Origin of the sequence: Flavobacterium plurextorum (assembly GCF_024638035.1) — a bacterium.
Classification (GTDB): domain Bacteria; phylum Bacteroidota; class Bacteroidia; order Flavobacteriales; family Flavobacteriaceae; genus Flavobacterium; species Flavobacterium plurextorum.
The window spans coordinates 114,710-172,380 of the sequence record NZ_CP100442.1; the positions used below are offsets into that span (position 1 = coordinate 114,710).

Consider the following 57,671-nt stretch of genomic DNA (forward strand, 5'->3'; position numbering starts at 1 on the left):
CCAGATGAAATTCCTGGATTATATGAAATGATTACAACTCAGAAATTCGATTTGGTTTCTGGATGGAAAAAGAAACGTTACGATTCTGTGGTAGCAAAAAATCTGCCTTCAAAATTATTCAATTGGGCTGCCAGAAAAACTTCAGGAGTAGAATTGAACGATTTTAACTGCGGACTAAAAGCATACAACAATACAGTTGTAAAAAACATTGAAGTATCTGGTGAAATGCACCGTTACATTCCTGTTTTGGCAAAGAACGCTGGTTTTAATAAAATTGGCGAAAAAGTGGTTATTCACCAAGCACGTAAGTATGGTGAAACTAAATTTGGAATGGATCGTTTCATAAACGGTTTTCTGGATTTAATTACGATTTGGTTTTTATCAAGATTCGGAAAAAGACCAATGCACTTATTTGGAGCGATAGGTTCGTTAATGTTCATTATCGGATTTTTATCTGCGGGATACATTGGTGTTTCAAAGCTATACCATATGTATAACGGAATGAAATACAGCCTCGTAACTAGTAATCCGTGGTTTTTTATCGCTTTAACAACAATGATTCTTGGAACTCAGCTTTTTTTAGCAGGCTTTCTAGGCGAAATCATTTTGAGAACCAAAAACAACGAAGAGCGTTATAAGGTTTCAAGAGAGGTTAATTTTTAACCAAAATACTTTGTCCTCTCTTATAAAAAAAAACAGGATCAACTCCTGAAAAAAACTTATTTTTATTTAAAAAATATTAAAAAGATATTTACATGAATATAGCACCTAACATATTGAATGCTGTAAACGAATGGTTGACGCCAACATTTGACAAAGAAACTCAAGCAGCTGTTAAAGAATTAATGACTACTTCGCCAAAAGAACTTGAAGAAAGTTTTTATAAAAATCTAGAATTTGGAACTGGCGGAATGCGCGGTGTTATGGGTGTTGGAAATAACAGAATCAACAAATACACACTTGGAAAAAACACTCAAGGTCTTTCTGACTATCTTCATGAAGTTTTTCCAAATCAGCCTTTAAAAGTTGTTATTGCTTACGACTGCCGTCATAACAGCAATACTTTAGCAAAAGTGGTTGCGGATGTTTTCTCTGCAAACGGAATTCAGGTTTATTTGTTTTCTGATATGCGTCCAACTCCTGAATTGTCTTTTGCACTTAAACATTTAGGCTGTCAATGCGGAATCGTTCTTACTGCTTCTCACAATCCTCCAGAATACAATGGATACAAAGTGTATTGGGAAGATGGCGGACAAATTGTTCCTCCGCAAGACGCTGCAATTATTAATGTGATCGAAAATTTAAGTTACGATAAAATTAAGTTCAATGCAAATGAGAGCTTAATTCAATATATCGATACTGAAATTGACAAAGCATTTGTAAAATCTTCAATTGAAAACGCAAGTTTTAATACTCCGGCTGAAGCCAAAGACAATTTACATATTGTATTTACTTCATTACACGGAACTTCTATAAAATCTGTACCAGATACTTTATCACAAGCTGGATACACAAATGTTCATATTGTTCCAGAACAAGCTGAACCAAACGGTGATTTTCCAACAGTAAAATCTCCAAACCCAGAAGAACCAGAAGCTTTAACAATGGCTTTGGCTTTGGCAGATAAAACCAATTCAGATATTGTAGTAGGAACAGATCCTGATTGTGATCGTCTAGGAGTTGCCGTAAGAAATAATGATGGTAAAATGATTTTACTTAACGGAAATCAAACCATGATTTTAATGACTTCTTTCTTATTGAAACAATGGAAAAAAGCAGGTAAAATTAACGGAAAACAATTCGTAGGCTCAACAATCGTTTCAACTCCAATGATGATGGAGCTGGCTACAAGTTACGGCGTAGAATGCAAAGTTGGCTTAACAGGTTTTAAATGGATTGCTAAAATGATCAAAGATTTCCCTGAACTTCAGTTTATTGGAGGCGGAGAAGAAAGCTTTGGTTTTATGGTTGGCGACGCAGTGAGAGACAAAGATGCTGTTGCTGCTACCTTATTAATATGTGAAGTTGCTGCCCAGGCAAAAGCTGCCGGAAGCTCTGTTTATAAAGAACTTTTGCAACTTTATGTTGAAAATGGCTTTTACAAAGAATACTTAGTTTCATTAACTAAAAAAGGCATGGAAGGTTTAGAAGAAATTAATCAAATGATGATTAATCTACGCCAGAATCCTCTAAAAGAAGTAAACGGTCAACGTGTAATTATGGTTGAAGATTATCAATCATCGACTGCATTGAACTTATTGACAAATGAAGAATCTTCAATGGATATTCCAAAATCAAACGTATTGATTTATTATACTGAAGACGGCTCTAAAATTTGTGCAAGACCAAGCGGAACAGAACCAAAAATTAAGTTCTACATCAGTGTAAATGCCGAATTAGAATCAGTTCAAGATTTTGATGCCGCAGAAAGTTTCTTAGACCAAAAAATTCAGAATATCATTGCAGATATGCAATTGAAATAATAAAATACAAATACAATATTCAAAAACCCGATATGTTTCTTTAAACTATCGGGTTTTAATGGTAAAAAACACCAAAATGAGTAATTTCAAAAAAATAATTCCTTTTATATACCCATATAAAAAATATGCATTCTTAAACATTTTTTTTAATGTTCTGTATGCGCTTTTCAGCACGCTTTCGTTTGTTGCTTTAATACCGATGCTTCAGGTGTTATTTGACAAAACAAAAGCAAACAATGTAAAACCCGTATTTAAAGGAATTTTACAGCTTAAGGAATATGGCGAAGACTATTTAAGCTACTATATTACCACAACAAAAGGAACTCACGAATCTGGTTACGTTCTTTCCATTATGGTTGCTATAATCATCTCAATCTTTTTATTAAAAAATTTAGCCGATTATTTGGCGATGTTTTTTATCAATTTTTTGAGAAATGGTGTTTTGAAAGACATGAGAAATGCTTTGTACAAAAAAACACTAGAACTTCCTTTGGCTTTTTATTCTGAAAAAAGAAAAGGAGATGTAATTTCTAGAATTTCTGCTGATGTAAACGAAGTTCAAAACTCATTTTTAGCAATCTTAGAGCTTATCGTTAAAGAGCCTTTAACCATTATTTTTACGATAGCTACTATGCTTATCATCAGTGCAAAACTGACTTTGTTTGTTTTTATTTTTATTCCAGTTTCAGGATATATTATTTCATTGATTGGAAAACAACTTAAGAAACAATCTACAAAAGCTCAAGAAGAACAAGGAAGATTTCTATCGACTATTGAAGAAACAATTGGCGGATTGAAAGTTGTAAAGGGATATAATTCGGAAAATTACTTTAATACCGTTTTTCAAAATTCGACAGAACGTTTTTTCAATTTATCGAACAGTATTGGAAACCGCCAGAACTTAGCTTCTCCTGCCAGCGAATTTATGGGAATTACTGTTATTGCCATTTTACTTTGGTACGGCGGACAAATGGTTTTAATTGATAAAACTTTAGAGGGCGCTGCTTTTATTGCTTACATGGGATTAGCTTATAATATTCTAACTCCTGCAAAAGCCATTTCTAAAGCTTCTTATGGAGTAAAAAGAGGAAATGCCGCTGCAGAACGTGTTCTTGAAATTTTGGAACAAGAAAACACTATTGTTTCTAAAGAAAATGCTATTGAAAAATCGACTTTTGACGATAATATCGACATTAAAAATATCAACTTTAAATATGAAGAAGAAACGGTTTTAAAAGACTTTTCTCTTCAAATTAAAAAAGGACAAACTGTTGCGCTTGTCGGGCAATCTGGAAGCGGAAAAAGTACTATCGCAAACTTACTGACTCGTTTTTATGATGTAAACGACGGAACAATTTCTATTGACGGCATCAATATTAAGGATATGAATCTGCAATCGCTTCGAAGCTTAATGGGATTAGTAACACAAGACAGCATTTTATTCAATGATACTATTAAAGCCAACATTTCATTAGGGAAACTAGACGCTACTGATGATGAAATAATCGAAGCTTTAAAAATTGCTAATGCATATGAGTTTGTAAAAGATCTTCCGCAGGGAATTTATACCAATATCGGAGACAGCGGAAACAAGCTTTCTGGAGGACAAAAACAACGTTTATCGATTGCAAGAGCGGTATTGAAAAATCCGCCGATTATGATTTTGGATGAAGCTACTTCTGCATTAGATACTGAAAGTGAAAAATTTGTTCAGATAGCTTTAGAAAACATGATGCAAAACAGAACTTCAATTGTAATTGCGCATCGTCTTTCTACAATTCAAAAAGCAGATGTAATTGTAGTGATGCAAAAAGGAAAAATCGTAGAACAAGGAACGCACGAAGAATTGATTGCACATAACGGAACTTATAATAAACTGGTAACTATGCAGTCTTTCGAGTCTTAAAAACAAAACCAAGACTTAACAAATAAACGAACACAGATTAAAGAATTATTAAACCTGATTTTAATTTCTTTAATCTGTGTTTATTTTTATAACTTTAGGTTAGTTAAGGAATAAACTTTTTAACGCTTCTTAAAAATGTATATTAACAACCCTAATATCAAACTGCCAGACGATCCTAATACGATTGTCTGGAAATATCTTGATTTATCTAAATTTCTAGACTTATTACTTTCGAAGAAATTATTTATGTCACGTTCTGATAAATTTGAAGATCAATACGAAGGCACTTTTAGCGAACCTACTTACGAAGAGATAAAAAAGCTTGCAGTTGACAATCCTGATTTCCTAAGTTACTACAAAACACATCGCGAGAAAGTAGCGATCAGCAGCTGGCATATAAATGAATACGAATCGTTTGCAATGTGGCAGATTTTTACTCAAAACAGCGAAGGATTAGCTATTCAGTCTACAATTGGGAGATTACAGAAAGCTTTGAAACCAGAGAACAATTTCGACCAATATATAGGCGAAGTAAATTACATCGATTACAAAAAAGAATATATTCCGTTTGACGATTTATTCTTTCCATTTTTATTCAAAAGAAAAAGCTTTCAATACGAACGCGAAGTCCGAATTATTACCGATACTTCCAAAAGCAATCTCAAAATAAACGATGGTTTACGAATCAATGTTGACCTTAAATATCTTATTGAGAAAATATACATTCACCCAAAATCTGAAAACTGGTACAAAAAACTGGTTATTGATTTGGTTCATAAATTAGGTCACGATTTCGACATCGAAAAATCAGATTTAGAAAGTGATATATTAATATAAAGAGGCTAAGGCTCTAAGGCGCTAAGACGCTGAGTTTTTATCCTGTCACTGATTAAAAACTTTTCTAATTGTGACTTAATAAGAAAGGCGTGTAGAAAATTTTAAATTTCTACACGCCTTCCTTTATTTTATAAAGCGCAAAAATCACCTTAATTTTTTAATCTGTAAAACCTCAGAATCTTAGAATCTTAGAACCTTTTAAATAGGCTTATAATTTTTAACTTCCCATTTTTTCGAGCCCAAATCGATATAATTATAATGCAGCACATCATTTTTATCAAACTGTCCGTTTTGGTTTGTGTCTTCGATTGTTCTAAAATACAAACGGTTTTTAGATTCGATCAAATTCCAATCTACCAATTCTTCCAAGTCAGCAGAAACTTTTGTGAAATTTTCTCCGCTGATGTCGCTTAAATACAAAGTCTTAATATCACTTGTGTCAATTTTACCATCTTTGTTAGTATCAGAATCTGTTAAAGTATAAACCATCACTTTATTCTGCGTTCTGTCTGCAACCGTTTTCAAATAAGTGGCAGTTAAAATTAAAACTGGTTTATCTGAAAGCGGACGAATTGAATCTGAATCTACTTTTTGAAACTTTAAATTCTGAAGATATCCAGTAATTTCATATTCTCCCAAGTTAGAAATTGTAAAGCTTATATCATTCACGCTCGAAGAACCGTAACGCGCTTTTGAACCCTTTTCAAAAACCCTTAAATCCCCAACAGGATGAATTAAATAATTCGTTCCTTCCATCTGAATAGGCAAATCTGCAATTTCAATTTGTGTCGAATCACTTTTTGCGACAGTTCCAACTTTATTTGAACCATCATAAATCACTTTTGGCTTTTGCTGTACTTCATCTTTACAACTCATTAATGTACCGATGATTATTAAGGCTATATATTTTAAGGAATTTTTCATGCTTGCAAATTATATTAGAATATCAAATATAGTATTTTTGATCGTATTATCTGTTTTTATTGAATTTTACTAAAGCAAAGATATTGAGAAACACAATTCCAAGATAACCTAAAAATACAATCCAATTTTGTTTATACAAAGATAAGTAATACTCCTGTTTTCTCTTTCTCTCCTGCTCCAAGATATAATCTTTATTAGCTTCGAAATAACCACATGTAATTGGGACAATTTTCACACTTATTTGATTCTTAGGCTTTGGTATTCTCAAAACAAAAAAGTTGTTCTTATATTGCATAAACAATGTTTCTTTTTCAGCAAAGAAGATATCCAAAATTTCAATATAAACTTCATATTTCATCTTAGTACCAAAACAAACTTGAATTCCATTTATTGTATCATTTGTACGATTTAATTCCTTTAAATCAAATCGAAGTCTATTTAACTTTTTTCTTTCTAAATCCAAGGAATTATTAAAATTAAAAACCTTATAATTCCTTTTATAACTCATAATATTCTTTGTCCCAATAGAGTCATTACAGATATAAATATCCATACATCGCTCTTCTTTAAAAGCATCGACTTTATAAAAATGATAAAAACACAGTAAAGGAATAACAATCAAAGAAATCATTCCGGGAACATAATAAATCTTTCTTCTATTTTCCCGTTTCCTTATCATAACCTTGCATTCAGTTTTATATTAAAAACTCTTGAAGTCATAAAATTCGGAATCGCATATTGGTTTTTAGAATAAACATCGCGAACCCAAGTATTCGTAATCGCATTTTGATTGTTGAAAATATTAAAAATCTCTAACCCAACAGATAACTCTTTAAAATTTTTAAGCCAGCCCGTTTTAGCATTCTGAGTACTGCTGTCTACAAAAACTTTAGCAAAACCAATATCCGCTCTTCTATAATCATTTAATCTGTTTTGATACAAATAAGGATCAGAATACGCTGGCGCACCTCCAGGCAAACCAGTATTATAAACTAAATTAAGATACACTTTTACACTAGGAATATTTGGCATATAATCCTGAAACATCATTGCAAACTTCAAACGCTGATCTGTCGGACGTGCGATATAACCTTTGTTCTCGTAGTTTTCTTCGGTTTTCAGATATCCAAAACTAACCCAAGATTCAGTTCCTGGTACAAATTCTCCATTCAATCTAAAATCTAAACCTTGCGTATATGCTTTTGCATTATTATTGGCAACATATCGAATTCGAACATTGTCTATAGAATACACATTTACATCTGAAAGTGACTTATAATAAACTTCTGTAACCCACTTAAAAGGGCGATTCCACATTTTAAAATTGTAATCATTGCTCAAAACGACATGAACTGCTTCCTGCGCTTTTACATTCGGATTCACGACTCCATTCAAATCACGGAGTTCTCGATAGAAAGGCGGCTGATGATATAGTCCTCCCGAAATTCTGAAAACCATGTCCATATCCCAATCCGGTTTTATTGCAAACTGCGCCCTAGGACTCAACACAAACTGATTTTTTCCTTCAACCGCGGCGCCTGAAACATTCCAGCTTTGAAAACGAGCGCCAACATGAAACCAAATTTGATTGGAACCAATTTCAGATTGTTTATTCCATTGTGTATAACCCGAAAATCTATTTATAGTATTAAAATTTGTTGCTCGAACGTTTTGATAAGGTAAAAGCGGACCTTCATAAGGTGTGTAAGGCTGATTATTTTTTGGCAGCATAACTAAAGGCGGATTTACTGAAAATCCAGCCGAATCAATCACTTCCCACTCGACAACTCTATCTCGAATTGATTCTCTGGTATATTTTAATCCAAATTCAAGCTGACTTTCTTTCCAGTCTTTAGAACCTTTAATTTCAACATTTGCGATTAAAGCATCCAAATCATTTCTAGCATGATTCAACTGCGATCCAATTCCTCGAGTAAAGTCAACTGCTGTCTCGTTTGTTCCATCTTCTGCTGCCACATTTCCTAAACGATATTGTGCCAAAATATCAAAATGTTCTTTTTCTGTAGTATGAAATAATGAACCAATCAATTTTAGCGTAAGCGATGGAGAAACTTTATAAGTTGTTTTTAAAGCTCCAAAGTAAGTATCATATTGATCTTTTTCCTGACCTTCATAATACACATTAAGCGCCATTGGCTGATCGATAGTTCCAAATTTCGTCTCTCTCGTTAAGGGCTGATACAAATATTTATTCTGCGAAACATTTCCTAGAAAACTCATCTGCCATTTTTCAGAAATATCGTAATTTATATTAGTTTGAAGATCTGCAAAAGTTGGGGTATAATTTGTCTTTGTATCTTGACTATTTACCAGCAAACTATTATTTCTGTAGCGAACTCCGGTTACTGCTGACCATTTTTTATTTTTTGAAACGGCATCAACAGAAGCACTTCCGCCTAAAAAACTGGCTTCTAAAGAAGCGCCAAACCGAGTTGGTTTTCTATAAGTAATATCTAAAACTGATGATAATTTATCTCCAAACTTAGCTTGAAATCCACCTGCCGAAAAATCAACATTTTGAACCAAATCTGTATTGGTAAAACTTAATCCTTCCTGCTGTCCTGATCGAATTAAAAAGGGACGATAAACTTCAACTTCGTTAACATAAACTAAATTCTCATCATAATTACCGCCTCGAACTGCATACTGAGTACTAAGTTCATTATTTGAATTTACACCCGGAAGTGTTTTTAAGATATTTTCTACACCCGCATTTGCACCGGGAACTTTTTTTATTGCTGTTACATCAATTGTTGCAATTCCCTGAACACGTTTTCTATTTTTGGAAGACACAAAAACTTCTCCCATTTGTTCTTCGGAATTACTCATTATCGGATTAAAAACAAAAAACTCATTTGGCTTTAAATTCACCGTTAAGCTTATCATTTTTAAAGAAATATGGGTGAAAATTATCGAAACTTTTTTGTTTGAAACTACATCAATTTCAAAAAAACCATTGGCATCCGATTGTGTACTGCTTTTACCTGAGGAAATATTTACATTTGAAACAATATTATTTTCATCATCTACAATAATTCCTTTAACATGTCCGCTTTGAGCAAACAAAGCACATGTGAAAAACAGAAAAAACAAGGCGAATATGAACCTATTATTATACAACTATTTGGGTTTTATTTTTGTTGACTTCTAAGGAAACGTGTTTCAAAGATAGAAGAATTCCCTACATTATCAATTACTTCAATTTTTAAATCATTTGCTCCTTCAAGCAGCAATTGAGAATCAAAAGTGTGAGTAATCTTTTTATTTTTATTTTCATATTCAAACAAAACCCATTTTCCGTTCAAATACCCATTATAGGATTTAATTCCTGATGAAGAATCGCTTATAATAAACTCGATTTTTTTCTGATCGCTGATCCATTTGTCCTGAACTGGCTTTGTGATTTTAATAACTGGTTTTATAGTATCTAATACTAAACCATATTGTCCTAATACTTTTGATTTTGCCGTGTAAACATCTCCTTTTCTAACCGTTCCATTGTAACTGCTGCTTGCTCCGCTTATTCTTCCAATAAAAACTTTGTCGCGCAAGGCTTCAGAATAAGTATTATCCTTGATGGTTATAGTAAAATTAGAATGCACAGGAACTGTATCATCATGAATATAAATTCGATTGTTTTTAACATCAAAGTTTAAATTAAAATCATCGTAAAATGTTCCTGCAGGGAAGAAAACAGACATATTGTCTTTTTCGAAATTAGAATCCTTATTGTATTTAACAAAATACTTAGATGTACTCGCTTCTGCCGGCACCAAAGGAACAGCTGAATCATATTCGATTGGAACTGTGATCGAATTTAAATTCCCGTAATAATCTGAAACTTCAATTCTATAAGTTGACGCTAAATTAGGTTCTGCGGTAATTATCCCTCTAGATGCATCCGTTTTTATAATGCTTAACGCAAAAGGTGTTTTCATGAAAAGCTTCTGAATACGCTGACTTGTTTTTTTGTATCGAGAATAATCAATAAATGCATTGATGTAACGCATTTCATCAAATGAATATGTATTAAATTGATAGTTGTAGTTTTGATTTCCATTCAAAAACGTCGAAACATTAAAAACGCCATTTTTATTAAAAGAAACATCATCAGTATCAACGGCATTAATTCCAAAACCAATTTTTCCATTAGTTTTTACTTTTCCCGCAAGATAAGTTCCGTCTTTTTGAAGCGTCATATTAAGCAGTAAAGGCTGTTTTGATTGATTAACTGAGGCGTTATCCAACGGATAAACGTACAAACTAGACAAAGTTGGTTTCTTTGTATCTTTAATATTTTTATCAAACCCAAAGAAAATCGGATTAATTACAAACTCTGTTTTTGTATCTCTAATTTCAAAATGCAAATGCGGTCCTTCAGATGAACCTGTATTTCCAGAGAGTGCAATTAATTGTCCTTTTGTAACCGGAAGATCGCCTGGTTTTGGGAATACTTCAATTTCATAAGCTTTTTCAGCATAATGCGTTTTATTTACATAATCTTGAATTGCTCCTTTAGTGGTTTGCAAGTGACCATAGACAGAAGTATACCCATTTGGATGCGTAATGTAAATACATTTTCCGTTTCCAAACGTCGAAATCTTTATTCTTGACACATAACCATCAGCAATTGCATACACATTTAGTCCTTCTCTCTGATTGGTTTTTAAATCAAAACCAGCATGAAAATGATTTGGTCTTAACTCGCCAAAGTTACCAGAAAGCTGCATCGGAATATCTAATGGCGGGCGAAAGTAATCTTTAGGATATTGTGTTTGGGCAAAAATAAAGTGGCCGCACAAAAGGGCAAATACTGAAAATCTCATAAATAACATTTTTGCTAAGATAAAAAATTAACAGGGAAAAACCGAAGATACAACCACAAAAACACAATTGATTGAAATTCATTTATTTGTCTATTTTTAATGCAAAAAAATCGATAAAAAATTGCATTAATAAAAAGGAATATTAACTTTGTATGATTAAGTAATGAATAGGATGTATAATGAGTGTAATTGCCGAAATAATTGATACTCTTGAATATAAAATCGAAAAGCTGTTTGAGAAATCAAAAAGCTTGGAAAAGAATAATCAGGTATTACAATTAGAATTAGCCAAAGCTGCGCAAATTATTCGAAAACAATCTGAGGAGATTGAAGCTTTGAAGAAGCAGTATGACACACTTAAGATAGCCAATTCGTTGCTTGGCAGCGACGACAACAAGAGAGAGACAAAGCTTAAAATAAATTCATTAATTCGCGAAATTGATTACTGTATAGCACAACTATCAGATTAGATAACATGGACGGAAAGCTTAAAATCAAAATATCAATTGCAGACCGAGTTTACCCATTAACGGTAGATCCAGCTCAAGAAGAAGGACTTAGAAGTTCTTCAAAAAAAATTGATGCCATGATTAAGCAGTTCGAAGAAAGTTACGCAGTTCGCGATAAACAAGATGTATTAGCCATGTGTGCACTGCAATTTGCATCGCAAGTGGAACAAAAACAAATTGATAACGCAATCGATGGCGAGCAAACTATTGAAAGAATTAAAAAATTAAATTTGCTTTTAGATCAATATCTCGAAAACTAAACGTTCTTTACAGAAACTAAGATACTGCCTACATTAGTTCACAATTGGTAAACTCAACACTAACAATTTAGAATGAGCAAATCATCACTACTATAGCATGCCACGCTTTATTGCGAGGAAACTTGAACAGTGAGTTAGCTCAAAACTTGTCTTTACGAGTTTATTCAAGCAATTAATGTAGGCTTTTTTTATATATAAACCTTAACAAACATGGACATCATAACGATCATTATTGGTATAGTAGGTATTGCAGCAGGTTTTGCAATAGCTAAATTTATCGAGAAAAGTAATATTTCAAACCTAATAAAAAACGCAAAAAAAGAAGCAGCTTCTATTTTAAAAGACGCTAATTTAGAAGCCGAAAATATTAAAAAGGATAAAATTCTTCAAGCAAAAGAACGTTTTATCGAATTAAAATCAGAACACGAACAAGTTATTTTAGCAAGAGATAAAAAAGTTGCTGAAGTAGAAAAAAGAGTGCGTGATAAAGAATCTCAAGTTTCTAACGAGCTTTCAAAAGCTAAAAAAGTAAACGACGATTTTGAATCTAAAACAGCTGAATACAACAATAAAATTGAAGTTTTAGACAAAAAACAAGCTGAAGTTGACAAGCTACACAAAAGTCAATTACAGCAGCTTGAAGTAATTTCTGGGCTTTCTGCAGAAGAAGCGAAAGAACAATTAGTTGAAGGCTTAAAAGCAGAAGCTAAAAGCAAAGCAATGTCTCATATTCAAGACACAATTGAAGAGGCTAAACTTACTGCACAACAAGAAGCTAAAAAAATCATCATCAACACAATTCAAAGAGTTGGAACTGAAGAAGCAGTTGAAAATTGCGTTTCTGTATTCAACATCGAATCTGACGATGTAAAAGGTAGAATCATTGGTCGTGAAGGTCGTAACATTAGAGCTCTTGAAGCTGCAACTGGAGTTGAAATTATCGTTGACGATACGCCAGAAGCAATCATCCTTTCTTGTTTTGATCCAGTTCGTAGAGAAATCGCTCGTTTGTCATTGCACAAATTGGTAACTGACGGACGTATTCACCCAGCTAGAATTGAAGAAGTTGTTGCAAAAACAGCTAAACAAATCGACGACGAAATTATCGAAGTTGGTAAACGTACCGTTATCGATTTAGGAATTCATGGATTACATCCAGAATTAATTAAAGTTGTTGGTAGAATGAAATACCGTTCATCTTACGGTCAAAACTTATTACAACACTCAAGAGAAGTTTCGAAACTTTGCGGTATCATGGCGGCTGAATTAGGCTTGAATGTAAAACTTGCTAAAAGAGCTGGTTTACTACACGATATTGGTAAAGTTCCAGATACGGAGAGCGATTTACCTCACGCATTATTAGGTATGCAATGGGCCGAGAAATACGGAGAAAAAGAAGAAGTATGCAACGCTATTGGTGCGCACCACGACGAGATCGAAATGAAATCATTATTGTCGCCAATTGTTCAGGTTTGTGATGCTATATCAGGAGCAAGACCAGGAGCAAGACGTCAGGTTTTAGATTCATACATTCAGCGTTTAAAAGATCTTGAAGAAGTAGCTTACGGATTCAGCGGTGTAAAAAATGCTTACGCTATTCAAGCTGGTAGAGAACTTCGTGTTATCGTTGAAAGTGAAAAAGTTTCTGATGACAATGCAGCAAACTTATCATTTGAAATCTCACAAAAAATTCAAACTGAAATGACTTACCCAGGTCAAGTTAAAGTAACTGTAATTAGAGAAACAAGAGCTGTAAATATTGCAAAATAACAGCAACTCATACATAAAAACAAAAAAGGCAGTTCGTACGAACTGCCTTTTTGTTTTGATATCTAATAGTAAAATAGTAAAAGCTTTTAAAGATCATTAAACGTGATTTTAAAACTCGTTCCTACTCCTACTTCACTTTCTACAGAAACTGTTCCTTTCATGGCTTCTATTTGGTTTCTGGTTATATACAAACCTATTCCTCGCGCCTCTTCATGTTTATGAAATGTTTTATACATCCCGAATAACAAATCACCGTATACCTTCAAATCAATTCCTAAACCATTATCGGTAATCTTCAATGATTTATGACCATCTGTTTCCAAACCAAAATCAAAAATAATAACAGGATCTCGATCAGGATGCGCATACTTTATTGCATTAGTTGTAAAATTCAACAAAACACTTTCTAGATAAGCAGGATTAAAATTTATTATCAGGTACTCAGGCACATTATTTATAATCGTTACCTTTTTCTGTTTACTATGCCCTTTAATCGTCGAAATAGTTTTTTCTATATATTCAAAAAGCTTTAATGGCCCAACTGTAATATTGATATTGCTTTGCGTTTTTACGATCTGACTTAAATTTGAAATTGTTTCATTTAAATCATTAGAAACCGTACGCAAATGTTCCAGCATTTCGGTAACCGTTTCCTTATCGCCATCAGCATCAATAAAATCTAAAATTGATTTAATATTCCCTGCCTGAGTATTTAAATTATGCGATACTATATGCGAAAAATTCAGCAGTCGGCTATTTTGATCGCTGTACAATTTCATTGTTTTCAAAAGCTCAAGTTCCTTTTCTTTCTGCAATGATATATCGGTATGCGTTCCTATAACACGCAATGGCTTTCCATTTTCATCACGTTTAATAACTTTTCCACGATCTAAAATCCATTTATAATTGCCGCTGGAAGTCATTACGCGATGATAGTTTTCGTAATAAGGTATCTTGTTTTCAAAATGTTCTTTGATATCAGAATAATACTTCGGAAGATCATCAGGATGCACAATTTTATCCCAGCGCTCCGGATCATCAAAAATATCACTTGACTCTAATTCTAGAATTTTTAATGATAATGACGAATAAAAAACGTTATTAGTCACCATATCCCAATCCCAAATACCAACCGTTGAAGCATCGAGTGCAAACTGAAAACGTTCTTCGGAAATGCGAAGTTTCTCTTCTTTATCTTTAAGTTCAGTTATATCTGAAACATGTCCAAAAAAACTCACTTTACTCCCCCCAGACAATTCAGTTTTAGCCGAAACTCTAAACCAGCGAAGTCCTTTTTTAGGCAAAACAGCTCTAAATTCAATCTCCCAAGGCTTAATTTCCTTTCGCGCTTTAACCAAGGTTTGAAAAAACATATCACGGTCTTGGGGCAAAATTCTTTCGTAGATAATCAGCTTAATATCATCTGTAAATTTATTTATTGAAAGTTCAAAAATTTCATCGACAGATCTGCTGACAAGAGGAAATGAGTAATGATTATCTTGATCTATTACAAACTGAAAAATTAAGTCTGGCACTTCTGCAAGCAGCTTTTTGTAAAAATTATTAACTTCTAAGCAATCTTCACTATTAAAAAAATCAAAAACCATACGCCGTCATTTAAGTAAATAATTACTTCTCAAAATCGAATTCCAAAGCTTTATTATCGCTTTTTATAATTTCTTTTTAATACAAAATCAAATACAATATATTAATTTTTGGTTTAAAATGCGGGCTCAGCATAAAAAAATTATTTTCTCGGATGAAAAGAATGCATCACTTCTTTCAAAAAACTTCGATCAAGATGCACATAAATTTCAGTTGTGGTAATTGATTCATGTCCCAACATTAACTGAATCGACCTTAAATCGGCGCCATTTTCTAATAAATGTGTCGCAAAAGAATGACGCAGAGTATGCGGACTAATCGTTTTACTCAACTTGATTTTTACAGCCAAGTCTTTTATAATAGTAAAAATCATAGCACGAGTAAGCTGATTCCCTCTACGATTTAAAAACAAAGTATCTTCAAAACCTTTTTTAATATTTAGATGCACCCGAATTTCATTTTGGTAAATCTCTATATATTTCCGAGTCACTTTACCTATTGGAACAAAACGTTCTTTATTTCCTTTTCCTGTAATCTTTACAAAACCTTCATCAAAAAACAAATCAGATATTTTGAGCGAAACCAACTCCGAAACTCGTAGTCCGCATCCGTATAAAGTTTCCAACATGGCTCGGTTCCGTTCCCCTTCGTTACTACTTAAATCTATTGCAGCAATTAATGCATCTATTTCTTCGACAGACAATGTATCTGGTAATTTTCTGCCAGTTTTAGGACTTTCGATTAACTCTAAAGGACTATCGTTTCTGTAATCTTCAAAAACCAAATAATTAAAAAAGCTTTTCAGACCAGAAATAATTCTAGATTGAGATCGAGGATTTACCTCTTTTGATAGGGAATAAACAAATTGCTGAATTGTTTCGTCAGTAATTTTTAAAGGCGAAACATCGATTTGATTGTTTTCCAAAAAGAGACATAAACGTTCTATATCAAAACTATAATTCTCGATGGTATTTTTAGACAATCCTCTTTCTATCCGCAAATACGATTGATAGTCTTTTATATAATTATTCCATTTCATATTTACAAAGTAAAACATTTTTAAGCATAAAAAAACCTTCCTGAAATTCAGGAAGGTTTTACATAAAATATCGTTTTATGATATTAGAATTTATAAGCTAAAGACAACGCAAGGTTACTATTTTTTGCACTATCATAATAGTCCTCTGTATTATCAATATCTTTATCAGAAAGTGGAGACAAACCAATCGTATAACGAATACCTACTGAAAGATTTTCAGTAAAATTATATCCAGCTCCTAAATTAAAGCCAAAATCTGTAGATCTGGTAAGATCTTTAACATCAGTACCATTACCTTTTGCAGACAATAAAATACCTAGTTGCGGACCTGCTTCAACACTAAATTTATTTTCTACAAAATAGTATTTAGCCAATACAGGAATATTTAAATAATTCAGTTTAAGATCGACATCACTTCCCAAAGGGCCATCAACTTTAGTACCTTGAGCAGAATACAAAAGTTCTGGTTGAATGAAAAATTTCTCAACAACATGAATTTCTGCAAAACCTCCAACATGAAAACCTATTAAGGATTTAGTATCATTAACATCTCCTCCAACCACCGTTGAAATGTTAAGACCTCCTTTAACTCCGAATCTTGTTTGTTGCGCGTTAGCAAATCCAAACGTCATTACTGCTATAGCAGCTAAAATAATTCTTTTCATTACAATTTATTTTTACGTTACACAGATCAAATATAAAAATATTCTTCATAATTCTGCATTAGGAATTTAACAAAAAAAATAGTAATAAGAAATTAACTAACTTATTTAAAAGCAATTAAACTTTATTCTCAATAATTAACCCCACAAAAAAAGCCTTCCTCAAAGGAGGAAGACTTTTTAAACTAACGAAATAATTTATTTAGAAACTAATTAAAATTTATAGATTACTCCAAAACTTACATCTCTTAAGTCAGTACCAAAACCAAAATTGTTACTTTTATCAGCACCATGACCTCCATTATTGTTTACACTATATTCTAAACCAGCCCAAGTTGCTTCGATAGCAAAATGATTTGATAAGAAATAACTTAAACCTAAGCCTACATTTGTTCCAATTTGATTTGTTTTAAAATCCCCTGCTTTAGTATTTGTAAAATCAAAACCAGCTTGACCAAAAACTGAAAACTGAGAAGCAGGAGTAAAATAATATCTACCAAAAGCTCCAGCTGTAAATGCATTAGTTTTATCGTCACCAATCTTATTTGAACCAAAACCTAATTTTGCTCCAATAGCAATGTTTTCAGATACAAAATAACCTACTTTTGGCTCAATTTCAAATCCGCTAGCTTTAGCATCACCCGTTTTTGTAGAACCTACAGTTAAAGCTCCAGAAATAAAAGCATCTCCTTTAGCAAATCCACCAGTTTGTGCATTAGCAAATGCAAAACCAAATACTGCAACAGCAGTTAAAATAACTTTTTTCATAATTTATTTTTTTATTACGGAATACAAAATTAAGATTACACTTACTAAAATACGTCCACAATAAGGCATTAAAACATCAAAATAAGACAGAATTAGATTACAAACAAATGATTGGTTTCCAAATAATTAGAAGAAAACACAGGTGTAAAACAGCTTAAAAAGCTAAAAAAAGTGTGAATTTTAATAATTTTATAAAGCTTGATGTAAAGCAATAAATTGAAAATAATGTAGTTTTGACTTTTAAATAACAATTAAACACAAAACCCCTAAAAACATTTTTATGAAAAAAATACTTTTAGCAGCTGTATTGTTCTTAGCAACATCAGCAACCATTCAAGCACAATTATTACAAATTGGAGTAAAAGCCGGTGTTAACTTTGCAAGCCAAACTGGAGATGCAGGTCTTAACGGTGTAGCGTTTGACAAAGACGGAATTACAAGCTATCATGCTGGTCTTGTTGCAGAAGTTAAATTATTAGAAAAATTCTCTATTCAACCAGAACTTTTATATTCTACTCAAGGTGCAACTTAAAAATTTAAGGATGCTCAGGAAGACTTTAAAAATAAATTAGCTTATTTATCGATCCCTGTAATGGCAAAAATCTATATGACAAAATCATTAAGTTTAGAGGTAGGTCCACAAGCTTCATTTTTATTAAGTCAAAAAAATGACGTAAGATTTGACGATGCTAACACATTTGATTTTGCTTTAAATGCAGGTTTAGGTTTAAAAATCACGAAAAGTATCTTTGTTCAAGGACGTTACAGTTTAGGATTAACAGAAGCTTCTTCAAATGCAGATATTAAAAACTCTGTTGTTCAACTTTCTGCTGGATTCATGTTCTAAAAAGAATATCACATAGTTTTACAAAAACCGTTCTATTAATTAGAACGGTTTTTTTATTTTTACACTTTAGTGAAGTGCTTTCAATAAAATTCAAAATGAGCTCACATCACTTATAATTAAAATCAAATTACTTATGAAAATCTGCATTATCAACGGACCCAATTTGAATCTTTTAGGAAAAAGAGAACCTGAAGTTTATGGAAGCCAAACTTTTGAAGATTATTTTGAAACGTTGAAACAAAAATTTCCAAGTATCGACCTTTCTTATTACCAAAGCAATATTGAAGGTGAATTGATTGGTAAAATTCAAGAATGCGGTTTTACTTTTGATGGAATTATTTTAAATGCAGGAGCATATACTCACACTTCTATAGGTTTAGGCGATGCGATGAAAGCGGTTACAACACCAGTAATCGAAGTACATATTTCAAATACTTATGCTCGCGAAAGTTTCAGACATCAGTCTTATTTGTCTGGAAATGCAAAAGGTGTAATTTTAGGTTTTGGTCTAAAAAGTTACGAATTAGCCATTCAATCTTTCTTGTAAGTCTTTTTTTAACAATTTTTTAATAAGCTCATTTTTAACTTATTCTATTTTTGCGAGAGAAACCACTCTCATGAAAAACTTTACTGTACTCGCCTTTTTAATTTTTTCAATTTCCAATTTTGCCCAAATCAAAGGGGCAATAACTGATCTAAAAGGAAACCCGCTGCCTTTCGTTTCTGTTTTTGAGGAGAACACTTATACCAGTACCACTTCAAATGAGCAGGGAAAATACCAGCTTAATGTAAAAGAAATTGGTAAAAACAAAATCACCTTTCAATATTTAGGTTTTAAAACCCAAAAGCTAACTGTTACTTCTGATTCTAAAACGTTGACTTTAGATGTAAAACTCGACGAAGAAAATTTTGAACTTAATGAGGTTGTAATTAATCCAAAAGATAACCCTGCAAATGCCATTATAAAAAGCGCCATTGCAAACAAAAAAAGCAACTCTGATAAAACGGCTCGTTATACCGCTGATTTTTATTCGAAAGGAATGTTTAAAATAAAAGATCTTCCAAAGAAAATAATGGGCATGAAAGTCGATATCGGTGACGAAATGGCTTCAAATTTAGACTCGACGGGAACTGGTATTTTATATTTATCAGAAACTATTTCTAAAATTTCTTTTGAGAAACCTGGAAAACTAAAAGAGAAAATCATTGCTTCTAAAATTTCAGGAAATAATAACGGATTCAGTTATAACACAGCAACTTTATCTACTTATGATTTCTATGACAACACATTAGAATTCAATATTAATCTTATCTCTCCTATCGCCGATAATGCTTTCAATTACTACAAATACAAACTTGAAGGAACTTTTTTTGACGATAACAATCAGCAGATTAACAAAATAAAGGTAACGCCAAAACGTGATAAAGAACCCGTTTTTGAAGGCTACATATATATAGTTGATGATAGTTTTGCGATTTATGCTGTAGACTTAGACATAAAAGGCTACAGAATGAAAAATGAATTCACTGACGTAATGAATCTAAAACAGAGTTTCAGTTATAATGTCAAAAATAAAATCTGGTCAAAAAACGCTCAAACTCTTTCTTTTAATGCTGGTGCTTTTGGCGTAAAGTTCTCTGGAAAATTCAATTATGTTTATTCGAATTATGAATTTCCAGCTTCTTTTGAAAAGAAAACTTTTGGAAATGAAATTGTAGCTTTTGAAGCGGATGCGAATAAAAAAGATGATGCTTTTTGGAATCAAATACGTCCAATTCCTTTGACGATTGAAGAAAGTAATGATTATATTAAAAAAGACAGTTTACAAACCATCAGAAAGTCTCAAAAATATACTGATTCTGTAGATGCTAAAAACAATAAGTTTAAAATCTGGGATGTAATAATGGGTTATGACTATAAAAACACTTTCAAAAAACACTCGTTTGAGTATAAAGGCTTATTGAACCTAAGTTCTTTAAGTTTTAATACTGTTCAAGGTTTTAATCTAGATTCTGGTTTTTCATTTAAAAAATGGAATGAAGAAACGGGGAAAAATACATCGATAAGCACCACTTTTAATTATGGCTTTTCTGATGAACGTTTTCGTGTTACAGGTCAATTCAGCCATCGCTTTAACAACATAAACCATGCGACAATCTGGGCTTCCGGAGGAACAAAAACTGCTCAATTTAATAGTGCTGAACCTATCAGTAATTTTGTCAATTCAATAAGTTCCTTGTTTTTCAAAGACAATTACATGAAATTGTACAACTTAGAATTTGCACAAATTAATTATGGACAGGATATTGCAAATGGAATAAATTTAAATGCTAAGATTGGCTACGAACAGCGAAAACCTCTTTTTAATACTACTGATTATTCTTTCTTTAAAAGAGATGATATTTATACATCAAATAATCCACTGGCGCCAAACGATTTTATAACTCCGGCATTTGATCAGCATCATTTGTTTAAAACAGCTTTGACTGCACGTATTAACTTTGGAAACAAATACATTTCGAGACCTGACGGACGATATAACTTTAAAAACGAAAAATATCCTACTGTATTTTTAGCTTTTGAAAAAGCATTTGCTGCAAGCGAGAAGAAGTATGAATTTGAAAGAATCGGCGCTTCTGTTCAATATGATCTTTCTTTAAACAATAAAGGGGTTTTAGGAATGAACTTTAGAGCAGGTAAATTTTTCAATGCCGAAAACATCTCCTTTATAGATTACAGACATTTTAACGGAAACCAAACGCACATTGGAACCAGCGACCGTTATTTGAATGTTTTTAATTTAATGCCATACTACACTAACAGTACAAATGACAGTTATTTTGAAATGCACTTAGAGCACAATGATATGGGTTTTATAACCAATAAAATTCCGTTGATTAATTTATTAAAATCAACTATGAATCTAGGATTTCATTCACTGGCAATTCCTGACAGAAAACCTTATACTGAATTTACCGTTGGTTTGGATAATCTAGGTTTCGGAAAATTCAAAATATTCAGAGTAGACTATGTACATTCCTATCAAGGAGGAATTCAGCAAAATGGAGTTGTTTTCGGGCTGAAGATTTTGAATGTGTTAGATTAAAAGAGTTCCTAAGATACTAAGGTTCTAAGATGCTAAGTTTTTTTCTCAGCACCTTAGAACCTTAGTCCCTTTCAATCTCAGAAATCAGTGATAATCATCTGGTTCGATATGAATCAGAACATTTCCTAATTGAGGAATTTTTTCTTTTAAGGTATCTTGTAATTTATGGGATAAATCGTGACCTTCTTTAACTGATATTTTTGCTGATACTATGGCATGAAGATCGACGTGATATTTCATTCCGGCTTTACGAATAAAGCATTTTTCGGTTCCTAAGATTCCAACAACGGTTAATGATTTTATTCTGATTTCTTCTACCAAATCATCATTTAGATTCTCATCCATGATTTCGCCTAATGCTGGTCTAAAAATTTTATAACTGTTATAAAGTATAAAAAATGCAGCAAAAAGTGCTGCCCAATCATCTGCAGATTCGTAGCCTTTTCCCATAAACAGGGCAATCGAAATCCCAACAAATGCGGCTACAGAAGTTATAGCGTCACTGCGATGATGCCAAGCATCTGCCGCTAAAGCAGAACTATTTGTTTGTTTACTGCGTTTCATTACTAATCGAAACGAATATTCTTTCCAAACAATAATTGCTCCCAAAACATACAATGTCCATGACTTAGGCAAATCGTGCGGTGTTTGAATATTAGCAATACTTTCGTAACCAATAATAGTTGCTGATGTAATTAAAAATCCAACAACCAAAAATGTAATTAAAGGTTCGGCACGACCATGACCATATGGATGATTTTCATCTGCAGGTTTATTAGAATACTTTATTCCGAATAAAACCAGACAAGAAGAGAATATATCCGTTGTCGATTCGATCGCATCTGCAATCAAGGCATATGAATTGCCAAAAAAACCTGCGAGACCTTTTATAAGGGCCAGGCAGGTATTTCCAACTATACTAAAGATAGTAGCTTTTACAGCTTTTTGTTCATTTGTCATTTAGACTATTTTTTTTCACCGCGAATTATATAAATTCACGGCGAATATTTTCTTACGCTCTCACAATTTTTGCTCCAATTGCTCTCAAACGCTCATCGATACGCTCGTATCCGCGATCAATTTGTTCAATATTTTGAATTGTACTTGTTCCTTTTGCAGAAAGAGCTGCTATCAACAATGAAATTCCTGCACGAATATCAGGAGACGACATTGTTGTCGCTTTTAATTGAGATTCAAAATTATGTCCCATAACCACAGCTCTGTGCGGATCACATAACATAATTTTTGCTCCCATATCGATTAATTTATCTACGAAAAACAAACGGCTTTCGAACATTTTTTGATGAATTAAAACGTCTCCTTTTGCTTGTGTTGCCACAACTAAAACGATACTTAACAAATCAGGTGTAAATCCTGGCCAAGGTGCATCGGCAATTGTCAGGATCGAACCGTCGATATCCGTTTTTACTTCATATCCATCCTTGTGAGCAGGAATATAAATATCGTCGTTGCGTTTTTCAATTGTAATTCCAAGTTTTCTGAATGTATTTGGAATCAAACCTAAATTTTCCCAGCTTACATTTTTAATCGTGATTTCGCTTTTTGTCATAGCCGCAAGACCAATCCAAGAACCAATTTCGATCATATCAGGCAAAATTCTATGCTCGCATCCGCCAAGGCTTTCAACACCTTCGATAGTCAATAAATTAGATCCAACTCCAGTAATCTTAGCTCCCATCGAATTCAACATTTTACACAATTGCTGTAAATATGGTTCGCATGCTGCGTTGTAAACTGTAGTTGTTCCTTTAGCTAAAACTGCAGCCATTACAATATTTGCAGTTCCTGTTACAGACGCTTCGTCCAATAACATATCTGTTCCAGTAAGACCCTCTGGAGCTTCTACTCCGTAAAAATGATCTTCTCTGTTATATCTAAATTTTGCTCCAAGATTGATAAACCCTTCAAAGTGTGTATCTAATCTACGACGCCCAATTTTATCTCCTCCTGGTTTAGGAATATATCCTTTTCCAAAACGAGCCAAAAGAGGCCCAACAATCATAATAGAACCACGTAAAGCTCCGCCTTCTTTTTTGAAAGCTTCAGTTTCTAAATATCCAACATTAACCTCATCTGCTTGAAAAGTGATTGATCCTGGTTCGTTACGTTGAATTTTTACCCCTAAATTACCCAACAATGTGATTAATTTATTGATATCTATAATATCAGGAATATTATTAATTTTTACTTTCTCTCCTGTTAGAAGCACGGCACATAAAATTTGTAACGCCTCATTCTTTGCTCCTTGTGGAGTGATTTCTCCTTTTAAAGGAGTTCCTCCTTCGATTTTAAAAATTCCCATAGATTTTTTTTAAGGTCCAAAGGTTCTTAGATTCTCAGGTTCTAAGGTAAAATCTTAGCAACTTAGTCCCTTAGCATCTCAGCCCTTTTTTTTATTTCTGATTATTATTTTTTTGAAAGGTCTTTTGTTTACCTCCTTTATTGTTTTTGTTGTTTTGAATTTTTGGCTGTCCGGCTGGTGTAATCTTATTTGAAACACGCTTATTAGTACGCATTAAATCTGTTGTGTTCAACAATTCTTCTGTACTGTGAAGCAGGTTTATTTTTCCTCCCGACAATTCATACAAATGCTCAAAAATCACATCATCTTTTACGGTGTCTTTGTTCCAGCTCAAAAATGATTTTTTCATGTGGTTGGCAATTACCATAACCAATGCATTTTTCATTTCGCCTTCCTCCCATTTATTGGCAACATCAATCATATATTTGATGTTGTTTCCATAAAATCTGTATTTAGGAAAGTTTTGCGGATATTGTAAAACATCTGGTTTTAACTGCAATACGTCTCTTGATGGAATTGGATACGGAGATTCTACATTCAATTTAAAATCAGACATAATAAACAGCTGATCCCATAATTTATGCTGAAAATCCGGCACATCACGCAAATGAGGATTTAAGCTTCCCATAACCTGAATGATATATTTCGCAGCTTTGTTGCGCGTTTCATCATCTTCAATTGCAGTAGCCTGATCAATCAGTTTTTGTAAATGACGACCATATTCTGGAATAATTAATCGTTGTCTTTCAGAATTGTATTCTAAATTAAAAACAACATCATTCGCGACTTCTTTTTTATATTTTTCGTTCATAAGTTATAATGAAACAATACCTTCTATTGTAGAAACTTCTTTGTATTTAACAATTACAGCATCAGAACTGTGCATGGTAACATCTACAGAAACACTGGTAAACTTACCAGTTTTAGATTTTGTTGTTTTAATAACAGCGCCCATAGCATCAAAAGCTTTTTCAACACGCTCCACATTGTCTGCTAGAGTTGGCACAATAAATTTATACAAATATTCTGCAGGCCAAGTGTTTGCGTTATCAAGTTCGACTTTTAATCTTTCGTAAAATTCCGCTGTTTTTTTTTCTTTATCGTTCTCCATTCGTAATTAAAAATAAACGCAAATATACGATTTTTGAATTTAGATTTCTGAGTTTAGATTTTAGATTTTTTCTATTGAAAAGATAACTATTTTTTTGCCACAAATTTCACGAATTTACACTAATTATACTGCTGTAAATTTCTTTATTAAATTTTACTAAAATTTTGATTTCTTTTAAGATTTAGATTGGCAAAATTCGCAACAAACCTTTATATTTGGAATACCTTGCAACTCTGCTTCCGATAACTATCGGGATTGCGAGATTAAAACAAATTACAATGAAAAAACTCTTTTTACTCCTTATCGCTTTTACAATAAACTCGATTCAAGCACAAGAAGTCAAAACCTTAACTTATTTTCAAAATGACACGCTTAAACTAGATTTAGATTTATATCTGCCAAAGAAAAAAGCAAATGAAAAAATTCCCGTAATTCTGTTTGCATTTGGAGGCGGATTTTCTGGCGGCGAACGCACAAGTGAAAAAGACTTTGGAATATTTATGGCTAAAAATGGCTATGCCGTTGCCAGCATTTCATACAGCTTATATATGAAAGGAAAAGATTTTGGGTGTAAAGGTGTTTTAACCGAAAAAATAAAAGCGATTCAAATTGGAGTGAGCGATATGTGGCAGGCAACTTCATACTTAATCGAAAATGCCGATAAATACAATCTCGATACTTCAAAAATATTTATTTCTGGCATTAGTGCTGGTGCCGAAATTGGTTTTCATGCGTCGTTTTGGGATTATAAACTTATGAATTTATACAAACGCAATTTGCCTGAAAATTTTAGATATGCAGGTTTCATTGGAGGTTCAGGCGCAATTCAAGACATTAATTTAATCACCAAAGAAAAAGCGATTCCGATGTTATTGACACACGGAAGCAATGACGATACAGTTCCCTATAACGCAGGTTCGCACCGCTCGTGTCCTACAAATGCTTCGGGCTGGTTGATTTTATTTGGATCTTACGCTGTTTACAATCATATGCAGGATTTACATAAAGACATCGAACTGATTACTTTTTGCGGCGGCGGACATGAATTCTCAGGTTATCTTTTTCATGACGGACAGCAATATGTTCTCGATTTTGTAAATGATGTTTTGAAAGGAAAGAAATTTGAATCGCATTTGATTGTTCCTTCTAAAAAAGACGTGAATACTGGAAAATATTTATTCTGTGAATAAATACTTTGACCAAACCAAAATATTAAAAATATTACACACCTTTAAACTGGACTGAAGTCCAGCCCTACAATATTTGTTGAGCCTTTGGCTCTTTCTCTAATTCAGTTCCGCAGGAACAAATTATATTGTAGAGCTGGACTTCAGTTCACCGCAAAATTCATAAAACACAAACCTCTTTTGATTCAGTTCCGCAGGAACAAACTACATTGTAGAACTGGACTTCAGTCAAGTTTACCTCAAAATTCATAAAACACAAACCTCTTTTGATTCAGTTCCGCTGGAACAAACTATATTGTAGAGCTGGACTTCAGTCCAGTTTACCGTAATATTTCGCGAATCAACAAATACACGAACAGCCAACCATTTCCGTCAAAAATGCCAAATCTTTCGCTTCGCGTAAATATTCTTTTTAATTACGAATAAGTTTAGGTAAATTTGCGCTTTATTTTTAGAATAGTGCAAAAACAAATTATAGTCCTTATTGGAGGTCCTGGTACAGGAAAATCTACACTTATAAACGAATTAGTCGCTCGCGGCTATTGCTGTTACCCTGAAATTTCTAGAGAAGTTACACTCGAAGCTCAAAAAAGAGGTATCGAACAATTGTTCTTAGAACAACCTTTATTATTCAGCGAAATGCTCTTGGAAGGGCGTGTTAAACAATACGAAAACGCAAAAAAGGAGCCCGATACTGTAGTTTTTATTGATCGCGGAATTCCTGATGTTACAGCCTACATGGACTATATTGGCGATGAATATCCTGAACATTTTGCAAAAGCTTGTGAAGATTACAAATATTCTAAAACTTTTATTTTACCGCCTTGGGAAGAGATTTATCAGAGCGACACTGAGCGTTATGAGAATTTCGAACAAGCAATAACAATTCAGAAACATTTAATTGAAACGTATCAAAAATACGGATACGATTTAATTGAAGTTCCTAAAGATACGGTTGAAAACAGAATTCTTTATATATTAGATAAAATTTAGCGGCGAGTTTAAAGTTGCAAAACTAGAAACTGATTTCTAAATTTTTAACTTTAATACTTTGGCCATGCAGGAAGCACAAGATATTCTTTTAAAATACTGGAAACACGAAAGTTTCAGACCTCTTCAAAAAGAAATTATTGATTCAGTTTTAGAAGGTCATGATACTTTTGCACTGCTGCCAACAGGAGGCGGAAAATCGATTTGTTTTCAGGTTCCAACTATGATGCGCGAAGGAATCTGCTTGGTTATTTCACCATTGATTGCTTTGATGAAAGATCAAGTAGCGAATCTGCAAAAAAGAGAAATCAAAGCAATTGCTCTTACCGGCGGAATTCATACGGAAGAAATCATTGATCTTTTAGACAATTGTCAATACGGAAATTACAAATTTCTTTATCTTTCGCCGGAGCGTTTACAATCAGACTGGATATTAGAGCGCATCAAAAATCTTCCTATAAGTTTTATTGCCATTGACGAAGCGCATTGTGTTTCGCAATGGGGACACGACTTTAGACCAGCTTATTTAAAAATTTCGGAACTTAAAAAGCACTTTCCTAAGATTCCTTTTTTGGCCTTGACTGCAACTGCAACACCAAGAGTTGTTGAAGATATTAAAACTGAATTAGGTTTAAAAGATACTAAACTATTTCAACAGTCTTTTGAAAGAAAGAATATCGCATATATGGTTTTTGAAGTTGAAGACAAACTGTATCGTGTCGAACAAATTTTAAAGAAAAACCCGCAGCCTTCTATTATATATGTACGAAATAGAAAATCATGCTTAAACATTTCAACACAATTACAATCGCTTGGCTTTAGAGCTACTTACTATCACGGCGGACTTTCGGCAAAAGAAAAAGACAAAAATATGCAGTCGTGGATGTCGGAACAAGCGCAGGTTATTGTTGCTACAAATGCGTTTGGAATGGGAATTGACAAGGACAATGTAAAAACGGTCATTCATACGCAATTGCCTGAAAATCTAGAAAATTATTATCAAGAATCAGGAAGAGCGGGACGAAATGGCGAAAAAGCCTTTTCGGTTTTATTATACAATAACTCAGATGCAAACCAAACTGAACAACAGTTTTTAAGTATTCTGCCTGATAAAAAATTCCTAAAAACGATGTATGTCAAACTGTGTAACTATTTTCAAATAGCATACGGCGAAGGTTTAGACGATACTTTCTCTTTTAAATTGAATCATTTTTGCAACAAATACGACTTCCCTACTTTAAAAACTTATAATGCTTTACAGTTTTTAAATCAACAAGGAATCATTACAATGTCTCAGGAATTTTCAGAGAAGGTTACAATGCAGTTTTTAATTGAATCCAAAGAAGTTATTCGATATACAAGTTTAAATCAGAAAGACGAAGAAATTATTTTAGCGATTTTAAGAACTTATCCTGGAGTTCATGAAATGAAAACGCCGATAAATCTTTCGCTTATTGCAAAAAAATCAAATCATACGGAAGAACAGATTACTTCTCTTTTAGAAAAACTGAGAGATAAAGAGATTATCGAATACAAATCTAAAAATAACGATGCGACAATATTATTCAACGAAGTTCGTGAAGATGATTTGACCATAAATAGAGTTTCTAAGTATCTGGAAAAACAGAATCAGCTTAAACAAGAGCAGCTTTCATCTGTTCTATATTATATAAAGGAAAACAAAACCTGCAAAAACAGATTGGTTTTGGATTATTTTGGAGAAGAAACTAATTCAAATTGCGGCGTTTGCTCGTATTGCATTACACAAAAAGGAAAAATCACTGAAGCCGATTCGATTGCTGACAAAATCTTGTCTTTATTAAAGACGGCATCTTTGACTTCGCGAGAAATTCAAAATCAGATAAAACTAGATGCATCAGATATAATACTTGTTCTTCAAGAATTATTAGAAAACAATCATATCGTTATATTAGCGAACAATAAATACACTTTAAAATCATAATGGAAAAATTACGAATTATATTTATGGGAACGCCAGAATTTGCTGTTGGCATTCTAGATACTATTATAAAAAACAATTACGATGTTGTGGGCGTTATCACAGCTGCAGATAAACCTGCCGGCCGCGGACAAAAAATAAAATATTCGGCGGTAAAAGAATATGCATTGGCAAACAATCTTACTTTATTACAGCCAACAAATTTAAAAGATGAGAGTTTTTTAGCAGAATTAAAAGCTTTAAATGCCAATTTACAAATAGTAGTTGCCTTTAGAATGCTGCCAAAAGTAGTTTGGGAAATGCCAAGTTTAGGAACTTTTAATCTTCACGCTTCCTTACTTCCAAATTATAGAGGAGCTGCACCTATCAACTGGGCAATTATTAATGGAGAAACCAAAACCGGAGTTACAACATTCTTTATTGATGATAAGATTGATACTGGAGCAATGATTTTAAATTCGGAAATCGCCATTGAGCCCGAAGAAAATGCAGGACAGTTACACGATCGATTAATGTTATTGGGAAGCCAAACTGTAATTGACACTTTAAAAGTTATTGAAAACGGAAATGTTACCACAACGATTCAGGAAGATAACGAGGAAATCAAAACAGCTTACAAACTAAATAAGGAGAATTGCAAAATTGACTGGACAAAATCTGGAACTGAAATCAATAATTTAATTCGAGGATTAAGTCCGTATCCTGCTGCATGGTGTTTTTTGAAGGATAAAAATGAAGAATTAAGCATCAAAATATATGAAGCAAAACTAGCTGTAGAAGCACATTCTCATGAAATTGGAAGTCTGATCAGCAGTAAAAAAGAAATCAAAATTGCAATTAAAGAAGGGTTCATTCAGCTTTTAAGTTTGCAATTACCTGGAAAAAAGAGAATGCAAGTAGCTGAATTGCTAAATGGGATAACTTTTTCTGATGACGCAAAGGTCTATTAACATCAGTAAAACAGGGGTTTGTACCTGTTTTTGATCGACAAACAACATCCTTTATGAACAAAAAAAGCAAGTTATCAACAATTATAGCTAAAATTAAAGAAAACACTTGCACGCAACGGATTTCCTACTAAATTTGTGTATTAACAATTTTTTTTAACCAACAATTAATAACTAATTATTATGAACAAATCAGAATTAATCGATGCTATCGCTGCTGATGCAGGAATTACAAAAGCTGCGGCTAAATTAGCTTTAGAGTCATTTTTAGGAAATGTAGGATCTACTTTGAAAAAAGGCGGAAGAATTTCATTAGTAGGTTTTGGATCTTGGTCAGTATCTGCGAGAGCTGCTAGAGACGGTAGAAATCCTCAAACAGGAAAAACTATCAAAATTGCTGCAAAAAATGTAGTAAAATTTAAAGCTGGTGCTGAATTAGAAGGAGCAGTGAACTAGTAAGAAAGTTCTCTAATCTAAATAATATAATTAAAACCCTCCTCATGGAGGGTTTTTTTATGCGGTTTAACGATTTTATTTGTGATTTTAATTTTTTTATGAGTAAATTTAATAAAAATTGTAGCCGTATGATTTCAGAAAAATTAAAAAAAGGACACCTGCTTATTGCCGAGCCTTCAATAATTGGAGATTTATCTTTTAACAGATCGGTAATTTTATTAGCAGACCATAACAAAGAAGGATCAATAGGATTTATCATTAATAAACCGTTAAAATACACGATTAATGATCTTATCCCGGAAATTGATGCGACCTTCAAAATATATAATGGAGGCCCAGTTGAGCAAGACAATTTGTACTTCATTCACAATATTCCTGAGTTAATCCCGAATAGTGTTGAGATCTCTAATGGAATATACTGGGGAGGTGATTTTGAATCGACCAAAGACTTAATAAACAACGGATCAATCAACAAAAACAATATCCGTTTTTTCTTAGGCTATACTGGTTGGGACGAGAATCAGCTTGAGAATGAAATGCAGGGAAACTCCTGGATTATTGCTGATAATAATTACAAAAATAAAATTATTGGAAAGTCTACCACTCACTTTTGGAAAGAACAAATTATTGAGCTTGGCGGCGACTATCTCATTTGGTCAAATGCACCTGAAAACCCATATCTGAATTAATTTTCAGATATGGATTCATTTAGCTTTTGTACTAATAAATGAGCCAGATTACATGTAAATTCTTTTTTTCGATATTTAGTTATCGGTTGTATTCCCGTGATTACATTTGTGAGAAATAATTCATCTGCCTTTTGAAGATCAAACGGTGAGATTATTTCCTCAGTTATTTCTATGCCTTCAACTTTTTTAGCTAAAGCTAAAATCTGTTTACGCATAATTCCGTTTAAACAACCTTCAGAGACCGGCGGTGTAATAAGTTTTTTACCTACAAGCATAAACAAATTTCCTTGCAGCGCCTCAACAACATTTTTAGAATCATTTAGCAATATACAATTTGCTAATCCGTTTTCATGTGCAAAAATACTTCCAGTAACATTAATCATCTTATTAGTCGTTTTAATCGACGATAATAACTGTTTTGTTACATAGAAGTCTTTATACAAATCAACTTCATATTCAGCTGTATTTAAAGCATATAAAGTACCTTCAAGTGCAACTGCGTGAATCAAAAAAGAAACTTCATTGTTTTTTGGAAGATACAAGCCGCCATCTTTTCTAAAAACTGTAATTCGAGCTCTTGCAGATGAAGAAATATTCTTTTCTTTAAGAAGGTTTAAAATTTGTTCTTCGAAATATTCCATTGTAAAGTTCATTGGAATTTCCATTCTCACCACTCGCATCGAAGCCATTAACCTAAAATAGTGATCTTCAAGAAACAAGACTTTATTATTGATTACTTTTACGGTTTCAAAAACGCCGTCTCCATATAAAAAAGCACGATTTTGAGTTAAGATATTTTCTTCTAGTGCTATGTTTCCGTTAAAATTGATCATAAAAAAACCCTGAATTTTGTTCAGGGCAAATATAAGGCATAAAATAGACTTTTACTAAACAGATCCTATAAGATGTTTCAAATCTGAGATTTGATTCTCCCACAATTGTTTAGCTTCTCCTACTTCTTCTTTTTCAGCGAAATCAACTACCATTAATGATACATCTTTAGTCAATTCATCAACTAAAATATGCAGTTCAAAAAAGTACTCAGTATCCTTACTGCTTTCATCAACCCATTTAAATTTTACTTTTTCACCTGTTTTTTTTGAAGCTAATCGCGCTTTTTCCTGCGAATCATTCCAAATAAAAGTGAAAAACTCACCTCTTGAATTAACATTATCAGCAAACCATTCTGATAAACCTGACGGCGTTGATATATATTGATACAATAATTGCGGCGAAGAATTGATCGGGAACTCGATCTCGTAACGTATTTTTGGATCCATGTGCTACTTTTAATTTTTTCGAAATATAAGAATATATGTTCAAAAACAATGCATTTTTAAAAATATTTTTTTTTCTTCATTTTATGCTTGTACGCTTTAATATTATTTCTATCTTTGCACCCGCAATCAGGAATTCATGATAGCAGTCCAGGCGAGGTAGCTCAGTTGGTTAGAGCGCAGGATTCATAACCCTGAGGTCACGGGTTCAACTCCCGTCCTCGCTACAGGTAAAAAGGCATCACTTAAAAGTGATGTCTTTTTTTTATTTACAGTGATTATTTATGGCAAAATTTGTAACTTACATTTTATAATTATCGCTAAAAACAGCTTTTTAAAAACTAAGTAATTCATTAAAAATCATGGATATAGTAAAATTTAAAATCACATCAAAAACGATAAAGGTAGAAGTACGCAATTCGAATAATTATGTTTTTAATTTCAATACTGCTTTAGAAATTGAAAAAGAAGACAAAGATGTTTTATTAAAACTATACAATGCATTAGATCTTCTTTTTAAGAAAGAAGCTGCAAGCGAGGTAAAAAACTACATTTCGCCAAATCAAACCAATATACTTGATCAAATTTCTGCGGTTGATAATTTAGAGCAGGAAAATAAATAATTACAACAGCTGCTTTTAATTTTTATAATTGTAGATTCATTTAGATTTAAAATTAAAGAAATAAATTTTAATAATTCTGAGGTTAAGGAAGTTCTTCTTCTTTAGCCCTTTTTTATTTTAAAATAAAACCCCGCCTACCCTTTACAACCACACAATACTCATATTCAAATAATTACACGCAGTACTTTTATTAGCTGTAAAAGAAAAAAGCAAAATTTTTAATAAAAATTTAAGCTCTTTTCTTTTACAAAATCATTAACTTGTTATAAAAATTAAAACTACACTAGTTTTAATCTTATTTTGAGCAGGCCATTTTCCATCTTCTTACCCCTAAATTCGAGCATCTGTTAACAGGATTTGCGGTCTGCCACATGCAGTTATTTTATTTTAATTAAAAAAGAATAAATCTATGCGAGTATCTGTAGTCCGAAAAAACATAAAATTCATCCCCGATTCAAAAAGAGTTGTTGCCCGCTATTTCATGAATGGCGAAGAAAGAACGCAGCAAATGGTTGCTCGAATAATGACGCTTAATGAAAAGCAGGTTTTAGAGACTCTGGAACAAACACTTCGTGAGTTTGCAAGGCGTCACCGAAACATCTCATCTATTTTTATCAAACATTGCGAGAAAATAAGCCCAATAATCGAAGCAATGCAAATTGACTACGAAGGAATGTCTCTGGATCGAAAAATGCTTATAGGTTCGTATTGCACTATGGAATATGCGATCGAATCTGCTGCTATTTTTAACCCTTCTATTGTTGAAGATTTTGATCAATCTGGTTTAGAGGCGGGCGAAAAACGTGTTATCATATCTTTTCGTGCAACAGGTGAAGGTCATATATCATCAATTGTTTTTAGAAGAGGAATTCTGGATAGGCACAACAATTTGCAGATCATGAAAATTGGCCACAATATTGATAAAGCCGAAATTGAACACAAAACTTTATTCAACAAAGAGCGCTTCTTGACTAAGTTGTATGAAATGCATACTACGGACAAATATATTGTTCAGATTATGCAGGATTTACCAGATGAGTTTGAGTTTGCTATTTTAAAAAACATGTTGAATACTGCACTCAGCGATCCGTCTATTCGAGAGGAAAGAAGAACGGCGCTTGAAGAAATACTCTGGCTTGCCAATTCATTTTATGATCTGCTATTCAAGCACGATTCTGACATTACAGAGCGTGTTATATTCCCGATCTCTGATTCGGAAAGCCGTGGTATCGAAGATGCTCGTTTTGTTCGTTTTATTGATGATGACGATTCTGTACGCATTATGGCAACTTATACGGCTTATAATGGTCATACTATTTTACCTAAACTTATTTCTACTGAAGATTTTTATAGCTTTAGAGTAATGCCTCTGAATGGTGAAGGTGCACAAAACAAAAATCTTGCTTTATTTCCACGAAAAATAAAAGGAAAATTTGCGATGCTTGCGAGAATAGACGGCGTAAACAACTACATCATGTATTCGGATCGAGTAACGCAATGGAACAGCACCATTCTTTTACAAGAGCCGCGTTATACTTGGGAATTTACACAAATAGGAAATTGCGGTTCTCCTCTTTGGACTGAGGAAGGATGGCTTATTATTACTCACGGTGTAGGAACAATGAGACGTTACTGCATTGGCGCTTCGTTGTTTGATCTTGATGATCCGTCTAAAGAAATTGGAAGACTTCCTGAACCATTGCTTTCTCCTCTTGAAGATGAAAGAGAGGGTTATGTTCCTAATGTTGTATACTCGTGCGGCGCAATTATTCACAACAACAGCCTTATATTACCTTATGCTGTATCTGACTATTCTTCTACTTACGCAGTTGTTGATCTCGTAGAATTATTAAGCGCTTTAAAGAAAAGCAAACAATAATTTCAGAAACAGAAAACACTTAGATTTAGGAATAATTCTAAAAATATAATTTGGATGGAAATAAACTTAAAAAAGTTTTTCTTTATTTTGACCTGCGTTACAACAAAACCACAAACTTCATCTCTTAAATTTTAAAATAAAGTTCAATGAAATTAGACCAAATTCTGGATAACATTCTTCCTATACCAGAAACTTCAAAACGGCTTCTTCAAGATTGTATTGAAGAAAAAAGTTATCCTAAAGGACATATTTTATTGAGAGCTGATAAAATCGAAACTACTATTTATTTTATCAAAAAGGGAATTGCACGAGCATATTCTAATCAAAATGACAATGAAGTAACGTTTTGGTTTGGAAAAGAGGGCGACACTATTTTGTCTATGAAAAGCTACGTTGTTTATCAAAAAGGATATGAAGATGTTGAGTTGTTAGAAGATTGCGAATTGTATGAATTGAAATCAAATAAACTGCAGAAGCTTTTTGAAATCGACATCCATATTGCAAACTGGGGCAGAAAATTTGCCGAAAAAGAACTTGTCAAAACAGAAGAACGTCTTATATCACACCAATTTCGCAGCGCAACGGAACGCTACTTGGAACTTTTGCAAAATAATCCACAATTAATTCAGCGTGTGCAATTAGGCTACATCGCTTCTTATCTTGGCATTTCGCAAGTCAGCTTGAGCAGAATTCGAGCTGAAATTAAATAAGTTTTATTTTTTAACATTTGTTAAAATCTCTCTGACTTCCTTTTCTAATCTTTGCACAAAAAAAGATATGAATTGGATTGTTTTAATTATTGCGGGATTATTTGAGGTTGCTTTTGCTACCTGTTTAGGAAAAGCTAAAGAATCAACTGGAAATGAAATGTATTTATGGTATACTGGTTTCTTGATTTCTCTTACAATCAGTATGGCACTTTTGATAAAAGCAACGCAAACTTTACCAATAGGTACAGCTTATGCAGTATGGACTGGTATTGGCGCGGTGGGAACTGTTTTGGTTGGAATTTTAGTTTTTAAAGATCCTGCTAACTTCTGGCGACTTTTCTTTATCACTACTCTTATTGGATCAATTATTGGGTTAAAATCATTATCACATTAATAAAATGTTCCCCAACATTTTTAAGAACTGCTTACAGCTTTTTCTATTTAAAACTTAATTGTTAGACTAAGCTGTTTGCCGTTTGTTTTCGAATTGCTTTTGCTTTTTTGACTTTTGCAACATTAAGATAGACTATAGATCCTAACATAACAGCTATACCTATTATCTGTAAAAAAGTAACTTTTTCTCCTAAAATAATATGCGCACAAAAAACAGCGGCAGGCAATTCTAAAGTCAGTAAGACAGAGCTTAAACCGGCACCAATTTTTGGCATTCCCACAGAAAAACAAATTGGCGGAATCACCGTTCCAAAAACGGCTAAAAATACTCCCCATTGGAGCAATCCAAAATCTAAATGTGTACTTGTAACAATTGCTTCACAGTTGATTAAAAAGATAATCATTGCGGATCCGCTTGTCATTAAAGCACTTTTTTCGAACATTGGTGTCTCTTTTCCTATTTTGCTGGTAAAAACAATATAAAGCGTATAAAGCAATGCTGACAATAAACTTAGTAAAACTCCAATAACCGAAATATTAGAGCTGCCTAAATCTAAAAGATTACCTGCCAAAACAGTTCCTACAATCACAAAAACAGCACACCAAACCTCAACAGCATTTGGTTTTTTCTTAAAAAAGATCCATTCAACGGCAATACTCAGCCAAGTGATCTGCATTAATAAAACAATTGCCAATGAAGCTGGAATATAAGCTACAGAAAGATAGTAAGTATAAGTTGAAGTTCCCATTGAGGTTCCTGCCAAGAGTAATTTCCAATTTGGAGTAATTTTTTTTCTGTTTTTTATACTTTTAAAAACTACTATTGTCCACAAAATCAAAGTTCCCATTAAGGCCTGAGTCAATGTAACTTCCCCAGCAGTATAGCCCTGTCCGTAGGCAATTTTAGCAAATGATGAAAGCATTCCAAAACTTAATGCTCCCAATGCTACAACGATTATATATTTATTCATTTTTACAACTAAAAATCTATTTTTTGTCCAAACAAAAGTATACAACAGCGAACAATAATCTATATTACCAAAATAAATATGTATTTTATTCTTAAAAAATATCAATTAATCGTTTTTTGTTCTAAATTAGAATATTTTTTTATTATCTAACTGGAAAAAATCCGATGCAAGAATTAAACAAACAAGAAATTGAGTTACTGAGAATCCTTCAAAAAAATGCAAAATTTGACATTACGGATCTAACTGAGAAATTAAATATGTCGAGAACTTCTGTTTATGACCGAATAAAAAAACTGGAGAACGAAGGCTATATAAAAGATTATGTTGCGATAATTGATCCGAAAAAAGTAGGACTGAATTTTACCGTAATTATAAATGTTTCACTAAATAGTCAGCGTCTTGAACTTGTAGAAGAATTTACTAAACAGGTAGCTGCTCTTGAAGAAGTGGTTGAAGGATATATAACTGGTGGAATTTTTGATTATGTTTTAAAAGTGGTTGTAAAAGATCCTGAAGCTTTTAATGATTTTATTCGAAAACTTTCGGTAATTCCGAATATCAGTAAAGTACAGAGTTCGTTTGTGATGAATTATATAAAGCAGTCAACAAATCTGCATTTTTAATCTAAGAAGGTTTTATAAGCTTAAAAAGTTTGCTTTATCTTGAACACAGCACCGTACAGCTTGCTTTACGCTCTTAATAAAAACCTTACAATACTCTAAAAAATGAGTTAAAATAGACTGTTGACAAGAATTTTTCTTCATAAAAAAATATATTTGTCTAAAAGATAATTGGCCTTTTTTTTAGAAGCAAAAAAAACATTAGCATGGATAATGAAAAATTTATTTTCTGCCTTGAAGGCGTTCTGGATGTAGATAACATTATAGCAACTGATGTGGTCAAAAATCTTGAAGAAATTGCTTTCGACCAAGGTATTGCCAGCATATACAAAACCTGCGATACGATAGAAAGTCTAGAAGAAAGCCTAAACACATTACTGTATGATGATCATAATTTTAAGGATTATGAAATTATTTATCTGGTAATGCCTGGTCAGGAAAACAATATCTGTCTTCATGATTATTACTACAGTTTAGAAGAAATAGCAGAACTTTTTGAAGGAAAAATGAAGGGGAAAATTATTCATTTTGCCAATAAAAAAAGATTGGATCTTAATGATGATGAGGCGCAGTATTTCCTTGATATCACTGGTGCCCGTGCCATTTCCGGCTATGGTTCTTCTTATAATAAAATTGCCAGCTGCAGCACTATTGACAAGGCTTTTTTCAGCTTATATCAAGAAAACGATGATCTTACCGAAGTGGTCGAAGATTTATATCAAAAACACTATGCGCTTTGCAAATTACTAGATTTTAGATTGTATTATTAAGTATGAAAACAAAGGCAGGTGAAAATGTAAAAACATACGAAGCAAAGGGGTTTAGAGAGAAATTTTTAGGCGAGGACAATCCGATGCATGTTCTTTTCAGATCAAACTCAGATCATTTTTTCTGCTTAAAAATGGAAGAAATGATGCGCTTGCGATATCCTGTTCCACCTTCCAAACACAGCTGTCATACTTTAATTTTTGTAAGCTCCGGTTCACATGTTATGAAGTCGGGATACGAAGAATACCAAACGGTTTCTAATGAAATTATTGTTGTTCCTGCAGGTCAAGTTTTTTCAATAAAAAACATCAATAATGCACATACTGGTTATATCTGCCAATTTCATCCTGATATTTTAATTGGAAAATACGGCAATAGAGAAATGCTGAATGATTTTGATTTTTTGAAAATTTCCGGCAACCCCAAAGTTACTTTGACTCCAGAGGATGTCCCTGATATCGAGACCATTTTAAACCGACTTCAAAAAGAATATTCTGAAACGACAACCGCAAATTTAAATATTGTACAATCGTATTTAATTGCTTTGTTTTATGAAATGAATAAAAATTCGATTAAAGTTTCTAAAAATATTTCGGCCGCGGAGGTTATCACAAATAAGTTCAAGGAACTGATTCATCAAAACATTAAGACACAGCATTTGGTTCATTATTATGCATCATTGCTTAATGTTACTCCAAACCATTTAAACAAATCAGTAAAAACTGTTACGGGCAAATCTGCTGCCAAATGGATTGATGAAACCATATTGCTCGAGGCTAAATATCTGCTTTTTCAAACAACACTTTCTGTAAGTGAAATTGCCATACAAGTAGGTCACGAAGATCAATCTTACTTTAGTCGTTTCTTTAAAAAACATGAAGGAATTACACCTATCCAATACCGAAAAATGATTGATAAGTCCTAATTATTGATTATTGAATCCTATTAAACACGATTGCTTTTTTCAGAAATTTGCCTCTTCAAAAAATGCAAATTATGATTTATGTATTTAAAACTTCTGTAGACAGTACTTCAAAATTTGAGTCGGCTTCTGCATTGCTTCACGAATTGCTGCCTGATACTTTATGGAATTTTGATCTCGAAGACTGTGATAATATTTTGAGAATTGACAGCGAACTTGACATTCCTAATTTGATTCTTAATAATGCTGTTTTTGACTGCATTGAATTAGAATAAAACTTAAACATTTACAACATCTTCACATACTTTATGGAATCTAAATTATACCAAAACCGAACTTTTGACACTGTAGACTACTCTGATCAAAGTTTATCGAATACTGAATTTGTAAACTGCGAGTTCGTCAATTGCAACTTTTCTAAAAGCGATTTAAGCCATAATGATTTTCTAGATTCTACTTTTAAAAACTGTAATCTTTCGCTGACGATTCTTAAAAATACGGGGTTGAAGAACATCAATTTCATTGGCTGTAAATTAATGGGATTGGATTTTAGCGCCAGCAACAGCTTTTTGTTTTCAATGAATTTTCAAGATTGTCTTTTAGATTATTCGACTTTCATTTACAAAAAACTAAAGAAAACTAATTTCGTTGACTGCTCGCTTAAAGATGTCGATTTCTCGAATACCGATTTGTCTTTGTCTCTTTTTAAAAACTGTGATCTAGCCAATGCTACTTTTCAGGATTGTATTTTAGAAAAAACAGATTTCAGGACATCTAAGAATTATGCTTTTGATCCATCTGAAAACAAGATCAAAAAAACTAAAGTTTCGCATGCTGCTCTTGCGGGATTATTAGAAAAATTTGATTTGGAGATTGAATAATTTTTCATCTTTTATGCAAATATTATTGTCTAAACAAAAAAAGGGATGCGAAATAAAATCGCATCCCTTTTCTAACTAAAACTTAAATACAAACTAAGGTCTCCAACGTGGATCTCCTATTTTATTATCAATTAATGTTTGATTTTTAATTGTAAAATTTCCTGTTGCTGCACTTGTAAATTGCGGATCTAACGTTGTGTATGTTGCAGATTTATCAACCGTTATTGCTGCCGCTCCAACTGTATACAACAAACTAGCATTAAAGTAGTTATTTGATACAAATGTTGGCGGAGCTGTAGGCGTTCCTGTTCCGTTTTGATTTGAATAAATTGCTGTTGTTCCTGCAATTATTGTATTTTTTACCGTAGAGGTATTAGCTCCAAATCGAAGATATAAAATTCTTTTTGATGCTACGTTACTTGAAACATTATACAAAGTACTGCTGTCGATTAATACATTTGATGTTAAACCTGTACCTGTTAATCCTGCGTTATCGATACGAATAAATTCACGTCCGATTGAACAAGAGTCAAATGTGCTGTTTTTAACCACTACACTTGCCACATATGTATTTCTAAAATCTATCGTTTCAGCTTGCTGGTTAGTACTTACGTTTTTAATTACACTATTTTCTACTGTAAACGAAGCTACTTTTGCAGCGTTAACACTTCCGTAAACTAAAGCTCTTAGATAATCATGAACATAACAACCGCTGATTAAGACATCTTCATATATTGCAGACGCTGTATTGATAGTAATAAAGCTGAAATCACCTACTCCTGCCCCATCTAAATCTAAATCAATTAATGAAAAATCAGCTGTTCCAGAGTTCAATGTGAATTTAACGTGCAGCTTTGGTTTATCAGCAGGACGCAACCCTCTTATGGTAATTGATTTATTCACAATTATATCTCCTTTATACACGTTATAATCTCCTGGCATTAAAACTAGAATTGCCCCAGAAGCCGCTTCGGTTATTTTTGCATTTAAATCGTCTTCTGGCTTCACTAAAATACCAGTTCCAATATCAATTCCAGTAGTAAAGGTTCTAACGCCTCTTTTCTTTGTTCCATTTAATAATGTTGCTGTATAATTAGTTTCACCTGTTAAACCTGTTACTTTAGCAACTCCAGCTGCTTTTTCTGCCGGCGTAATAGCATGTGTAATATTGCCTGGCATAACAGAAATTTGTGTAACTGAACTATTAGGCGTCCATCTTAAAGTCACTTCTTTTGCTTCAATATCAGCATCAGCAACTGGAAATAAAATTTGCTCGGTTAATGTTGTCGCACTTGTAACTGTCCATTTAGAATCTGCCACTCCTGCTGAACTTACAGCTTTCACTCTAATAGAATAAACTGTTTCTCCTTCTAATGCAACTTGAACCGGCAGTTCTTTTGGTGCTACATTTACGGTTTTAAAAATGGTTTTAAATTCAGTATCATCTGCACTAAATTCAACTACATAATGATCTGCATCCTCTTTTACTGTCCAGTTCAATTCGACTGTAGTCTGATTTCTAATTGTTGCTGTAAGTGCTACCGGAGAAAATGCTCTATCTGCTCCGATGTCTTGTAAGACTGCTTCATTGTAACTTTCGCATCCTGCGCTTAGTACTACTAATAAAAACATAGCCAGCAAGCCTTTAAATATATATTTTGCTTTCATAATTATATTACTATCAATTAATTATTATTAGTTTCCAAAAACCCAGTCATTTACTAATTTCCCATTGCTTCCGTCAATAAATGTCTGCCAGATTGGCCAAAATTGTCTTTTATCTGGATTTACTCCGGCTTTGTATATAGTGGTTATTTTATTATCCTCCAGCTTATCCCAGCTTTTTGAAGTATAACCTACTGGAATCTGAGTTTCACCACGATTTAAACCATAAATATCCAGTGTAAATCCATCATCTTGGTATTTATAATACAATGTTTTTGGCACATCTTGACATTTACCAGTGCGCGCTTTAAGCTCAGTCATTTTAGCCTTAGCTTCGTCAAGTTTAGTTTTTAGCAAATTCCAACGGATTAATGCATATTTACGCTCTAATTCTCCTGTAAATTCTAATTTATTTTCCTCAACAATTGCATTCATCATTGCATCTTTGCTTGTTAAAGCATCTACATAAGCATCTACTTTTACAGCCTGATTTGCTGGTGCAAATGCTCTTCGGCGAATTTCTTTTAGGTAAACTGCAGCAGATCCTGCTCCTTCTAACTCATTAGCCGCTTCAGCCGCAATTAAAAGTACTTCTGCATAACGCATATAAATTTTATTTACACCATCGTCATTTGGTGCGCTGGCAATACGTTTCATCCATTCAAAACGATATTTACCAAAATACCAAGTCTGTAAATCTGTAAGTTCTTGTTTAGATTTTCCATTTACTGCAGCACCCCATTTATAAGGAACACAAGTTACATCTCTTCTTGTATCAACTTGATCATAGTCATAAAAAACAAATGGCAATGGTCCATTAACTCCTCCTTTATTAGCTCCCATAGCTTGAAATTGATCTATGGCATCATGTCTAACTGCAAAAGTAAACAGCATTCTTCCTCTAGAATCAGCAAAAGGAATTTCCCAAAGAGATTCTCCACCAGCAGTTGTATTTTCTTGATTGTATTTTCTCCACAGTCCTTCAAAAGTTGGTTCTAAACGCGCAGTTCCACTTGTAATAACCGAACGACATTCTTCTAGTGCTAACTTGTACATTGCAGCTACTGAAAGTTCTGGATCATTACTTCTTCTTACTCCATCAGGATATTGCTGATAACCGCTTGCCATCATAGCTAATCTAGCTCTAAATCCTTTTACAAAAGCCTTATTTACACGTTCTGTACTTGCAGTTGCAGAAGTCGCATTAGGCCACGCTACCAAGGTTGAAGCTTCTCCTAAATCAGCGATCAACTGCTTATAAATTTCATCACGACCCGTTTTAGGAATATAAATAGTGTTTGTAGAAACAGGCTCAAAACGCACTGGAACATCACCCCAGTTTCTAACTAAATCTGCATAGTAAATAGCACGTAATGTTAATGCTTCTCCCAACAACTGTCCCATTTCAGGGTTTGTAGAAGGATTACCATAGGCACGAATCCCTCTAATACATAAATTTGCACGCTCAATTCCTTCATACATCATTGCCCAAGCATTTTTTGGCGAATTCATTTCAGTATTATCAGCCTTAGCATCATAAACTACTAAATCAGATTTAGCATTATCACTTGAAGAAGCCAAAAGCCACTCACTATCTGTGTTTAATCCTTGATAAGCTAAAAGCCTTCCTCTATAAGATTGTTCTTCTCCAAACGACACTTTTATTCCATCAACTGCTCCTTGTGCCAATCCTGGTGTAGAAAAAATAAGCTGCTCATCTAATGTTGACTGTGCAGGAGTATCAAAAAAATCATCGGCAGAATCCTGACAAGAAGCCAATAAACCTGAGATAATTAAACCTGCTATTATTATTTTATGTTTCATTTTGATAAATTTTAAAATTAGAAATTAAGGTTTAAACCAAAAACCAATTGTCTGCTTCTCGGGTATGCTGAATAATCAACTCCCGGTGTTAGTGGTGTTTTTCTTTTTGTTGACACCTCAGGATCTGGACCAGAATAATTTGTAATTATAAAAACATTTGTTGCTGTAAAATAAAATCTTAATTTACTCACTCCAAGTTTAGAGGTAAACGATTCTGGAGTACTGTATCCTAAAGTCAGCGTATTCAATCTAAAGAAAGAACCATCTTCTACCGCCCAATCTGTAAACATAAATTTCTGCATGTAAGGAGACCACATTGTTGTATTAGCATTAAGCGCTTCCAATTTAGCCGGATCTGTAACTAATTGTCCTGAAGCAGGATCTAAGTTTGTCCATCTTACACCATCAGCCATTTCAGTGCTTAAGTTTTTATATTGCCCGTTTCTGTTTGATGTAGAAAACTCAGCTTTATTAGCGTTATAAATATCATTTCCAATTGTCCAGTTGAAAGCAGCAGAAAGATCAAAACCATAAGCATTTGCATTAATAACTAAACCTCCTGTACTTTTTGGATTAGAATTACCAATAATAGTTTGATCTGATGCTGTAACTTTATTATCAGCAGACCCATCTGTGTTTTTCAACTTCATCATTCCTGGTTGTAAAGCGCCAAGAACACTAGTTGCATCTGCAACACCTGATTTTAAAGTGTATTTTCCCCCAACATAATCAAAATCTGAAACTTCATAACGTCCCGCACTTTGATAACCATACATTAATCCCATTGGCGAACCTACATTAACAGCATAATCATTACCGATATCTGTTGATGCCCAATTGGTATTTACTCCAAAATTATCCATTACTCCAAGAGAGTTAATTCTATTTTTGTTAACTCCAACGTTCACAGAAAAGTTTAAACCATAATTTTTCTTTTCAATTGCCACAAAATTTACTGTAGCTTCAAAACCTGTATTTTGTGTTTCACCCATATTTCTGTACTGCGTTTTATACCCTGTACCTCCTACTGGAAACTCGATTAATAGATCTTTAGTTACATTTTTATACACATCGAAAGTTCCGTTTAAGCGATTTTTGAAAAATCCAAAATCAAGACCAATATTTTGCGTAACAGTAGTTTCCCATTTCAAGTCTGGATTTGCCAAAACACTTGATGGCGCCCAATAACTATCGAAACCATTTATATAAGAATTTGTGTTAGATTGATAACTTTGAACTGTTTGTCCTACAGGAATATTGTTATTTCCTGCTTCACCATAACTCAGTCTTAATTTAAGAAGACTTAACCAAGAAGCATTTTTTAAGAAATCTTCTTCAGAAATTTTCCAAGCTGCTGCTGCTGCCGGGAAATAACCCCAGCGGTTACTGTTTAAAAATCGGCTTGAACCATCTGCACGGAAAGATGCGGTCAATAAATAACGATCTTTATAATCATAATTTAAACGTCCAAAAAACGAAAGTAATTTGTCATCAGGGCTATAAAAATTATCAACTGAAAAAGGTGTTCCTTGTGTTGTTAATTTTTTTGCTTGATCTAAATTAAAGAATTTAGGATAATTTAAAATTGTTGTAGTTACAGTATTTGAACTAGTAGTAATCATTTCTTCTCCTAAAAGCGCTGTCAAATGGTGGTTTGCTCCTAAGATATTTTTAAAGTCATAGTTTAATGTATTCGCATTTCTAAAACGAACATCTTTACGATCGCTCATTACCATACCTGGTTTTCCTGCCCCAACTTTAGCAGTACTTGAAAAATAAGTAGAAGAACCGTAAAAACGATAATCTGTATTATTAAAATTGTCTAATCCTAAATCACTTTGAAATTTTAGATTTTGAGCAAGCTTCCAACCAAAGCTTCCTAATAAATTATAGTTTTTTCTAAATTGTTGACGGTTATTATCTGAGATCGCTAAAAATGGATTCACTAAATAACTGTTAACACTTTGATCATCATTATCTGTTGTTAATCCCGGCATTGGAATTGGTGAATACCCAACACTATGACGCAAACGGCTGTCAAGAGATGAAACTTCATTTTGTTCATTGGCTCCTCCTCCATTTATTTTTGTATCAGAATAACGTACCGTAAAACCAAGATCAATTTTATCACTTGCTTTGTTCTTTAATGCAAGCGACAAGTTGTTTCTTTTATAATCAGAACCAACCATGATGGCTTTCTCATCGTAATAAGCATAGTTAAAATTATAACTCAATTTTTCAGTACCTCCGCGAATTCCTAAATCACGACTATTTACTTCACCGCGGCGACCATAAATTTGCTTTTGCCAGTCTGTTCCTTTTACTCCGTTATATAAATCACGATCTTGCCAGTTTCCAAAATACTTAGTGTAAGATGTTGGATTACTTAAAATAGTTTTATCTGTTTGACTTAGTAAAGCATATTCATACTGCCATTTTACAAAATCTTCTGTAGGCAGTACATCAATGTCATTAGCCATTGTTTTCATACCATAAAACATATTATAGCTAACTGCCATTTTCCCGTCTTTACCAGTTTTAGTAGTTACGATAATAACACCATTTGCTCCTCTAGATCCATAAATTGCTGTAGAAGAAGCATCTTTCAATACAGTCATCGACTCAACATTTGAAGCAGCAATATCACTCATACTGTTTACAGGAAAGCCGTCAACAATTATTAAAGGCGAAGCATCTTGCGTTAAAGATCCGCCTCCACGTACTCTAATTTTGATATCTGCATCTGGAGAACCTTCAGTTGAAACAACCTGAACCCCAGCAATTCTACCTGTTAAAGCTTCTGCAATATTAGAAACGGGTACTTTTTTCAATTCATTTCCCGAAATTGAAGCAACTGCACCTGTTAAATCAGATTTTTTTGCTGTACCATAACCTATCACAACAACTTCATTTAAATTATTAGCATCTTCAACTAATGATACATCTACCTTAGTCTTACCTGCCGCCGAAACTTCTTTAGTTACAAATCCTATGAAAGAAAAAGTCAAAACTGCTTTCGGATTTGTTAATTTAATCTTGTAGTGTCCATCAAAATCTGTCGAAGTTCCATTCTTTGTCCCTTTTTCAAGAACATTAACTCCCGGCAGAGAAAGTCCTGCCGCATCCTTAACAGTTCCTTCTAATGTCACAGTCTGAGCATGCGCTCGATTGCCCATCAGTAAGCACAATAAGAAAACAACAGCAAAGCAACGATTTGTTCCTTTGTTTAATAAATCATTAAAATTCATGGTTGATTGTTTAAGTTATTAATTGTTTTAAAAGTGGTTTTTTGTGGTTTCTTTTTAATTTACAATTACAGCTTTTGCAAACGTTTTCTCTTTTTCTTTCAATAAAATCATAGGCTTAACCTATTTTATTGCTATTAAAAAGCAAAGTATTTTTAACAGTCTGTAAAAATTGTAATCGATTGCACAAACATAGATATTTTTTTTATACAAAAAATTAAAATTCATAAAAATTTCATAATAAAAATTATATAAGCAAAATAAAATCGACTTTTTCTACAATATGTGTAATTTAACTGATGTATAAATATTAAATATATTATTGTAAATTTAAAATTCCTTGCGATTTTCTAAAAAAAACAATCGATTACATGTTTACAATTTAAGATATTTTTAAGTATGTTTTTAACATTTAAAAACCAAAGAATACAAAACCAGACTTTATATCGCTTTTCTTTTTTTACAAAGTTTTCCTTTACAAAAAGATAACTGCAAATACCCGAGGCAAACTTTTAAAACATTAAACACTTTTCGACCTCAGCAAATAATATAAAGCCATAAAAAAAACCTTAGAAAATATCTAAGGGTTTAATAGAATTAAAAAACAGGAAATAATTTAGATCCTTTGAAGTTTCAGATTGTTTCTGTGTGCTCTTATTAAAGTAATCGTTATAAGCATTCCCATAACTGACATTCCTACTCCTATTAAATTTGGTGAAGCATAACTATAACCAGCTGTTAAAGGCAGTCCGCCTAAAAAAGCTCCTAATGCATTTCCAATATTAAAACTTCCTTGAAGCGCTGCAGAAGCAATCATCTCAGCACCTTTGGCAGTTCGTATCATAAGCATTTGAATTGGCGCTATTACCGAAAAAGAAATACATCCAGTTAAAAATGTCAAAAACAACGACATATATTGATTTGAAGAGAAAAAGTAAACCAAAATCAAATCGATTGACATAATAAACAGTAAAGCCAATGTGGTTGGTGCGGGTGAAAATTTATCAGCCAGTTTACCACCGGCAAAATTTCCTACTACCATTCCAAGTCCAGCCAAAATTAAAATAGATGAAACATCACCTTCAGAGAATTTAGAAACATTAATTAGCAAGGGAGCTATGTAACTAATCCAAGCAAACAATCCTCCAAAACCAATTGCTGTAATTCCAATAATCAACCAAGCCTCCGTTTTCTTGAAAAACTCCAGTTGTTTTTTCATATTAACGGTCTCTCCTTTTTCTAAACTCGGCATCCATAAATAAATGAATAGAAAAGTAAGCAGTCCAACAATTGCAATCAATACAAAAGTGTAACGCCATAAAAAGTGATGTCCTATATAAGTTCCTATTGGAACTCCAATTAAATTAGCCAAGGTTAAACCCGAAAACATAATAGCAATTGCTTGAGCTTCTTTTCCTTTGTCAGCCAAACGACTTGCTACTACAGCACCAACACCAAAAAAAGCGCCGTGCGGTAAACCAGACAAAAATCGGGAAGCAAACAAAAAGTTATAGGTTGGAGCAATAATTGAAAGCGCATTAAAAACAGTTAACATTAATGCCAAAATTAAGAGCATTTTTTTTGGCGGAAAATTTCTTCCAAGGATTACTAATAAAGGTGCTCCAATAACAACACCAAGTGCATATGCCGAAATAAGATATCCAGCAACTGGAATCGACACTTTCATATTTGAAGCAATATCCGGAAGCAGACCCATCATTACAAATTCAGTAATACCAATAGTTAAGCCTCCAAATGAGAGCGCAATAAGACTTTTTTTCATTTGTTTTTACAAGAAAGGAATAGATTTTCTATACCGCAAATTTAACACTATGCGTCTGAATAAAAATTGTACATTTGCGATATAAACTTGTAAATTTAGGTTATGCCAAAATTAAATCAATTCAAAACTTTGGTTATTGATGAATTTGAAGATGACAAATTTCACCTGCCTCCGCACACGCATACATATTACGAAATCATTTATATTAAGAAGGGAAATGGAATTCATCATCTGAACGACAATTTACTTCCTTATAAATCAGGTGATTTGTTTGTAATTTCACCAGAAGACGAGCATTACTTCGACATAAAAAAAACAACTCGATTTGTTTATATCAAGTTTACCGATAATTATTTCAACTCTAATAAAAATCTTTTTTGTGATGATTTGCTCTTGCATACACCTGAAGATTTTATGCGGGACAAACTCCTAAAAGAAACCGTTTTAAAACTAGATGATCCGTGTAAAACGATCCTAAAAAACACAGTCGAAAATATTACTGCCTACAATTGCAAGATAGATGTTACTACTTCGCCTATAGTCTTTTATCAAATTCTTTCAATATTTGGTTTGATTAAAGAAACAATCCGAGGAATGAACTTGCAAATGAAGTCGGCACATATCGATAATGAACAAATCGCAACTTATATACATCAAAATATTTATCAGCCAAAGCTTGTTCAAATTAAAGTTATAGCAGATCATTTTAATATAGCACAAACCTATTTCAGTGCATACTTTAAAAGAACCTTTTCTATTAGTTATAGAGATTATATTCATAATTTGAGAACTACTTTGCTAGAGAAAAGAATTCACAATAATCAATTACCAATAAAACAAATTGCTTACGAATTTGGCTTTACAGATGAGAGTCATTTATCGAATTATTTTAAAAAGAGAAAAAACATGAATCCTACAGATTTTAAAAAAACGTAACATTCAAAATCTTAAATATATAGGAGCTGTTAAAAAAAATCTTTAAATTTGTAATTATAAAACATTTTCATTGACGAAAAAGATCCACATATTATATCTGTTTTTAACTCTTGTCTTCTTTTTGATGTCAGCTGAGAGTTATGCTTGTGGTCGTTCTTCTGAAAAAACTTCACATGAAAAAAGCACCTCTTCAAAAAAAGGAAACCCTGACACTTGTCAGAAAGAGTGCTGTAAAAAAGATCAAAGTCCTAAAAAAGATCAGCATGGCTGTAATGGAAAATGTGATCATTCTAGCTGTACAACAACTGCGTTACAGTTTAGCCTGATCGCTTTGAATGAATTTGAATTTGATACTAATTTGTTTAATTTCTCAACTGAGAAATCAATCTCGTTTCACAAAACCGCTGGTATTTCAGATGGTTTTACTTCTATTTGGCTGCTGCCCAAAATAAAATAATTGTATTTGCGACAGCCATAATTGGATCTAAACCAACCTCCAAACTATGGTTTTTTACCTAAAAGACGCAAAGAGCTTTACATCGAGACTTTATAAAAAACATATTAAACTTAAAAAGGAAAATTAAAATCCTTTTTATCAAATTTAGAAAAAATGAAAAATTTCACATCTACAATAGCTATAGCAATCACATTATTATTTTCTGTAAATTTTGTACAAGCAAATACAATCACAACAGAATCAACTACAATAGAGATTGCTGATTCAAGTCAATTACAATCTGTTTATGACGCTTATTTTGCAGTAAAAGATGCCTTAATAAAAAGTGATGCCAAATTAACTTCGGCGAAAGCTAAAGATTTATTAGCTGCAATTACAGAAGTTAAAATGGACAAACTGAAAAATGACGAACATAATGTTTGGATGAAAGCAGTAAAAAAAATGACTGCTGATGCAAAAAGCATTTCTACAACCAGTGACCTTAAAAAACAACGTGAAACGTTTAAATCGTTGACCAAAAGCACTTACGATTTAATAAAAGTTTCAAAATCTAATGAAGTTGTTTACAAACAACATTGTCCAATGGCAGATGCTGATTGGTTAAGCAAAGAGAAAGCGGTTAAAAACCCATATTATGGTTCTTCGATGCTAACTTGCGGAAACGTAGTAGAAACCATCAAATAAATATGACGCTCTACATCAAAAACATGGTGTGCGCTCGTTGTAATATGGTTGTGAAGTCTGAGCTTGAAAAACTTGGACTTCAGACTATTTCTGTCGAATTAGGCGAAGTAAAATTACAAGACGTCATTACTGAAAATCAAAAAGAAATTTTACTTAAGAATCTTCAATCTTTAGGTTTCGATTTAATCGATGATAAAAAAAGTAAAACAATAGAAAAAATTAAGACGCTGATTGTTGACTTGGTTCACCATAAAAATGGTGAACTTAAAACTAATTTATCCGATTATTTAGCTGATAATCTAAATCAGGATTATAATTCGTTGAGCAATTTATTTTCAGAAATTGAAAACACCACAATTGAAAAATATTTTATCTGTCAAAAGATTGAAAAGGTAAAAGAGTTATTGATTTACAATGAACTTTCGTTGAGCGAAATCGCAGATCTGTTAAACTACAGTAATGTAGCACATTTAAGCAATCAGTTCAAGAAAGTAACAAGCTTTACTCCTACCCATTTCAAACAATTGAAAGATAAAAAACGCATTCATATTGAGAATTTGTAATTTTTTTTTAACCGCAAAGCGCGCAGATAAACAGTGTTAATTATTTAATATGTGAACATATCGTTTACGATTTCTAGTTGTTCGAAATGACAAAAAAATAATACTATTTGCCTGTTTCGCGGTTAAATAACTCTTTGCTAAATATTACAAATCATTCTCAAAATTGTACAACATGAAGTAAGTCTTACTTCGGACATTTGCATTGTAATAACTAAAAAGATAAAACAATGACACATCAATATGTAATTTCAGGAATGTCATGCGATGGATGTCGCAAAAAAGTTGAAAAAACTTTGAATGCGATTGAAGGAATTCAAGCTGAAGTAACTTTAGATCCTCCTTTGGCAGTCATTACAATGGAAAAACACATTTCTACAGAAAAATTTCAAGAGGCTTTAACAGAAGCTGGAAAATATACGATTGAAATGACTTCTGCTAAAAGTGTCTCAGAAACTCCTGTTAAATCTTGTTGTTCTACTGAAAAGAAAGATAATCATGCAGGTCATGAACATAAAAAGAAGACAGCTGTAACGCATAATCACAATACAACCGGCATTTTTTATTGTCCGATGCATTGTGAAGGCGACAAAACTTATGACAAACCTGGCGATTGTCCAGTTTGCGGAATGGACTTAGTACCTCAAGCAGCAATTGGAACGCAATTTACGTGCCCGATGCATCCAGAAATTGTTTCAAATGAGCCTAGCGATTGTCCAATTTGCGGAATGGATTTGGTTCCTATGCAAGCGTCTGAATCTGAAGAAAATAAAACCTATACGGACTTGGTAAAGAAAATGAAGATCGCAGTATTATTTACACTTCCAATTTTCATTATATCAATGTCAGAGATGATTCCGAATAATCCGCTTTATAAAATAATGTCGATTGAAAACTGGAATTGGGTTCAACTTCTATTTTCAATTCCTGTAATTTTTTATGCAGGTTGGATGTTTTTTGTACGCGCCTGGAAATCAATCGTAACTTGGAATTTAAACATGTTTACGCTTATTGGTATTGGAACTGGTGTTGCATTTTTGTTTAGTATTGCCGGAATGTTTTTTCCTGATATCTTCCCATCTGAATTTAAATCACATCACGGAACGATACATCTCTATTTTGAAGCTGCAACGGTTATTCTGACTCTGGTTTTATTAGGTCAATTACTCGAAGCCAGAGCGCATGGACAAACTAATGGCGCTATAAAAGAATTATTAAAATTAGCTCCAACCGAAGCAACTTTGATTGAAAATGGTCATGACAAAGTAATCTCGATTCATAACATTAAAAAAGAAGATCTGCTTCGTGTAAAACCAGGAGAAAAAATTCCTGTTGACGGAAAAATCATAACTGGCGAAAGCAGTATTGATGAGGCAATGATTACAGGCGAACCAATTCCTGTTGATAAAAAAATAGGCGATACTGTAATTGCAGGAACAATAAACGGAACAAAATCTTTTGTAATGATTGCCGAAAAAGTAGGTTCTGAAACCTTGCTTTCGCAGATTATACAGATGGTAAATGATGCAAGCCGTTCTAGAGCTCCAATTCAAAAACTAGCAGATCGCGTAGCAAAATATTTTGTTCCAACAGTTGTTATCATTTCGATTGTAACCTTTATTGTTTGGGCAAAATTTGGTCCAGAGCCAGCTTATATCTACGGTTTAATTAATGCTATTGCAGTTTTAATTATTGCTTGTCCTTGTGCTTTAGGATTAGCAACCCCAATGTCTGTTATGGTTGGTGTTGGTAAAGGAGCGCAGCATGGTATTTTGATAAAAAATGCCGAAGCGCTGGAAAACATGAATAAAATTGATGTTTTAATTACCGATAAAACGGGAACTATTACTGAAGGAAAACCATCTGTAGAAAAAATTTATGCGGTCAATAATAATGAAGATTCTTTACTGCAATATATCGCTTCTTTAAACCAATACAGCGAACATCCATTAGCGGAAGCTGTTGTTAATTTTGCTAAAGCGAAAAATCAAAGTTTACTTGAAGTTCCCGATTTTGAAGCTGTTACAGGAAAAGGAGTTACGGGAACGGTAAACAACTCGAAAACAGCATTGGGAAATAAAAAACTGATGATTGAAGTAGGTGCATCTGTCTCTGCGGCAATTGAAGATAAAATTATTGCCGAACAGAATCTAGGTAAAACAGTGTCTTATATTGCAGTCGATAATACCGTTCTAGGTTATGTTACAATTACAGATGCCGTTAAAGCAACCAGCGCAAAAGCAATCAAAGATTTAATAGATCAAGGCGTTGAGGTAATTATGATGACAGGCGACAACGGTAATACAGCAAAAGCAGTCGCCGATCATTTGCATTTAAGTTCGTTTAAAGCAGATTGTCTTCCTGAGGATAAACTAAAAGAAATTCAACGTTTACAAGCCGAAGGTAAAGTTGTTGCCATGGCGGGCGACGGAATTAACGATGCTCCGGCTTTAGCACAAGCGAATATTGGAATTGCAATGGGCACCGGAACTGATGTAGCCATAGAAAGTGCTAAAATAACACTCGTAAAAGGTGACTTAAGCGGAATTGTAAAAGCGAAAAAACTTAGTCATTCTGTTATGAAAAACATTAAGCAAAATCTGTTTTTTGCTTTTATTTATAATGTTTTGGGTGTGCCGATTGCCGCAGGGGTTTTATATCCTGCATTTGGAATTTTACTTTCTCCAATGCTTGCTGCTTTAGCAATGAGTTTAAGTTCTGTTTCTGTAATTGTAAATGCCTTACGATTACGAAATCTTAATCTTTAAAAAAATCATTATGAAACTATATACTATTATAATTGCTTTTTTGATCACCTTTAGTGCTCAAGCTCAAAAAGTAGTTCGTTACGATTTACACGTTCGCGATACGATTGTAAATTTCTCCGGAAAAGAAAAACGTGCACTTACTGTTAACGGACAAATCCCAATGCCGACTTTGACTTTTACTGAAGGTGACATTGCCGAAATTTATGTGCATAACGATTTAAAAAAAGAAAACACAGCAATGCACTGGCACGGTTTATTTTTGCCAAATAAAGAAGATGGTGTTCCCTATTTAACGCAAATGCCAATAAAACCCGGAACAACTCATAAATATACTTTCCCTATAATCCAGAATGGAACTTATTGGTATCACAGCCATTCAGGTTTACAAGAACAAATAGGTTTATACGGGCTTTTTATCATCAACAAAAAGAAAGACGATCCTACTTTTAGAAAAGGTATCGACGATTTACCCACTATTCCAGTAATTTTGAGCGAATGGACTGATTTGAAACCAGAGAATGTGCAACGAATGCTGCACAATGCGAATGATTGGTTTGCTATAAAAAAAGGAACAACACAAAGTTATGCCGAGGCGATTCAAAAAGGAAAATTCTCGACAAAAGTCACCAACGAATGGAAACGTATGAATGCCATGGATGTGAGTGACGTTTATTATGAAAAGTTTTTAATTAACGGAAAAAATGAAAATCAGCTTTCGCAATTTAAAGCAGGCGATAAAGTAAGACTGCGAATTGCAAACGGAGGTGCTTCCAGTTATTTCTGGCTGACGTACGGCGGCGGAAAAATAACGGTTGTAGCCAGCGACGGAAATGATGTTGAACCTGTAGAAGTCGATCGATTGATTATTGCTGTTTCTGAAACTTATGATGTAGTCGTAACAATTCCTGAAAACAACAAATCTTTTGCTTTTTTGGCTACAGCCGAAGACAGAACCGGATCAGCTTCTTTGTTTTTAGGTGAAGGAACCAAACAGCCTGTTTCACATCTTCCAAAATTGAAATATTTTGAAGGTATGCAAATGATGAATGACATGATGAAAATGAACGGCGAAATGAATGATATGGGTATGAAAATGTCACTCAACAAAATGGACATGAATGCCGTGATGTATCCTGAAATTTCTGGAGAAGATGAATCAATGAAAAAAGAAGATCATTCGAAACATAATATGGGCGACATGAAAATGTCAACTGATACAACTGAGACTGCCGAAATCACAACTCTAAATTATGGAATGCTAAAATCTCCAACGATAACAACGCTGCCCAAAGATGCTCCTGTAAAAGAACTACGTTTTGAATTATCAGGAAACATGAATCGCTATGTTTGGAGTTTAGACAATAAAGTAATTTCTGAAACAGATAAAATCTTAATCAAAAAAGGTGAAAACGTACGTATTGTATTGTACAACGGATCAATGATGCGCCACCCAATGCACTTACACGGACACGATTTTAGGATTTTGAATGAACATGGCGATTATTCTCCGCTGAAAAATGTTATCGACATTATGCCAATGGAAACAGATACAATCGAATTTCAAGCAAATGCTGATGGTGATTGGTTTTTTCACTGTCATATTTTATATCATATGATGGCAGGAATGGGACGTATTTTTACTTATGAAAATTCAGCTCCAAATCCGTTGATTCACGATCCAAAAATGGCAGACAAAATGCTGAAAATGGATGATCGTATGTTTCATTTTATGGCCGAAAATGATTTTGCTTCAAATGGAAACGATGGAGAAGCAATGCTTGGCAACACTCGTTGGAGCATTGGAACAGAATGGCGATTGGGTTATAATGACAAACATGGTTATGAAACTGAAACACACATAGGCCGATACATTGGAAAAATGCAATGGTTTATGCCTTTTATAGGTTTTGACTGGCGATACCGAAAAATGGGAATGGATGAACAGGAACAAAATATGTTTGGTCAAACGAACACCAAAGACAATCGTTCGGTTTTTAGTGCTGGTATCGAATATACTTTACCAATGCTTGTAAAGGCACAAGTTGAGGTTTTCACTGATGGAAATGTGAGAATACAGTTTGAACGAAAAGACATTCCGCTTTCTAGACGCTTACGAATGAATCTAATGTGGAACACAGACAAGGAATATATGGCTGGTCTAAAATATGTCGTAGGCAGAAACTTTGGGATCACAACGCATTATGACAGCGATATGGGTGTTGGATTTGGAGTGAATTTGAATTATTAATTGTTTTTAAACTATGTAAGTAATTCAAGTTACCGTTGTCTAATTATTTTCAACACATAGAAATATAGCTTTTAAAGTCAAAAATAGGCATTTCACTTTTTTTCTCCTTTTCTAGACATAAAATCTATATTTCTATGTGTTGTATTGTTTTACAATTATACCGAACAGATAATTAACAATAAATTTAATGCTTTTTTGATACGTATTAACTTATCGTTGACAATTTCCAAAACTAAATCGTATTATATTTGAACTAACATTTTTCAATCAAAAAAAGAATAATACCTAACAATTAAATTACACAAAAAATGAAAAAATTATTTACCGTTTTAGCAATCGCCTTATTTACAATTGGTGCACAAGCACAAGACACAAAACCAGCTCCGAAGAAAGAAAAAGCTAAAAAAGAATCTTGTTCTAAAAAAACAGATGATAAAAAAGACAAAAAATGCTGCTCTAAGAAATAATTACTGCGCATATTATGACAAAAGGCTTCGAATATTCGAAGCCTTTTTTTATGTTTTTTTCGCGGCGAGAAAACTCGTAACCAACTTTGACAAAGTTTTAAACTTTGTCAAAAGTCCATTCAAAAAGAAATCCTTTTAATGTTTTAATCTGTGGCAAAAAAACTTCAAAAACTATTTCACCGTTGCCACATTTCCTGTTCGTGTGAGAACTCCCCAACTTTGGCTTTCGCCTTTTATGGCTCTTCGTAAGGCCTTAAATAAAATCACATACATCAATTGTCTATACACAAATCGTTGTGGAATTAACCATATTAATTTAGTCAGTTTTTCTTTTTCAAAAATAAAAGCAATCACACTAACCAGCATATCAACCAACATAAATGCTATGTAGTAAATAAGTATTTTATGAAGACTGTCTGGATCATTATAATTCCAAAATAAACTTAAAATAAGAACTAAATCTGCCAAAGGCGCGAAAATTGGCAGCACAATTTGAAAAAGCAGAATATTAGGCAAAGCAACCATTCCTAACCATTTATATCTTGGATTGAAACACGCATCTCTATTTTTCCAAAAAGCCTGCATAATACCATAACTCCAGCGAAAACGCTGTTTCATAAACTCTTTCAAACTTTCAGGAGCTTCAGTTACTGCCACTGCTTCAATACAATTTATAATATGATAGTCGTTTTTTAAAATACGAATCGTTAAATCACAGTCTTCTGCAAGTGTATCAGTTGTAAATCCTCCCGCTTTTTCGATT

General features: G+C 33.2%; 51 protein-coding genes, 1 tRNA gene and 1 pseudogene (2 of these 53 running past the window's edge). 33 read left to right on the forward strand and 20 right to left on the reverse strand.

Translation table 11 applies throughout. The annotated features are described in order from the left end of the window. The 4 genes from NLG42_RS00605 to NLG42_RS00620 all read left to right on the forward strand — a co-directional run. On the forward strand, positions 1-663 hold the 3' portion of the coding sequence (locus NLG42_RS00605; RefSeq protein WP_089058350.1) for a glycosyltransferase family 2 protein. 294 nt of this gene lie to the left of the window's left edge; the window shows 663 of its 957 coding nt (coding positions 295-957); its start codon lies off the left edge, out of view; the stop codon is at positions 661-663. Positions 664-755: 92 nt separating this feature from the next. Beyond that, complete coding sequence (locus NLG42_RS00610) at positions 756-2,483, forward strand: phospho-sugar mutase (protein ID WP_257682726.1); 1,728 nt, start codon at positions 756-758, stop codon at positions 2,481-2,483. A gap of 76 nt (positions 2,484-2,559) precedes the next feature. Further along, positions 2,560-4,389: an ABC transporter ATP-binding protein gene (locus tag NLG42_RS00615; RefSeq protein WP_257682727.1), complete on the forward strand. Its 1,830-nt coding sequence runs from the start codon at positions 2,560-2,562 to the stop codon at positions 4,387-4,389. 135 nt (positions 4,390-4,524) lie between these two features. Next, a complete protein-coding gene (locus NLG42_RS00620; protein ID WP_089058352.1) occupies positions 4,525-5,226 on the forward strand; it encodes a DUF2971 domain-containing protein in 702 nt (233 codons plus the stop codon). Between the two features lie 198 nt (positions 5,227-5,424). On the opposite strand, the gene NLG42_RS00625 is transcribed toward NLG42_RS00620, so the two are convergent. The 4 genes from NLG42_RS00625 to NLG42_RS00640 are packed head-to-tail and all read right to left on the reverse strand — an operon-like array spanning position 5,425 to position 10,997. Then, positions 5,425-6,150 (reverse strand): CREC-EF hand family protein, encoded by a 726-nt coding sequence (locus tag NLG42_RS00625; RefSeq protein WP_257682728.1) that lies wholly within the window; start codon positions 6,148-6,150, stop codon positions 5,425-5,427. Positions 6,151-6,196: 46 nt separating this feature from the next. Further along, positions 6,197-6,829 (reverse strand): hypothetical protein, encoded by a 633-nt coding sequence (locus NLG42_RS00630; protein WP_257682729.1) that lies wholly within the window; start codon positions 6,827-6,829, stop codon positions 6,197-6,199. Beyond that, positions 6,826-9,291, reverse strand: coding sequence for a TonB-dependent receptor (locus tag NLG42_RS00635; protein WP_257682730.1), 2,466 nt, complete (start codon positions 9,289-9,291; stop codon positions 6,826-6,828). The genes NLG42_RS00630 and NLG42_RS00635 overlap by 4 nt, the downstream gene beginning before the upstream one ends. An 11-nt stretch (positions 9,292-9,302) precedes the next feature. After that, positions 9,303-10,997 carry a M23 family metallopeptidase gene (locus NLG42_RS00640; RefSeq protein ID WP_257682731.1) on the reverse strand — a complete coding sequence of 565 codons (1,695 nt, stop codon included), beginning with the start codon at positions 10,995-10,997 and terminating at the stop codon, positions 9,303-9,305. A 179-nt stretch (positions 10,998-11,176) separates the two neighbouring features. Here NLG42_RS00640 and NLG42_RS00645 point away from each other — a divergent pair, with 179 nt between their 5' ends. The 3 genes from NLG42_RS00645 to rny all read left to right on the forward strand — a co-directional run bounded on the left by NLG42_RS00645 (position 11,177) and on the right by rny (position 13,536). Then, positions 11,177-11,467, forward strand: coding sequence for a hypothetical protein (locus NLG42_RS00645; RefSeq protein WP_089054145.1), 291 nt, complete (start codon positions 11,177-11,179; stop codon positions 11,465-11,467). Between the two features lie 5 nt (positions 11,468-11,472). After that, a complete protein-coding gene (locus NLG42_RS00650) occupies positions 11,473-11,766 on the forward strand; it encodes a cell division protein ZapA (protein WP_257682732.1) in 294 nt (97 codons plus the stop codon). Between the two features lie 210 nt (positions 11,767-11,976). Next, entirely contained in the window at positions 11,977-13,536 is a 1,560-nt protein-coding gene (gene rny / locus NLG42_RS00655) for a ribonuclease Y (protein WP_089054143.1), read from the forward strand. 86 nt (positions 13,537-13,622) lie between these two features. Here the strand turns inward: rny and NLG42_RS00660 are convergent, their stop codons facing one another. From NLG42_RS00660 to NLG42_RS00675, 4 genes are all read right to left on the reverse strand, one after another. Continuing rightward, entirely contained in the window at positions 13,623-15,143 is a 1,521-nt protein-coding gene (locus NLG42_RS00660; RefSeq protein ID WP_257682733.1) for a sensor histidine kinase, read from the reverse strand. Positions 15,144-15,283: 140 nt separating this feature from the next. Continuing rightward, entirely contained in the window at positions 15,284-16,180 is an 897-nt protein-coding gene (xerD, locus tag NLG42_RS00665; RefSeq protein WP_257683966.1) for a site-specific tyrosine recombinase XerD, read from the reverse strand. 83 nt (positions 16,181-16,263) lie between these two features. Then, entirely contained in the window at positions 16,264-16,845 is a 582-nt protein-coding gene (locus NLG42_RS00670) for a porin family protein (protein ID WP_089058360.1), read from the reverse strand. A gap of 210 nt (positions 16,846-17,055) precedes the next feature. Beyond that, positions 17,056-17,610 carry an outer membrane beta-barrel protein gene (locus tag NLG42_RS00675; protein WP_089058361.1) on the reverse strand — a complete coding sequence of 185 codons (555 nt, stop codon included), beginning with the start codon at positions 17,608-17,610 and terminating at the stop codon, positions 17,056-17,058. Positions 17,611-17,890: 280 nt separating this feature from the next. On the opposite strand from NLG42_RS00675, the pseudogene NLG42_RS24465 reads away from it, so the two are divergent. The 3 genes and pseudogenes from NLG42_RS24465 (at position 17,891) to NLG42_RS00690 (ending at position 21,564) form a co-directional block, all read left to right on the forward strand. After that, positions 17,891-18,457, forward strand: a pseudogene (locus tag NLG42_RS24465) (porin family protein). A gap of 133 nt (positions 18,458-18,590) precedes the next feature. After that, a complete protein-coding gene (aroQ, locus tag NLG42_RS00685) occupies positions 18,591-19,004 on the forward strand; it encodes a type II 3-dehydroquinate dehydratase (RefSeq protein WP_089058363.1) in 414 nt (137 codons plus the stop codon). A 70-nt stretch (positions 19,005-19,074) separates the two neighbouring features. Next, positions 19,075-21,564 (forward strand): DUF5686 and carboxypeptidase regulatory-like domain-containing protein, encoded by a 2,490-nt coding sequence (locus tag NLG42_RS00690; RefSeq protein ID WP_257682734.1) that lies wholly within the window; start codon positions 19,075-19,077, stop codon positions 21,562-21,564. Positions 21,565-21,648: 84 nt separating this feature from the next. Here NLG42_RS00690 and NLG42_RS00695 read toward each other — a convergent pair whose 3' ends face one another. The 4 genes from NLG42_RS00695 to NLG42_RS00710 form a co-directional block, all read right to left on the reverse strand. Next, a complete protein-coding gene (locus NLG42_RS00695) occupies positions 21,649-22,524 on the reverse strand; it encodes a cation diffusion facilitator family transporter (RefSeq protein ID WP_089058365.1) in 876 nt (291 codons plus the stop codon). 52 nt (positions 22,525-22,576) lie between these two features. After that, complete coding sequence (gene murA / locus NLG42_RS00700) at positions 22,577-23,887, reverse strand: UDP-N-acetylglucosamine 1-carboxyvinyltransferase (RefSeq protein ID WP_089054134.1); 1,311 nt, start codon at positions 23,885-23,887, stop codon at positions 22,577-22,579. Between the two features lie 91 nt (positions 23,888-23,978). After that, positions 23,979-24,698, reverse strand: a complete 720-nt coding sequence (locus NLG42_RS00705; protein WP_089058366.1) for a DUF4290 domain-containing protein — start codon at positions 24,696-24,698, stop codon at positions 23,979-23,981. 3 nt (positions 24,699-24,701) lie between these two features. Further along, the gene (locus NLG42_RS00710; protein ID WP_089058367.1) at positions 24,702-24,998 is read right to left on the reverse strand and encodes a DUF493 family protein; all 297 of its coding nucleotides are present in this window, start codon (positions 24,996-24,998) and stop codon (positions 24,702-24,704) included. 278 nt (positions 24,999-25,276) lie between these two features. Between NLG42_RS00710 and NLG42_RS00715 the strand changes: the two genes are divergently transcribed. The 6 genes from NLG42_RS00715 to NLG42_RS00740 all read left to right on the forward strand — a co-directional run bounded on the left by NLG42_RS00715 (position 25,277) and on the right by NLG42_RS00740 (position 31,227). Continuing rightward, on the forward strand, positions 25,277-26,188 hold the full coding sequence (locus tag NLG42_RS00715; protein ID WP_099720558.1) for an alpha/beta hydrolase family protein: 912 nt from the start codon (positions 25,277-25,279) through the stop codon (positions 26,186-26,188). Between the two features lie 456 nt (positions 26,189-26,644). Next, on the forward strand, positions 26,645-27,178 hold the full coding sequence (locus NLG42_RS00720) for an AAA family ATPase (protein WP_257682735.1): 534 nt from the start codon (positions 26,645-26,647) through the stop codon (positions 27,176-27,178). A gap of 64 nt (positions 27,179-27,242) precedes the next feature. Next, a complete protein-coding gene (locus tag NLG42_RS00725) occupies positions 27,243-29,138 on the forward strand; it encodes a RecQ family ATP-dependent DNA helicase (RefSeq protein WP_089058369.1) in 1,896 nt (631 codons plus the stop codon). Next, a complete protein-coding gene (gene fmt, locus NLG42_RS00730) occupies positions 29,138-30,085 on the forward strand; it encodes a methionyl-tRNA formyltransferase (protein ID WP_257682736.1) in 948 nt (315 codons plus the stop codon). Before NLG42_RS00725 ends, fmt begins: the two co-directional genes overlap by 1 nt. Positions 30,086-30,265: 180 nt before the next feature. Then, positions 30,266-30,538 (forward strand): HU family DNA-binding protein, encoded by a 273-nt coding sequence (locus NLG42_RS00735; protein WP_042567273.1) that lies wholly within the window; start codon positions 30,266-30,268, stop codon positions 30,536-30,538. 128 nt (positions 30,539-30,666) lie between these two features. Next, a complete protein-coding gene (locus tag NLG42_RS00740; protein ID WP_089058371.1) occupies positions 30,667-31,227 on the forward strand; it encodes a YqgE/AlgH family protein in 561 nt (186 codons plus the stop codon). On the opposite strand, the gene NLG42_RS00745 is transcribed toward NLG42_RS00740, so the two are convergent. Together NLG42_RS00745 and NLG42_RS00750 are read right to left on the reverse strand one after the other, a co-directional pair. Next, entirely contained in the window at positions 31,224-32,060 is an 837-nt protein-coding gene (locus tag NLG42_RS00745; RefSeq protein WP_257682737.1) for an aminotransferase class IV, read from the reverse strand. The two genes, NLG42_RS00740 and NLG42_RS00745, sit on opposite strands and share 4 nt — an antisense overlap. A 54-nt stretch (positions 32,061-32,114) precedes the next feature. Continuing rightward, the gene (locus NLG42_RS00750) at positions 32,115-32,507 is read right to left on the reverse strand and encodes an START-like domain-containing protein (protein WP_026984135.1); all 393 of its coding nucleotides are present in this window, start codon (positions 32,505-32,507) and stop codon (positions 32,115-32,117) included. Positions 32,508-32,657: 150 nt separating this feature from the next. Here NLG42_RS00750 and NLG42_RS00755 point away from each other — a divergent pair. From NLG42_RS00755 to NLG42_RS00775, 5 genes are all read left to right on the forward strand, one after another. Beyond that, positions 32,658-32,731 (forward strand) — tRNA-Met (locus tag NLG42_RS00755). Positions 32,732-32,866: 135 nt separating this feature from the next. Continuing rightward, positions 32,867-33,127, forward strand: a complete 261-nt coding sequence (locus NLG42_RS00760; RefSeq protein ID WP_257682738.1) for a hypothetical protein — start codon at positions 32,867-32,869, stop codon at positions 33,125-33,127. Positions 33,128-33,536: 409 nt separating this feature from the next. After that, positions 33,537-35,006 carry a glycoside hydrolase family 130 protein gene (locus NLG42_RS00765; RefSeq protein ID WP_089058374.1) on the forward strand — a complete coding sequence of 490 codons (1,470 nt, stop codon included), beginning with the start codon at positions 33,537-33,539 and terminating at the stop codon, positions 35,004-35,006. 146 nt (positions 35,007-35,152) lie between these two features. Continuing rightward, on the forward strand, positions 35,153-35,716 hold the full coding sequence (locus NLG42_RS00770; RefSeq protein ID WP_257682739.1) for a Crp/Fnr family transcriptional regulator: 564 nt from the start codon (positions 35,153-35,155) through the stop codon (positions 35,714-35,716). 67 nt (positions 35,717-35,783) lie between these two features. Then, on the forward strand, positions 35,784-36,110 hold the full coding sequence (locus tag NLG42_RS00775; RefSeq protein WP_089058376.1) for a DMT family transporter: 327 nt from the start codon (positions 35,784-35,786) through the stop codon (positions 36,108-36,110). Positions 36,111-36,171: 61 nt separating this feature from the next. Here the strand turns inward: NLG42_RS00775 and NLG42_RS00780 are convergent, their stop codons facing one another. Then, entirely contained in the window at positions 36,172-37,080 is a 909-nt protein-coding gene (locus tag NLG42_RS00780) for an EamA family transporter (RefSeq protein WP_099720516.1), read from the reverse strand. Positions 37,081-37,244: 164 nt separating this feature from the next. Between NLG42_RS00780 and NLG42_RS00785 the strand changes: the two genes are divergently transcribed. From NLG42_RS00785 to NLG42_RS00805, 5 genes are all read left to right on the forward strand, one after another. After that, entirely contained in the window at positions 37,245-37,703 is a 459-nt protein-coding gene (locus NLG42_RS00785) for an Lrp/AsnC family transcriptional regulator (RefSeq protein WP_089058378.1), read from the forward strand. Positions 37,704-37,906: 203 nt separating this feature from the next. Next, positions 37,907-38,470: a DUF6642 family protein gene (locus tag NLG42_RS00790; RefSeq protein WP_089058379.1), complete on the forward strand. Its 564-nt coding sequence runs from the start codon at positions 37,907-37,909 to the stop codon at positions 38,468-38,470. Positions 38,471-38,472: 2 nt separating this feature from the next. Further along, positions 38,473-39,393 (forward strand): helix-turn-helix domain-containing protein, encoded by a 921-nt coding sequence (locus NLG42_RS00795; RefSeq protein ID WP_089058380.1) that lies wholly within the window; start codon positions 38,473-38,475, stop codon positions 39,391-39,393. A gap of 71 nt (positions 39,394-39,464) precedes the next feature. Beyond that, positions 39,465-39,665, forward strand: a complete 201-nt coding sequence (locus NLG42_RS00800; protein WP_164975030.1) for a hypothetical protein — start codon at positions 39,465-39,467, stop codon at positions 39,663-39,665. A 33-nt stretch (positions 39,666-39,698) separates the two neighbouring features. Further along, positions 39,699-40,271, forward strand: a complete 573-nt coding sequence (locus NLG42_RS00805; RefSeq protein WP_257682740.1) for a pentapeptide repeat-containing protein — start codon at positions 39,699-39,701, stop codon at positions 40,269-40,271. A gap of 93 nt (positions 40,272-40,364) precedes the next feature. Here NLG42_RS00805 and NLG42_RS00810 read toward each other — a convergent pair whose 3' ends face one another. The 4 genes from NLG42_RS00810 to NLG42_RS00825 all read right to left on the reverse strand — a co-directional run bounded on the left by NLG42_RS00810 (position 40,365) and on the right by NLG42_RS00825 (position 48,788). Then, positions 40,365-41,939, reverse strand: a complete 1,575-nt coding sequence (locus NLG42_RS00810; RefSeq protein ID WP_257682741.1) for a DUF5123 domain-containing protein — start codon at positions 41,937-41,939, stop codon at positions 40,365-40,367. 27 nt (positions 41,940-41,966) lie between these two features. Beyond that, a complete protein-coding gene (locus NLG42_RS00815) occupies positions 41,967-43,760 on the reverse strand; it encodes a RagB/SusD family nutrient uptake outer membrane protein (protein ID WP_257682742.1) in 1,794 nt (597 codons plus the stop codon). A 17-nt stretch (positions 43,761-43,777) separates the two neighbouring features. Further along, positions 43,778-47,008 (reverse strand): SusC/RagA family TonB-linked outer membrane protein, encoded by a 3,231-nt coding sequence (locus tag NLG42_RS00820; protein ID WP_089058385.1) that lies wholly within the window; start codon positions 47,006-47,008, stop codon positions 43,778-43,780. A gap of 613 nt (positions 47,009-47,621) precedes the next feature. Beyond that, positions 47,622-48,788, reverse strand: a complete 1,167-nt coding sequence (locus NLG42_RS00825) for an MFS transporter (protein ID WP_099720510.1) — start codon at positions 48,786-48,788, stop codon at positions 47,622-47,624. 102 nt (positions 48,789-48,890) lie between these two features. Between NLG42_RS00825 and NLG42_RS00830 the strand changes: the two genes are divergently transcribed. From NLG42_RS00830 to NLG42_RS00860, 7 genes are all read left to right on the forward strand, one after another. After that, positions 48,891-49,724 (forward strand): AraC family transcriptional regulator, encoded by an 834-nt coding sequence (locus NLG42_RS00830; protein ID WP_257682743.1) that lies wholly within the window; start codon positions 48,891-48,893, stop codon positions 49,722-49,724. Between the two features lie 124 nt (positions 49,725-49,848). Then, a complete protein-coding gene (locus NLG42_RS00835) occupies positions 49,849-50,181 on the forward strand; it encodes a hypothetical protein (RefSeq protein WP_089058388.1) in 333 nt (110 codons plus the stop codon). 153 nt (positions 50,182-50,334) lie between these two features. Further along, a complete protein-coding gene (locus tag NLG42_RS00840; protein ID WP_257682744.1) occupies positions 50,335-50,865 on the forward strand; it encodes a DUF3347 domain-containing protein in 531 nt (176 codons plus the stop codon). A 2-nt stretch (positions 50,866-50,867) separates the two neighbouring features. Continuing rightward, the gene (locus NLG42_RS00845) at positions 50,868-51,428 is read left to right on the forward strand and encodes a helix-turn-helix domain-containing protein (RefSeq protein WP_089058390.1); all 561 of its coding nucleotides are present in this window, start codon (positions 50,868-50,870) and stop codon (positions 51,426-51,428) included. A gap of 227 nt (positions 51,429-51,655) precedes the next feature. Continuing rightward, positions 51,656-54,193, forward strand: coding sequence for a heavy metal translocating P-type ATPase (locus NLG42_RS00850; protein WP_257682745.1), 2,538 nt, complete (start codon positions 51,656-51,658; stop codon positions 54,191-54,193). A gap of 10 nt (positions 54,194-54,203) precedes the next feature. Next, on the forward strand, positions 54,204-56,441 hold the full coding sequence (locus NLG42_RS00855) for a multicopper oxidase family protein (RefSeq protein ID WP_257682746.1): 2,238 nt from the start codon (positions 54,204-54,206) through the stop codon (positions 56,439-56,441). Positions 56,442-56,749: 308 nt separating this feature from the next. Then, entirely contained in the window at positions 56,750-56,908 is a 159-nt protein-coding gene (locus tag NLG42_RS00860; protein WP_165765113.1) for a hypothetical protein, read from the forward strand. 171 nt (positions 56,909-57,079) lie between these two features. Here the strand turns inward: NLG42_RS00860 and NLG42_RS00865 are convergent, their stop codons facing one another. Beyond that, positions 57,080-57,671, reverse strand: the final stretch of a protein-coding gene (locus NLG42_RS00865; protein WP_257682747.1) for a trifunctional glycoside hydrolase family 18/polysaccharide deacetylase/glycosyltransferase family 2 protein. It continues 2,804 nt past the right edge of the window; only the last 592 of its 3,396 coding nucleotides appear in the window; the start codon falls outside the window, past its right edge — the gene reads right to left on this strand; the stop codon is at positions 57,080-57,082.

Excerpts from the sequence above, each read along its gene's own strand:
- NLG42_RS00860 (WP_165765113.1), top strand. The coding sequence starts at position 56,750 with ATGAAAAAATTATTTACCGTTTTAGCAATCGCCTTATTTACAATTGGT.
- NLG42_RS00690 (WP_257682734.1), top strand. The coding sequence starts at position 19,075 with ATGAAAAACTTTACTGTACTCGCCTTTTTAATTTTTTCAATTTCCAAT.
- NLG42_RS00800 (WP_164975030.1), top strand. The coding sequence starts at position 39,465 with ATGATTTATGTATTTAAAACTTCTGTAGACAGTACTTCAAAATTTGAG.
- NLG42_RS00670 (WP_089058360.1), bottom strand. The coding sequence starts at position 16,845 with ATGAAAAGAATTATTTTAGCTGCTATAGCAGTAATGACGTTTGGATTT.
- NLG42_RS00675 (WP_089058361.1), bottom strand. The coding sequence starts at position 17,610 with ATGAAAAAAGTTATTTTAACTGCTGTTGCAGTATTTGGTTTTGCATTT.
- murA (WP_089054134.1), bottom strand. The coding sequence starts at position 23,887 with ATGGGAATTTTTAAAATCGAAGGAGGAACTCCTTTAAAAGGAGAAATC.
- NLG42_RS00630 (WP_257682729.1), bottom strand. The coding sequence starts at position 6,829 with ATGATAAGGAAACGGGAAAATAGAAGAAAGATTTATTATGTTCCCGGA.
- fmt (WP_257682736.1), top strand. The coding sequence starts at position 29,138 with ATGGAAAAATTACGAATTATATTTATGGGAACGCCAGAATTTGCTGTT.
- NLG42_RS00810 (WP_257682741.1), bottom strand. The coding sequence starts at position 41,939 with ATGAAAGCAAAATATATATTTAAAGGCTTGCTGGCTATGTTTTTATTA.
- NLG42_RS00840 (WP_257682744.1), top strand. The coding sequence starts at position 50,335 with ATGAAAAATTTCACATCTACAATAGCTATAGCAATCACATTATTATTT.
- NLG42_RS00775 (WP_089058376.1), top strand. The coding sequence starts at position 35,784 with ATGAATTGGATTGTTTTAATTATTGCGGGATTATTTGAGGTTGCTTTT.
- NLG42_RS00695 (WP_089058365.1), bottom strand. The coding sequence starts at position 22,524 with ATGACAAATGAACAAAAAGCTGTAAAAGCTACTATCTTTAGTATAGTT.
- NLG42_RS00785 (WP_089058378.1), top strand. The coding sequence starts at position 37,245 with ATGCAAGAATTAAACAAACAAGAAATTGAGTTACTGAGAATCCTTCAA.
- rny (WP_089054143.1), top strand. The coding sequence starts at position 11,977 with ATGGACATCATAACGATCATTATTGGTATAGTAGGTATTGCAGCAGGT.
- NLG42_RS00735 (WP_042567273.1), top strand. The coding sequence starts at position 30,266 with ATGAACAAATCAGAATTAATCGATGCTATCGCTGCTGATGCAGGAATT.
- NLG42_RS00780 (WP_099720516.1), bottom strand. The coding sequence starts at position 37,080 with ATGAATAAATATATAATCGTTGTAGCATTGGGAGCATTAAGTTTTGGA.
- NLG42_RS00770 (WP_257682739.1), top strand. The coding sequence starts at position 35,153 with ATGAAATTAGACCAAATTCTGGATAACATTCTTCCTATACCAGAAACT.
- NLG42_RS00845 (WP_089058390.1), top strand. The coding sequence starts at position 50,868 with ATGACGCTCTACATCAAAAACATGGTGTGCGCTCGTTGTAATATGGTT.
- NLG42_RS00625 (WP_257682728.1), bottom strand. The coding sequence starts at position 6,150 with ATGAAAAATTCCTTAAAATATATAGCCTTAATAATCATCGGTACATTA.
- NLG42_RS00805 (WP_257682740.1), top strand. The coding sequence starts at position 39,699 with ATGGAATCTAAATTATACCAAAACCGAACTTTTGACACTGTAGACTAC.
- NLG42_RS00765 (WP_089058374.1), top strand. The coding sequence starts at position 33,537 with ATGCGAGTATCTGTAGTCCGAAAAAACATAAAATTCATCCCCGATTCA.
- NLG42_RS00795 (WP_089058380.1), top strand. The coding sequence starts at position 38,473 with ATGAAAACAAAGGCAGGTGAAAATGTAAAAACATACGAAGCAAAGGGG.
- NLG42_RS00650 (WP_257682732.1), top strand. The coding sequence starts at position 11,473 with ATGGACGGAAAGCTTAAAATCAAAATATCAATTGCAGACCGAGTTTAC.
- NLG42_RS00645 (WP_089054145.1), top strand. The coding sequence starts at position 11,177 with ATGAGTGTAATTGCCGAAATAATTGATACTCTTGAATATAAAATCGAA.
- aroQ (WP_089058363.1), top strand. The coding sequence starts at position 18,591 with ATGAAAATCTGCATTATCAACGGACCCAATTTGAATCTTTTAGGAAAA.
- NLG42_RS00745 (WP_257682737.1), bottom strand. The coding sequence starts at position 32,060 with ATGATCAATTTTAACGGAAACATAGCACTAGAAGAAAATATCTTAACT.
- NLG42_RS00640 (WP_257682731.1), bottom strand. The coding sequence starts at position 10,997 with ATGAGATTTTCAGTATTTGCCCTTTTGTGCGGCCACTTTATTTTTGCC.
- NLG42_RS00715 (WP_099720558.1), top strand. The coding sequence starts at position 25,277 with ATGAAAAAACTCTTTTTACTCCTTATCGCTTTTACAATAAACTCGATT.
- NLG42_RS00850 (WP_257682745.1), top strand. The coding sequence starts at position 51,656 with ATGACACATCAATATGTAATTTCAGGAATGTCATGCGATGGATGTCGC.
- NLG42_RS00660 (WP_257682733.1), bottom strand. The coding sequence starts at position 15,143 with ATGGTTTTTGATTTTTTTAATAGTGAAGATTGCTTAGAAGTTAATAAT.
- NLG42_RS00830 (WP_257682743.1), top strand. The coding sequence starts at position 48,891 with ATGCCAAAATTAAATCAATTCAAAACTTTGGTTATTGATGAATTTGAA.
- NLG42_RS00820 (WP_089058385.1), bottom strand. The coding sequence starts at position 47,008 with ATGAATTTTAATGATTTATTAAACAAAGGAACAAATCGTTGCTTTGCT.
- NLG42_RS00815 (WP_257682742.1), bottom strand. The coding sequence starts at position 43,760 with ATGAAACATAAAATAATAATAGCAGGTTTAATTATCTCAGGTTTATTG.
- NLG42_RS00760 (WP_257682738.1), top strand. The coding sequence starts at position 32,867 with ATGGATATAGTAAAATTTAAAATCACATCAAAAACGATAAAGGTAGAA.
- NLG42_RS00615 (WP_257682727.1), top strand. The coding sequence starts at position 2,560 with ATGAGTAATTTCAAAAAAATAATTCCTTTTATATACCCATATAAAAAA.
- xerD (WP_257683966.1), bottom strand. The coding sequence starts at position 16,180 with ATGAAATGGAATAATTATATAAAAGACTATCAATCGTATTTGCGGATA.
- NLG42_RS00855 (WP_257682746.1), top strand. The coding sequence starts at position 54,204 with ATGAAACTATATACTATTATAATTGCTTTTTTGATCACCTTTAGTGCT.
- NLG42_RS00725 (WP_089058369.1), top strand. The coding sequence starts at position 27,243 with ATGCAGGAAGCACAAGATATTCTTTTAAAATACTGGAAACACGAAAGT.
- NLG42_RS00705 (WP_089058366.1), bottom strand. The coding sequence starts at position 24,698 with ATGAACGAAAAATATAAAAAAGAAGTCGCGAATGATGTTGTTTTTAAT.
- NLG42_RS00750 (WP_026984135.1), bottom strand. The coding sequence starts at position 32,507 with ATGGATCCAAAAATACGTTACGAGATCGAGTTCCCGATCAATTCTTCG.
- NLG42_RS00790 (WP_089058379.1), top strand. The coding sequence starts at position 37,907 with ATGGATAATGAAAAATTTATTTTCTGCCTTGAAGGCGTTCTGGATGTA.
- NLG42_RS00620 (WP_089058352.1), top strand. The coding sequence starts at position 4,525 with ATGTATATTAACAACCCTAATATCAAACTGCCAGACGATCCTAATACG.
- NLG42_RS00610 (WP_257682726.1), top strand. The coding sequence starts at position 756 with ATGAATATAGCACCTAACATATTGAATGCTGTAAACGAATGGTTGACG.
- NLG42_RS00835 (WP_089058388.1), top strand. The coding sequence starts at position 49,849 with ATGTCAGCTGAGAGTTATGCTTGTGGTCGTTCTTCTGAAAAAACTTCA.
- NLG42_RS00740 (WP_089058371.1), top strand. The coding sequence starts at position 30,667 with ATGATTTCAGAAAAATTAAAAAAAGGACACCTGCTTATTGCCGAGCCT.
- NLG42_RS00825 (WP_099720510.1), bottom strand. The coding sequence starts at position 48,788 with ATGAAAAAAAGTCTTATTGCGCTCTCATTTGGAGGCTTAACTATTGGT.
- NLG42_RS00710 (WP_089058367.1), bottom strand. The coding sequence starts at position 24,998 with ATGGAGAACGATAAAGAAAAAAAAACAGCGGAATTTTACGAAAGATTA.